We start from the raw sequence: 57,671 nt of genomic DNA on the forward strand, positions 1-57,671 counted from the left end.
GCTAGTACCGGCGATTTGCGCACATCCGCCGGCGGTGACCGCCGGTGGATGTGCACTAGTCACTCGGGGACGGGCAGGATGAGCCGCGAGCCCGGGCCGATCTCGTGGGTGGCGCGCAGCAGCCGCGACGCCGACCACACCGGCTCGCCGGTGCCGGGGTTGCGGGCGAATCGCGGATGCGACCCTCCGGCGACGGCGACCCGGATGCGCGCACCGGCCGCGAAGCGGTGCGCGATCGGGTCGAGGTCGAGCTTCAGCAGTTCCTGCGCCCCCGGTACCCGGCTGACATAGCCGTCGCTGACGTTGCGGGAGCGTCCGTCGCCGTCGACCTCGCTGATCCGCACCCACACATCGGCCCAGCCGGTATCGGCACTGTGCGCCAACTCGATTCGCGGTACCCCGATCACCTCGAGTGGCTCGTCGAGTACCGGGCCGGTGAAGGTGACGACGTCACCGCGGGCCGCGAGCGCGGTGTCGTCGCGGTAGCCGCGCGGGGCGAACAGCAGGCGTCCGCCGACGGTCGGCGTCGGATCCGCCGGGTCGAACACGAACCGGGCCACGGCGGCACCGACCGGTGCGGGTTCCGCGCCGAGCCTGGCCCGCGGCCGCAGGTGCAGCACCCGTTGCCCGGCAGGCGGCGGCCAGGCCGGCAGCTGACGCCATTCCCCACCGCCGGTGACGTGGACCCGCACCCCCACGGGGCGCTCGCCGTCCAGCCAGCGCAACGAATCGCGCAGCACATCGCCGCCGCCGTCGCCGTGGCTCCACGGACCGATCACCAGCGACGGCCGCACGCCGCGGTCTTCGAGCTGCCGGTACTGATCGAGAGTCTGGGTCAGGAAGACGTCCTGCCAGCCGGTGACCAGCAGCACGGGGGTAGTGACCCGCTGCAACGCATGCCCGAGCCGGCTCGGCCGCCAGTACGGGTCGGACAGGTCCGGGGTGCGCAGCCAGGCCTCGTGCCACGGGGCACGGCCCTTCAGCATCTTCGCGCCGGCGTCGCTGAGTGGCACCGTGCTCAGCGGGCGTTTCAGCCGCCACGGCACTGTCACCATCCGCGCCACGGTGCGCAGTGTGCCGCCGTCTTCCTGCCGAGCAACCTGGAAACTCCAGGTCAGGAAATCCGCGAGGGCGAATGTACCGGTGCTCCAGCCAGATTCGGCGAAGTCGTGCGGGGCCATGCCGATCACCGAGGTGCTCAGTTCGGCAGGCGGGTCGGCCAGTAGCGCCCACTGGGTGAAGCCCAGGTAGGACGAGCCGACGGTGGCGAACGCACCGCCGAACCAGGGTTGCTCGCGCATCCAGGCCACCGTGTCGGCGGCATCGTCGGCCTCGGCGACCCCCGGCTCGAAATGCCCTTCCGATCCGAAAGTTCCTCGCACGCTTTGCATCACGACGCGATAGCCACGCTCGGCGTAGATCCCGGCGGTCACCGTCGCCGGCAGGTTGGCCCGGCCGTAGGGGGTGCGGATCAACACCGTGCCGGTCGGGTCGGCCACCGGCGTATACAGGTCGGTGAGCAGCCGCACCCCGTCGCGCATCGGTACCGCGAGATCGTGGGTCACCCGGTATCCGCTGACGGGCCGGGGCAGCCCCAGCCGCCTGCGGGTCATGCGGGTCACCAACCGCACGATCGGGCCGGGCCGGGTCTCCACAGTGCTCGCCATCGCGCTCCATTGTTGCGGATGGGCCACGAAAGCCCGAATGGACGCTGGCGGGGCTGCCGATGACCTACCTTCGTGTCATGCACAGAAGTCTGTTCGGCGGCCTGACCGCCCTCACCGTGGCGTCGGCTGCGCTACTCGGTGCGGCGCCCGCCGGAGCCGATCCGCAGACCGAACGTGCCTATGTCAATGCGCTGACCAACGCCGGCATCATTCCCGAGTTCTACACCGCACCCGCGGCGCTGACGAGCGCGCAGAGCCTGTGCCGCATCATGGGCACCGGCGTCAGCCAACTCGCGGTGGTCGACAACGTGATGGCATCTGACTCGGTGCCCGAGGATGTCGCATCGTTCGTGGTGGGCACCGCCACGGTGGCGTTCTGCCCCTGGCACTCGATGAACAGCTAGCCGCCGGCGGCGACCTCGAGGCCACGTTTGACTTCGAGCCTGCGCAGCTTGCCCGACGACGTCCTGGGCAGCGTGCCGGGTTTGACGAACACCACATCGGCGGGAACGACCCCGCACCCCGAGGCGACCTGCTGCATCAGTGCGGCGCGGGTGCCGGGTTCGTCGGGGCCGCGGAACTCGGCGGTGACGACCAGGCCGGGGCGGATGGAGCCCTCCCCGACGCCGACGGCCACCACCGCACCCTCGCGCACCCCGGGAACCAGGGCCGCGATCCGCTCGACCTCGGCCGGGAAGATGTTGCGGCCGGCCACGGTGATGATCTCCTTGGCGCGTCCGCACACCACCAGGCCGCCGTCGACGAAGTAGCCCAGATCGCCTGTGCGGAACCATGCGTCGGCGGTGCGGGAGGCCTCGCCGAGGTAGCCGGAGAACATGGATGTGCCGCGGATCGCGATCTCCCCGAGCTCACGGTCGGCGACCTCGGTGGCGGCGTTCTCGTACGGTTCGATGCGGACTTCCATCCCGGGGATGGCCGCACCCAGGACGGCATGCCGGCGCGGCGCGGTGCCGTGCTCGGTGGTGAACACCGTCTCATCGATGCGCATACCGACACCGGGCACCGGAACCGTGACCGCACAGGTTGATTCGGCAAGTCCGTAAGACGGAGACAGCGCACCCGCGGAGAAGCCGAAGCGGGCCATCTCGGTGGCGAAGCGCTCGGTCAGTTCACAGTCCACGGGTTCGCCGCCGTTGAGTGCGAAACGCAGCGCGGACAGATCGACATCGGTGACCCGCCTGGAGTACTTGCCGATCATGCCGTAGGCCATGTTCGGCGCGGCGGTGACCGATGCCCCGCTCTCGGAGAGCCAGTTCAGCCAGCGGAACGGTGAGGCCTGGAATGCCGAGGTGGGCGCCTGCCAGACATCGCTGCCGGCCAGCGCCCCGGAGAGCAGGAAGCTCAGGCCCATATCGTGATAGAGCGGCAGCCAGGAGCATCCGATATCACCGGGACCGATCCCGATCCGATGGTTGAGTCCGCTCAGGTTGGCCAGCACCGCCGCGGGTGGCAGTTGCACGGTCTTGGGTGTGCCGGTGGAGCCCGCGGTGCCCTGCATGATCGCGACCGCAGCATCCAGGCACGGCAGCCGGAGACCGGTCGACCGCCGCGGATGCGCCACCGTCGCGAGGTCGACGATAGTCGGCGATTCGCCTGCGCTGGAAAGCTTTTCACGGTAGACACCTTGGCTGCCGACCCGCCCGGCGGAGATGCCGCGGAACCGGGCCTGGGTGGCCTGCGCCCACTGGGTGGTGTCGGCACCGCGGATCGGTCCCGGCAGGATGGACACCGCCGCGCCCGCCAGGAAGGCACCGATGACCGAAGAGATGAGTTCGGCGGTCGGCTCGCCGACCAGACCCAGACGGCGAATGTCCTCGTTGAGCAGAAAGTCGGCGACGTTCTCCGCGCGTGCGTAGATCTCCGGCCACGGGTGGCGGATCCACTGGCCGTCGGCGAGCAGCACCAGATCGTTGGCGCTGGCGGTCAACGACTCGGCCAGCGCGGACGCCAGAGGGTTCACCATGATTGGAAACTATATGACGTTTGCTCGTTTTGGTTTCGTCCACTGACGACGGCGACAATTTGACATTCGTTCGGTGGTTGTGCGCAATTCCGCGACCTGCCGCGTACCGGGCCGGATGTTTCGCCGGTCGCTGAGGACTTCCTCAGCTACCACTGTGGGCAGGGCGCCTCGATGCGGCCGGCCCAGCGCCAGCGGGTGCTGCCAAGCTGTACCGGTGGGTTCCGATGCCGAGCGCGACCGCGACGACACCGGACGGCCGCGCAACACCCGGCCCCGCGACGCGCTGGGCCGGCCGCTGCCCTACGGCAGCACCGGGGTGCCGCGCATCCCCGACGATCTGCGACTGTCCCCGACCGAGACCTTGCGCTACGCCCAGGACCTCCTCGACCGCGGCCAGGCGTTCGGCGCGCACGAGGTGCTGGAATCGGCGTGGAAGGACGGCCCGGATTCCGAACGCGCACTGTGGCAGGGGCTGGCGCAGCTGGCGGTCGGCATCACCCATGTGCAGCGCGGTAACCCGACGGGTGCGGCCACGCTGCTGCGCCGGGCTGCCGGGCGACTACGCCCGATCGAGCTGCCCGCCCCGTACGGCATCGACGTCGCCGGGTTGATCGACCGGGCCCAGGCGCTGGCCGATGACCTCGACGGCGGCCGCGATATCGCCCCCGACCGGCTACGCATCCGGCTGCTCGGCGCTGACTAGGCTGGGCATCCGGCACGACGGAGGAGCCGCTCATGGTCACCCTGGACCGCCTGGTGAACGTCCTGGGCAGTTACGGCGTGCGCTTGTGCACCTCGGCGATATCGCGCGCGACGGTGCTGCGCAGCGTGGCGCTGCACGAGGCAACCGAGGAGACCGGCCCGGTCATCGGCGATGTGTTGCTCGCCGTCGGCGCGCGGTCGGTGCCCGAGGCGGTGCAGTGGGCGCGCGCCAGCCAGTCGGTGGCCGTCCTGAGCCGCGGTGACGAGTCCGGCGTCGGCGAGGAATCCGATGTCGCGGTGCTGGTGGTGGATTCCGCGGTGCCGTGGAGCGAGCTGGCCGCCATCGTCTACGGACTGGTGTTGGAGGGCCGCGAGACGGCCGCCGGTCGCGGCCCCACCGACCTGTTCGCGCTCGCCGACAGCGTCGCCGACTCCATCGGCTGCGCGGTCACCATCGAGGACGCCCATGCGCGGCTGCTCGCGTACTCGCGGCTGCAGGCGCACGCCGACACTGCCAGGGCCGACACCATCCTGAACCGCGAGGTACCCGCGGAGGTGCGTGAATTGCTCAGTAACCGTGGTGTTTTCGCACACCTGGTGGCATCGGACGAACCGTTGTTCGTCGACGCCGAACCCGCCCTCGGCCTGACCGGGCGGACGGTCGTGGCGGTGCGGGCCGGCCGCGAACTGCTCGGTTCGGTGTGGGGCACGTCGCGGGAGCCGCTCGATGATGCCCGGCGCCGCGCGCTGTCCGACGGGGCCCGCACCGTGGCCATGCATGTCCTGCGTTCGCGCGCGAGTGCCGACCTGGAGCGTCAGGTCGAGTCCGATCTGGTGGCGCGGCTGCTGGACGGCTCCGCCGATTCCGCGACCGCGGCCAGCAGGCTCGGGTTGCGCCGGACCGGGCTGCGGGTGATCGCCGTGCACGCCGATATCGCCGGTGAACCGCATGCCGCGCTGCTGCTGGCGTTCGAACACGCCACCTCCGGATTCGGCTGGTCACGTCCCGGCCGCAGCAGCCTGGGCCGCAACACCCTGTACACCGTGCTGCCGAGTGAGGATGTCGACCCGGCCCGGCGGTGGGTGAGCGCGCTGCGCGGCGCACTCCCGGCCCACACCACGATCCGGGCCGGTATCAGCGCACCCGCCGAGGCCACCGAGCTGGCGGCGGCTCGCCAGGAGGCCGACGAGTGCCTGGCCCTGCACGAAGACCCGGCGACCCCCGATGACGTACCCGCCTACGACGAAACCTGGCACGACATCCTGCTGCAGCGGCTGCGCACCGCAGCCCGGTCCACCCGGGTGCCGGCGCGCGGACCGGTGGCCGAACTGCGGCGCCACGACGCCGCGCAGTCCACCCAGTACGTCGCCACGCTGCGCGCCTGGCTGACCGCGCAGGGTGACCTCGCCCAGGCCGGCGAGGCACTCGGCGTCCACGAGAACACCGTCCGCTACCGGCTGCGCAAGATGGCCGAGGTCACCACGCTGGACCTCGACGACCCGCACAAGCGGCTGGCGATGACGATCGAGCTCGCCGCGCAATAGGACATGTCGGGAACCGACAAATGCGACCGGTCCGGTTGTCCCGTCCGGGCAAACGCACCGGGGCGCCGCCGGGCCACCATCGAGTGGACGGCCCGATCGACGGCCGATGAGGAGAACCCATGCGCCCGAATCACCATGTGTGGATCAGCAGGCAGTCCCGCGACCGGATGGAAGCCGAGCTCGCCGACCTACTGGCGGTCAGCGCCGACGACGACACCACCGATTGGGACATGCACCAGGCCCGAAAGTCACGGATCTGGCAGATCCAGGATCTGCTGATGAACGCCGCGATCGACGAGACGCCGGCCGATGACGGAATCGCCGAGCCCGGAATGATTCTCACCGTGCGCTTCGACGGCACCGGCGAGACCGAGACCTTCCTGCTGGGCACGCCGATCGCGGAGCTCGGTGACCTGGAGGTGTGCTCGGCGCAGTCGCCGCTGGGCGATGCCATCTCCGGTGCCCGCCCCGGGGAACAGCGCAGCTACCGGGTGCCCAGCGGGGCGCAGGTGTCGGTGACCCTGCTCGACGCGGCACCGTACGGGGTGCGCGCACCGGACCCGGCCGCCGGCTGAATCTACTGCGGGTTGCAGATGCCCTGCAGCTTGGCGTTCTCGTCGTCGGCGTCCTTGACGCGTTCCTGGTGCGCCGGGTCATCGCTCGGAATGTTGGCGACCGCGGCGGCCCCGACGTCCATCAACGCGTTGCCGAAGGCCCGTGCCGCCTCGGCCAGTTGAGGCTCGGTCGCCGGGTCCACCCGGTTCAGCATGTAGACACCCCCGCCGTAGAGGGCGAGGCGCGCGTTGGTGGCGATGGCGATGGCGCCGATGGCGTCACCGTCGGCGGCCTGCAGGCCGCTGCTGTTGGCCACCCCGGTGCTGACCACCAGAAAGGCATCGCACACCTTGGCCTTCGCCTCATCGCGCTGGGCGTCGGTGAAGGTCGGCTCCGGCGCCTCGGTCGGCGCCGCGGTGGGGGCATCGATCGGGGTCAGCGGATTGCGCCACATATAGGCAGATGCGCCCAGGGTGGCGATGGCCAGCAGCATGGCGATGACGGCGATGACCACCGGGCTGCGGCCCGAACCCTCCGACTGCTCCGCGTCGTCCCCGGCCGCGTCCGCGGGCTCGGCCTGCTTGCTGCCGTTCACCTCGTTGGCTTGGTCTTCCGAAGCGGAGTCCTCGCGGACGGCGTCGTCCTCGGGCGTGGTTTCGTCAGGCACGCCGGCAATCGTAGCAACGCGGTGTCTGCGGGCGGGTGGTCCGTAGTGGGTATTTGCCCAGTTCTACGGGGTTGTGCGCAGCGCATCGTCCAGGATTTTCATCAGCTGAGCGGTACGGCTACGGCCGGCCGCCGCGGGTGGATAGCGCCGCAGAATCCCGCGCAGCTCGGGTGTGGCGCGGCCGGCGGCCCGCGCGATCGCGTCGTGCGCGGCGACAGGGCCGGAGACGGCGGTGATCTCGGCGATCCGTGCGGCATTGGCATCCGCCCGAAGAATGTGTCCCACCTGGTGTGCCTTGGCGATCGGATGCAGATAGGCCGCGGACGCCGCGTCACCGGCGGCCTGGGCGGCCAGCCGCGCGACCGCGTCAGTGGCGCCGGCGGCCGCGCGGTGCGCCTCCATCGATGTGGTCCGCTGCAGTGCGGACCGCGGCGCACCGCCGACGAAGAGCCACGCCGCCGCGATGGCGTCGCGCGGCCGGGTGTCACCGGGATGGACTTCGGCGTAGAACGGAAGCAGCGCTTCCGCCGCGGCCGCCACGTATTCGGTGACGATGCGCAGATCGTCGGGCGACAGGTCGAAATCCGCCGGTGTCACGGGTGGTCGGGGTACAGGCCGTACGTCCCGGGTGCCAGCGCCGCCTGTTCCAGGAACACCTGCATGGCGCCCAGCATCTGCCAGTGCAGACGCTGCAGGCGCAGCGCGAGGTCGGCGCTGGGTTCGAAGATCGCCGGACCACTCGCCGGTGCCGGCGGGAGCTCACCCAGGATGCGTGCCATGTCGACCTCGATGAAGGTGAAGTCCCCGTAGGGCCGCTTCGGGTCGGCGGCGGCCGCCGGGTAGCAGCCGGCGTCGAGGCGGCCGCGGCATTCGTATTCCGAAGGCCAGCGGATCTCGATTCCGCGCAACAGCTTCAGATGATCCTCGGTGAGGTTCACCTGCCCGTCGGCATCCAGGCCCAGGTCCTCGGCGGACAGTTCGCCGTAGCCGCGCAGCGCGCTGCGCACGTCGGCAGGCGCCACGTTGGTCAGCGCATAGCGGCCCGGCGCCAGGGTGGCGTGCCGCAAGGCGCGCGCCAACACGAAGTACATCTCCACGTGGCGGCGCCCGAGTTCATCGGCGTCGCCGGTCCCGAAGACCTCAGCCAGCTGGGCGAGCAGATCTGAGCGCCCGTACGGGCGGTCCGGATCCAGCATGGGCGCCCCACGTTCGGCACCGTCCCAGGTGAGTCGCGCCTGGCGCAGCAGCCCGAGGTGGGCGTCGGTGATCTGCAGGGATCCGTCACCGAACCAGTCGCCGCCGTCGAGCGCGAGTTCGTCGCGGGGGTCGCTCCACGTCTCATACACCGCGTCCGGCACGTTGACGCGGTTCGACCGGAACATGTTGTCGGTGGCGGCTTGCAGTGCCGCCTCGTGCCCGCCGCCATCGCTGCGGGAGCGCCGGTAGGCGCCGATGAACGTGACCATGAACTTGGCGCGCTCGAACACCACTCCCCCTTCGCCGACCCCTCGCGGAGTTCAAGCATAGGCAGCGCAGCAGCCGCTAATACCTGTCACTTGACAGAAACATTCGCAGCACGCTGTTAACAGCATCCGAATCATCGGTTACATCACGGCAACCATCACCGCCCGCACGGCGCGAAAACTGTCACCTGACAGAAAGCCCGTCCATCCGGCGGGCTCCCGACTTTTCGAGGGTGGTCAGTGAGCAGCACCGACACGGCGTCCGAAACCGCCACCACGGCAGGAGCACGCACGCACGCCCGCGCCCAGCACGGACGCACCGCAGAATTCATGCGCCACATTCCGGCATCGACCTCCCCGACGACACCTGCCGGAGTACCCGCGGAATCCCTGGTCTGGTCCGAAACCGTGGCGCCGGGCGGCTATTCGAGCGCGACACTGGCCCGCGGCACCCGAGTGCGGCTCACCGACCCGGCCGGGGACACCTGCGCGCACCTGCTGCTGCACCGCGCCGACGCACCCCATGAGCGACTCAATGTCGCCGACACCGTGAAGGTGCCCTGGCAGGCCTACCTCGGCAACGGCCATCCGCTGCTCAGCGGTTTCGGCCGCGCCTTGGCCACCATCGTCGCCGACACCTCCGGCACCCACGACGCGCTGACCGGAACCTCCACCCGCGCAGGCAATCTGGAACGCTACGGCGCGGCCGCACCGGAGTCCCCCTCCCCCGCCGGCCGCGAACTGTTCACCCTTGCCGCGCTGAAACACGGCCTGGACCGCCGCGACCTGCCACCGTCGGTGTCCTTCTTCCAGGGCGTGCGCGTGCAGGCCGACGGCACCTTCGACTGGGTCGGCTCCGCGGGCGCCGGCACCTCGGTGGAGCTGTTGCTGCACGTCGATGCCATTGTGCTGGTGGCCAATACGGCACACCCGCTGGACCCGCGACCGGAGTTCACCTGCTCCCCGCTGGTGATCCACGCCTGGCCGGCACCCGCCGACCTGGGTCGGCTCACCGACGGAGAGTTGGTGGGGCCGTTGGGACCCGAGCACCGCCAAGCCATCGCCAACACCGACGCCGATCTCACCGCGAGGGGACAGTTGTGACCGCCACCGCCACGGTGCCCGCCCTGATCGACGGGACGGTCGTGCTCGACGAGTACGTCGCGGCGCGCGCCGCCTGGTCCGCGGTCGTGGCCGCCGGGGACGTGCTGACCATCGTCGACCTCGCCGGCAACCAGGCCGTCGACTGCCTGCTCTACGCGGCCGCGGACACCGGCGTGCGGTACTCGGCACAGGAGACGATCCGCCGCCAGGGCCGCATCACGCTGACCACCGGCTCGGTGCTGCGCGCGGACACCGGGGACGCGTTGATGACCGTGGTCGCCGACGAAGTGGGCGTGCACGACACCCTCGGCGGCGCCTGCTCCAAGGAATCCAACACGCTGCGCTACGGGCAGCACACCCGCGCCCAGCACGGCTGCCTGGAGAACTTCCTGCTCGAAGGTTCCCGGCACGGCCTCGGTGCGCGGGATCTGGCCAGCAACATCAACTGGTTCATGAATGTGCCGGTAGACCCCGACGGAGCGCTCGGCATCGTCGACGGCCTGTCCGGCCCCGGCAAGCGGGTCGCCCTGCGCGCCGATATCGACACGCTGGTGCTGGTGTCGAACTGCCCCCAGATCAACAACCCCTGCAACGCATTCGAGCCGACCCCGGTCCGGATGATCGTCACCCGGCCTGCCGGGGCGAGCACCACAACGGGAAATAGGGAGGTGGTGTGAGCATGCACAACGTCCTGATCGCCAACCGGGGTGAGATCGCGGTGCGGCTCATCCGCGCCGCCAAGGGGCTCGGCATGCGCACCGTCGCGGTGTTCTCCGACGCCGACCGCGGCGCCCCGCACGTCGCGCTGGCCGATGACGCGGTACGGGTCGGTCCCGCCGCACCCCGGGACAGTTACCTGCGCACCGAGGCCATTCTCGCCGCCGCGGCGTCCTCCGGAGCGACCATCGTGCATCCCGGATACGGATTCCTCTCCGAGGACGCCGATTTCGCCGCGGCCGTGGAAGCCGCCGGCATCGCGTTCGCCGGCCCCACCGCGGCGCAGCTGCGCGAGTTCGGGACCAAGCACACCGCGCGGGCCGCGGCCCGCGCGGCCGGTGTGCCGATCTTTGCCGGCTCCGACCTGCTCGACGATCCGGACGCCGCGGTGGCTGCCGCCGACGTGATCGGCTACCCGGTGATGCTCAAGGCCACCGGCGGTGGCGGTGGCATCGGCATGCAGGTGTGCCGCAACGCCGACGACCTGCGCACGGCGTACCAGCGGGTGGTGTCCCAGGCCGAACGCAGCTTCGGCTCGGCCGGCGTCTTCGTCGAGCGCTATGTCGAGAACGCCCGCCACGTCGAGGTACAGATCTTCGGTGACGGCACCGGACGTGTGCTGTCGCTGGGTGATCGGGACTGCTCGCTGCAGCGCCGGCACCAGAAGGTGATCGAGGAGGCGCCCGCACCCGCGCTGCCCGACGCGATCCGTGATCAGTTGCACGCCACCTCACGCGCACTGGCCGCCTCGGTCAACTATCGCTCCGCGGGCACCGTCGAATTCGTCTACGACGCGGCACGCCGGGAGGCGTCGTTCCTGGAAGTCAACGCCCGCCTGCAGGTCGAACACCCCGTGACCGAGGCCGTCACCGGAGTGGACCTGGCCGCCTGGATGATGCGGCTGGCCACCTGCGATGCGCGCATGCTCGACGAATACCCTACCGGCACAGTGCCGGTGACCGGACATGCGGTGGAGGCGCGCGTCTACGCCGAGGACCCGACCCGCGACTACCGACCCAGCGTCGGCACCATCACCGCCGTCAGCTTCCCCGACCCCGAACTGTTTCCCGACGTCCGGGTGGACGGCTGGGTGCAGGACGGTACCGAGGTCACCGCGTCCTACGATCCGCTGCTGGCCAAGGTCATCACCCACGCCGGGGACCGGGACGCCGCGCTGACCCGGCTCGGCGAGGCGCTGGCCGGCACCGAGCTGCACGGCATCGAGATCAACATCGGAATGCTCTGCGCCGCACTTGATCACGACGATGTGCGGGCGGCCCGGCACAGCACCGCCACCCTCGCCGAGGTCACCGATCCCCGGCCCCGCATCACTGTCAACCGGCCCGGCCTGTTGACCACCGTGCAGGACGTACCCGGGCGGGTCGGTCTCTGGCAGGTCGGTGTACCCCCCAGCGGCCCGATGGACGACCTGTCGTTCCGGCTCGGCAACCGCGCCCTGGGCAACCCCGAGGACGCCGCCGGACTGGAGTGCACTGCGTCGGGCCCGGCGCTGCGGTTCACCCACCCGACGACGGTCTGCGTCACCGGCGCCGAATGCCTGGTCACCGTCGACGGCGCCCCCGCCCCGATGTGGGAACCCGTACAGGTCCCGGCGGACGGTGTCCTCGACATCGGCACGGCCGAGACGGCGGGCCTACGCACCTACGTGCTGTTGGCCGGCGGCCTCGACGTGCCGGCCTACCTGGGCAGTGCGTCCACCTTCACCCTCGGCCGGTTCGGCGGGCACGGAGGCCGCGAACTGCACGCCGGAGATGTGTTGCGCACCAGGGCTTTCACCACCGAGCCTGGCGGTCCGGTACCGCTCGACGAGCGACCCGCCTTCGGCACCGAATGGGAACTGGCCGTCACCGAGGGCCCGCACGGGGCACCGGAGTTCTTCACCCGCAGCGATATCGACACTCTGTTCGGGGCCGCCTACCGCGTGCACTTCAACTCGGCACGCACCGGTGTCCGCCTCGAAGGCCCCAAACCGCAGTGGGCCCGCCCCGACGGTGGCGAGGCCGGCCTGCACCCGTCCAACATCCACGACAACGCGTACTCCGTCGGCGCGCTCGATTTCACCGGTGACACCCCGATCCTGCTGGGCCCCGACGGTCCGAGCCTCGGCGGATTCGTCTGTCCCGTCACCGTGGTGGCGGCGCAGCGCTGGAAGCTGGGACAGCTACGTCCCGGTGACACCGTACGGTTTGTGCCGGTACGCGCAGCCGAGGCACCGTCGCGCATCGAGCTCGGGCCTCGCCGGGTGGCCCGGCTGCCCCGTAGCGGAGACGGTGATGACGGGGTGCTCGCCCGCCGCACCGGTGTCGACGGCGCGCCCGCGGTCACCTACCGCCGTAGCGGCGATGACAACGTGCTCGTCGAATACGGCGATATCGTCCTGGATCTCGCGTTGCGGGCTCGGGTGCATGCCCTGCACACGCGCCTGGAGGGCAGCGCCACCGGCATTCTCGACCTCACCCCCGGCATCCGTTCCCTGCAGGTGCACGTCGACCCCGATGTGTTGCCGGTCCCCCGGCTGCTCGGGCTGCTCTCCGAGATCGAAGACGACCTGCCGGCCTCCTCCGAACTGGTGGTCCCCAGCCGTCAGGTCCGGCTCCCGCTGAGCTGGGATGACCCGGCCACCCGAGAGGCCATCGCCCGGTACACCTCCGGGGTTCGTGATGACGCGCCGTGGTGCCCGTCGAACATCGAATTCATCCGGCGCATCAACGGTTTGGCCGGCCAGGCCGACGTCTACGACACCGTCTTCGCCGCCGAGTACCTGACCCTGGGCCTCGGCGATGTCTACCTGGGGGCGCCGGTGGCGACCCCGTTGGATCCCCGGCACCGGCTGGTCACCACCAAGTACAACCCGGCCCGCACCTGGACCGCCGAGAACTCCGTCGGTATCGGCGGCGCGTACCTGTGCATCTACGGTATGGAGGGCCCCGGCGGCTACCAGTTCGTCGGCCGCACCACCCAGGTGTGGAGCCGCTATCGGCACACCGCGCCGTTCGAGCCCGGCAGCCCCTGGCTGCTCAGGTTTTTCGACCGAATCTCCTGGTATCCGGTGTCGGCGGAGGAACTCCTGGAGTTGCGGGCCGATATGGCCGCGGGCCGGGGTTCGATCGACATCACCGACGGGACCTTCTCGCTGGCCGAGCACGACCGGTTCCTGGCCGACAACGCCGACGATATCGCCGCGTTCCGGGCCCAGCAGGCCACCGCGTTCGGCGCCGAACGCGCCGCCTGGGAACGCGCCGGTGAGTTCGACCGGGCCGAGCGTGCCGCCAAGAACGCCGTCGTTCCCACAGCCGAACTCATTCTCGGAGACGGCGACCAGCGCGTCGACGCGCCGTTCTCCTCGAGCGTGTGGAAGGTCGACGTGGCCATCGGCGAACAGGTTGTCACCGGCCAACCGCTGCTGGCGCTGGAGGCCATGAAGATGGAGACCGTCCTGCGCGCACCGTCGGACGGTGTGGTCACCCAGATCCTGGTCTCGGCCGGGCACCTGGTCGATCCCGGCACACCGCTGGTCGTCGTCGGCACCGGCGGACACGCATGAGCGCCGTCGAGCGGGTCCGTGCCGCCTACGCCGCCATCGCGGCGGCGGACCGCCCCGAGATCTGGATCACCCTGCGGCCGTTGACCGATGCCCTGGCCGACGCCGAGCAGGTCGACGCCTCCGATAAGTCGTTGCCACTGGCGGGACTGGTCGCCGCGGTAAAGAACAATATCGACATCGCCGGCATCGCGACCACCGCCGCGTGCCCGGGCTATGCCGACGGTCCCGCCGCCGCCGACGCCACGGTGGTGACCCGGCTGCGTGCTGCCGGCGCGGTCATCATCGGGGCGACCAACCTGGACCAGTTCGCCACCGGTCTGGTCGGCACCCGCAGCCCGCACGGTGCGGTGCGGGATTCCCGCCGACCCGAGTACATCTCCGGTGGCTCCAGTTCGGGCTCCGCGGTGGCCGTCGCCCTGGGCCTGGTGGACATCGCGCTGGGCACCGATACCGCCGGATCCGGGCGGGTCCCGGCCGCCCTGCAGGGCATCGTCGGGATCAAACCGACCCTCGGGGTGGTCCCGACCGACGGGGTGGTGCCCGCCTGCCGCTCGTACGACTGCGTGACGGTGTTCGCCCGCGATATCGACACCGCCGACACCGCCGTGGGTGTGATCGCCGGCGGCGCACGGCACTTCCCGGCCGACGCCCCGCTGGCCGCACCACCGCTGACCCGGGTCGCGGTGCCCCGCGCGCTGCCCGGACTGTCCCCGGAGTGGGCGCAGGCGTTCCGTGCCGCCGCGGACCGATTGGCCACCAACGACATCGAGATCGTCGAGATCGACCTGGACCCGTTCCTGGAGGCGGCCCGGCTGCTGTACGACGGCGGCCTCGTGGCCGAACGCCACGACGCGGTCGGTGCGTTCGTGGACGCTCACCGAGACGACGAAGACCTGGACCCGACGGTGGCGGGCATCATCGCCGCCGCCGGTGCGGTGCCGGCCACCCGCCTGCTGGCCGACCGGGTGCGCCTGGACGAGCTCACGGCGACCGCGATGGCCGAACTCGGCGACTGCCACGCGCTGCTGATCCCCACCACCACCGGGCACCCCACCATCGCCGAGGTGAACGCCGACCCCGTCGGGGTCAACTCCCGGATGGGTACCTACACCAACTTCTGCAACCTGATGGACCTGTGCGCGGTCGCCGTGCCGTCCGGAACTGATGCGCAGGGCACCCAATTCGGTGTCAGCGTCCTCGCCCGTGCCGGTGCCGACGCGCTCGCACTCGACCTGGCCCGCATGGTCACCCTGCACTCCGCGGGCGTGACACTGCCCGGCGCGGCATCGGTCCCCGCGCCCGCCGCACCCTGGCCGGCACGCGCCGGCCTGGACACCACCGCCCTACTGGTGGTGGGTGCGCACCTGCGCGGTCAGCCGTTGGCCTGGCAGCTCGACGACCGCGGGGCACGCTGGTGCGGCCCGGTCCGCACGGCACCGCGGTACCGGCTGGCCCGGCTGGACACCGACCCGCCGAAACCCGGGCTGGCGCGCGTCGCCCCGGGTGACGGCGCCGCCATCTACGGCGAGCTCTGGCTCATCGGCACCGCGATGCTCGGTGATTTCCTGGCCGCGCTGCCCGCACCGATGTCGTTGGGCCGGGCGACGCTCGCCGACGGCACCGAGGTGGTCGGGTTCGGCTGCACCGCCGAGGCGTGGGACGCCGGGCAGGACATCACCCACCACGGTGACTGGCCCGGCTATCTGCGCCGCGTCGGTCGGGGCGCCGAGGTCACCCGCAGCGATCTCAGCCACCGCAGTTGGCGGCGTCTGGCCATGGCGGTGCCCGGCGCCGTCGTCGACACCACCACCGAGGTGCAGTGGTTGCAGGCCGGTGAGCTCTACATCGACCTGCGGACCCCGGCCGGCATGGCGGAGATCACCGGCCGCGCGCTCGACGAACTGACCCGCGAGGACCTGCTCGCGTTGTGCGAACAGCAGGCCTTCGCCGGACGTCTGGAGGACGACGGCGCGGAATGGACGTGGTGGCGGGAGGTGGATCTGCACCCGGCCGATCCGTTGCCCGACCGCGGCGGGCTGCACCTGATCGACGGGATTCTCGTCGAAACCGGGATCGGCCGTGACTATTTCGAGGACTGGGCGGCCGAAACGCATGAGGTGAGCGGTCTGGAACTGGCGTTGCACGATGACACCGGCCGACCCGGCCTGTTGCTGCGGGTCGGTGCGCACTTCGGCTACGTCCGGGGACGGGCCGCCGGCATCGCACCGGCACCAGGTATGAGCTTGCGGGACGCGGTGGCCTGCGCCGATCTGGAGTCGGCGCGCGCCCTGCTGGACCTGGAGGTCTCGCTGGGCACCGTCGAGGACGATCGCTGGCTCATCAGCCGATCGACGCTGCCGTTCCGTGTCGGTGACGATCTGGCACCTGAGCTCGGCTCCGGGGAGATCACCGTCGCCGAACGTGACACCGCAGGCACCCCCGTCCGCCGCCGGTGGACCGTCGCGCTGGACCGCTCCGAACCCCTACTGGCCCTTTAGGACTGATTCGTGACCACTGACTTCACCGACATCCCGGTACTGGACGTCTCGGGGCTGCTCGACGCGTCCGGCCCCGGCTACCGCGCCGCAGTCGATGCACTCGGCGATGCCGCCCGGCACGTCGGTTTCGCCCAGATCGTCGGCCACGGCGTCGATCCCGCACTGTTCGAGGCTCTGCTGGAACGCACCACGGCGTTCTTCGCGCTCCCCGACGCCGAGAAACAGCGCGTGCACATCGCCAACTCCTCCAATCACCGCGGCTATGTGCCACCCGGGGAGGAGATCTTCTCCGCCGGCACGGTCGATGCCAAAGAGGCGTTCGACCTGTCCATCGATCTGCCCGCCGACGACCCCCGCTACCTGGCGGGTCACCCGCTGCTGGGCCCCAACCAGTGGCCCGACCTGGCCGGCTTCAGGGAGGCCGTGACAGCTTGGTATGACGCGGTATTCGCGCTGTCCCGGATCCTGCTGCGGGCCTTCGCGGTGGCACTCGACGAACCGGCCGACCGCTTCGACAGGTATGTCACCGCGCCGCCGTCCCAGCTGCGGCTCATCCACTACCCGTACGATCCGGCCGCCGCCGACCGTCCCGGGATCGGCGCACACACCGACTACGAGTGCTTCACCTTGCTGCGGCCCACCGCACCCGGACTGGAGGTGCTCAACGCCGCAGGCACCTGGGTCGACGTCCCTCTCATCGACGGTGCATTCGTGCTCAATATCGGTGACCTGCTGGAGATCTGGACCAACGGCGAGTACGTGGCGACCAGCCACCGGGTGCGCAAGGTCGCCGAGGAGCGCTACTCCTTCCCGTTGTTCGTCAACGTCGACGCCGACACCGTGGTCGCCCCACTGGACGCCTTCCTCGGCGATGACGCGGATGCGGCGAGGCCCACCGTGGTCGCCGGTGATCATCTGTTCGCCCAGACCGCACAGAGCTTCCGCTATCTGCAGGACCGGGTACGCCGAGGGGAGGTGACGATGCCCGAGGGTGCCCAACCGCTGGACACTTTCGGGCGAGATGCCTTGCTGCATCGGTAGTTCTGTCCCGCAGTACCCGCTCGTCCGGCAACGGCGCCGTATCCCTTTCACTTTCTCAAACCTCCTCCCCCCTTTGGAGTTCGCCATGATCATCACCGGCGTTGCCATCTTCCTGCTCATCCTCACCGTCAGCGGTGTGGTCTCCGCGCGACGGGTGCGCGGCGACTGTTCGAACTACCTTGTCGCCGGCCGCGCCCTGCCCGCCGCGCTGGTCGCCGCGGTCCTGATCGCGCAGCCCGTCGACTCGAACGCCACCATCGGCAATGCCGACCTGTCAGCGGCTTTCGGCTTCTGGGCGGGCGCCGCACTGCCGATCGGCCTGGCCCTGTGCCTGCTGCTGATGGGGTTGTTCTTCGCCAAACGCATGCGGACCGCCGATGTCGTAACGCTGCCCGAGTACTTCCGCAACCGGTTCGGCCGGGCCACTGAAGTCGCGTCGTCCTACCTGACCATCGCCAGCTTCATCATCCTGCTGGCCGGCAACCTGGTGGCAATCGGCTTCCTGCTCGAACGGTTCGTCGGCGTCTCCTACGCCTACGGGATCCTGCTGACCATCCCACTTGCACTGCTGTACACCATCACCGGTGGCATGTTCGCCAGCGTCTACACCGGCGTGACGTGTGTGGTCGTCAACATCATCGGGGTGGTCTCCCTGGTGACGTGGGTGGGCACCACGCACGGTTTCAGCGCGCCCGAGGGCATGGGCGCCGGCGATCTGGCGCAGCTCACCTCCAGCGAATCCGGTGCGGTCATCAACTGGGCCACCATCATCGCGCTCGGCCTGGGCAACCTGGTCGCCATCGACCTGATGCAGCGGGTGTTCTCCGCCCGCACTCCCCGCGGCGCCCAGAACGCCTGCTTCGCCGCGGCGGCGGGCATCCTGATGCTCTGCATCCCGCTGTCGTTCGTCGCGCTGGCCGCGGTGAGCATCGTCGGGGACGCGGCCGCGGACGGGCCCATCCTCTACACCCTGCTCGCCCAGTACGCCCCGGTGTGGCTGGCCATCATCGTTATCTCGGGTCTGCTCGCGGCCACCCTCACCACCGTCAGCGGCATCCTGCTCGCAACGGCGGCGGTGCTGGTGCGCAACGTGTTACGCATCGACGCGGATGCACCGGTGATGACACCGCGGGTGCTGCGGGCCACCCGGTGGGCGACGTTGCCGATGGCCGTCCTGGCGGGCGTGGTCGCGCTGCGGGTGCCGCAGACCGGCATTCTGCTGACGCTGTCCTTCGACCTGCTGCTGGCCAGCCTGGTGGTGCCGTTCATCCTCGGGCTGTACTGGTCGCGGGGCGGCGCCGCCGCGGCCGGCGCGGCCATCGTGGTCGGGATCGGGGTGCGGCTGACGTTCTTCGTGCTGACCCCGACCATCTACGGCGTCGACAACACCCTGTTCTACGTGCCGAATGAGTGGGTGACGACGGCGGCCGACGGCTGGAGCACCCTGCTGGCCGGTGCCGCGTCGCTCATCGCCTACGTGGCGGTCGCCGCGGTCACCTCGCGGCCCGTCGCACCCATGGCGGCGTCCGAACCGGAAACCCAGCCGGCACCGGCCGTGCTGACCTCGGCCCAGTCCTGAGCAACATCCCGCACGTGTCGATCCTGCCCACCTGGCAGGATCGACACGTGCGCACCCCCGCGAGCGGCCGTCCCCGACTGGAGGAACGTAAACGGCCGGGCAAGACCGCCCGCGATGAAGTGCTCGATGCCGCCGCCGAGCTGTTCACCACCCTCGGGGTGGCGGCCACCTCGACCCGGCAGATCGCCGAGGCCGTCGGGATCCGCCAGGCCTCCCTGTATCACCACTTCCGCACCAAGAACGACATCCTGGCGTCGCTGCTGAGCGGGACGGTGGTGTCCTCACTCAAGGCCGCTCACCAGTTGCGTGACCGGTCCGAACCCGCGGTGGTGCTGCTGCACGCGCTGAGCTACCTGGACTGCCGGCTGCTGTGGGACAGCCCGTGGAACCTGGGCATTCTGTACCTGCTGCCCGAGGTCCGCGATCCGCAGTTCGACGAATTCCACCGGCAGCGCACCGAATTGCGCAACGCCTATCACGACCTGTCGCGCCGTGTTCTCGCCGATCTGGATCCACCGGCACCGGACACCCTCGATGTCGGGGTCGATGGCGATGTGGTCTTCCGGTTGGTCGAGACGCTGCCCAACATTCGGGTCGACGGGCTCGGCGTGCCGAATCAGCCGGAGCGCACCGCCGATCTTGCCGTGCATCTGCTCGGCTGGCGGGGCGACTGGGAGGCGCTGCGCGCGGCGTCACGGCTGGTGGCCGACGAGGTGGGGGCCTCGCGATAATGCGTTGAGGTGGGCGGTACCGGCACGTTGAATGGCGGTATGCCCGAGTCTTGGCCGTCGTTGGCCGATGAACGTGACCTTGCGACAGCCCTGTTCGGCGCCGACGGCCGGCAGCGACTCCAGACGTGGCTGGCCGGTGAGATGGCGCGGACCACCGATGCCGGGTTCGCGCGCTCGTTCTCCGATCACATCAACCTGCCGGGCGTGGTCAGGGACGACTATCTGCACCGGGTGATTCGAACGGCGCGCGGCACCCTATTGGGCGGTATCCGCTTCTACGGCCGCGACATCCGCCGACCATTCGTCGAGATCGTGGCGCACAGCTTCGATGACCTGGACCGGCTGCGCCACTGCGTCGCCGGGGAGTGGGCGACGTTCGCGCCGTCGGCGCTGCGGCTGACGTCCCGGCCCGGGCGACTCGGTGGTCCACACGTTGTTCTCGACAAGACCGTCCACGTCGCGCGGTGCCGCGATCTGCGCGCACCCGAACCGCACGTCACGCTGGCGCCGTTCACTCGCGCGGAGGACGCGATCTCCATCGTCGAAGCCAGGTATCGGGAGCTGACACCCGAGCTGGCCCGCAATATCACCGCCGCCTCCGAGCAGGACCTGCGCGAGTGGCACGCGAACGGGCAGGTGCACGCCGTGCAGTCCGGCGAGTCCGTGGTCGGCGCGCTGGCGGTGGCACCGGGCCACATCGGCTGGATCGAAGGCGAAGAGATCAACGAGGAGGTGGTGGCGGTCGAGCACGGCGGGCATGGCTACGCCGCGCACGCCCAGGCGTACTGGGCCGCACACCTGGCGTCCGATCGCGACCGGTTGCTCGTCGGCACCATCGACCGGCTCAACGCGGTGTCGCGCCGCACCGCAGAATCGGCCGGGCGGGCCAGGGTGCTGGACATGGTGTTCGTAGCGCTCGGCGGCCATTGACTCTGCGCGGGGGGCGCAAAAGTGCGAGTGGGCCGCACCCTCGCCGCAGAGTCTGCGATAACGGCGCGCGCGAGAGATTGAAACCGCGAACCAAGACGGTATAGGTTCATATGACCGCATTTGCGGAGGTTTTGATCAATGGGAGGCGCAGATGTCGGATATCCGCGTCAAAGATGCGGCGGCCCTGCTCGGGGTCAGTGACGACACCGTGCGCCGCTGGATCGACAGCGGAGTGCTGGCCGCGCACAAGGACGACGCCGGCCGCAAGGTCATCGCCGGCGACGTCCTGGCCGAATTCGTCCGCGAGCAGGCCGCACCGCCGACCGACCCCACCGGCGCCAGCAGCTCGGCCCGCAACCGGCTCGTCGGCCTGGTCACCAAGGTGACCTCCGATCGGGTGATGAGCGAGGTTCAGATGCAATGCGGGCCGTTCACCATCGTCTCGCTGATGAGCACAGCCTCGGTCGAACAACTGGGTCTGGAGCCCGGCGCGCTGGCCGTCGCCGTGGTCAAGGCCACCACCGTCATCGTCGAAACCCCCGGCGGAATCTCGTGAAGGCTCTGGCCGCCGCGCTGAGCGTTGCGGCGCTGCTCGCCGGATGCTCACCCACGGCCTCGGATGCGCCATCGTCGGCGGCGCTCACTGTCTTTGCGGCGGCATCGCTGAAGACGACGTTCACCGAACTGGGCGCCCGCTTCGAGACCGACAACCCTGGAACCACCGTGACGTTCAACTTCGCCGGCTCATCGGATCTGGTGGCACAACTCGCCCAGGGCGCGCCGGCCGATGTGTTCGCCTCGGCCGATACCGACACCATGACCAAGGCCTCCGATGCGGGCCTGGTCGCCGGCCCGCCGGTGATTTTCGCCACCAACACGTTGACGATCGTCACCCCGCCCGGAAATCCCAAGGGCATAGCGTCTTTCGCGGATCTGGCCAAACCCGACACCCAGGTGGTGGTGTGCGCGCCGCAGGTGCCGTGCGGATCGGCCACCGAGAAGGTGGAGCGGGCCGCCGGTGTCGAACTGTCCCCGGTGAGCGAGGAATCCGCCGTCACCGACGTGCTGGGCAAGATCACGTCCGGGCAGGCCGATGCCGGGCTGGTGTATGTCACCGACGCCGCCGGTGCCGGGGACAAGGTGACCGCCGTCGCCTTCCCCGAATCCGCCGAGGCCGTGAACACCTACCCGATCGCCGTGCCGAAGGACGCCGCCAATCCGCAAGCTGCACAGGCGTTCATCGACCTGGTGACGGGCCCGTCCGGGCAGGACGTGCTCACGAGTGCGGGCTTCACCGCGCCGTGACCACCGCCCGGCGCCACGGCGCACCGATTCAGGTGGGTCTACCGGCCTGGATCTACCTGCCCGCCGCGCTCGGCGCACTGTTCGTGATCGCGCCGCTGATCGCGATCCTGTTGAAGATCGACTGGCCCCACATCATTCCGCTCATCACCTCCGAATCATCGCGGGCGGCACTGGCGTTGAGCCTGCGGACCGCCGGCGCCAGCACGGTGGTCTGCGTGCTGATCGGTGTGCCGATGGCACTCGTGCTGGCCCGCGGGCAGTTTCGCGGCCAGACCATCCTGCGCGCCCTGGTGCTGCTGCCACTGGTGTTACCGCCGGTGGTGGGCGGCATTGCGCTGCTGTACACCTTCGGCCGGCAGGGGCTGCTCGGCGAGTACCTCGACCTGTGGGGTGTCCGGATCGCCTTCTCCACCACGGCGGTGGTGCTGGCCCAGTCCTTCGTGTCGCTCCCGTTTCTGGTCGTCAGCCTCGAAGGCGCGCTGCGGTCGGCGGGCACCGGTTACGAGCACATCGCCGCCACGCTCGGCGCCCGGCCCACCACCGTGCTGCGCACGGTGACCCTGCCACTGGTGCTGCCCGGGCTGATCTCGGGCGCGGTGCTGGCGTTCGCCCGCTCCCTCGGCGAGTTCGGGGCGACGCTGACGTTCGCCGGCTCACTGCAGGGCGTCACCCGGACGCTGCCGCTGGAGATCTACCTGCAGCGTGAGTCCGACGCCGACGCCGCGGTCGCGCTGTCGCTGCTGCTGATCGTGGTGGCCGCGGCCATCGTGATCGCCTCGGGTACCCGGCGACTGGCGGGACCGCTGTGAGCGGGGTGCGGGTGACGGCCCGCCTGTCGCAGCGCGATGTCGAGTTCGACGTGTCCCTCGACGATGGCGAGGTGCTGGCCGTGTTGGGCCCCAACGGCGCCGGGAAGTCGACGCTGCTCATGCTGATCGCCGGTCTGCTGCGACCGGACACCGGGCGCGTCGAACTCGGGGACACCGTCCTGACCGACACCGATGCGGGGACGTTCGTGCCCACCCACGCCCGTGGGGTGGCGATGCTGTCGCAGCAGGCGATGCTGTTCCCGCACATGAACGTCGCCGCCAACGTCGGTTACGCGCCGCGGTGCCGGGGCCTGTCGCGCCGCACGGCCCGCACGGCCGCCCGGCGCTGGCTCGACGCCGTCGGTGCCGCCGAACTGGCCGATCGCACACCCGCCGAGCTGTCGGGCGGGCAGGCGCAGCGGGTGGCGCTGGCACGAGCCCTGGCCGCCGAACCGGCGCTGCTGCTGCTCGACGAGCCGATGGCCGCCCTCGATGTCAGTGCCGCCCCGGCGATGCGCCGCCTGCTGCGCGAGGTACTCGGCGATGCCGGCCGCACCGCGATCATCGTCACCCACGATCTGCTCGACGCCCTGGCCATCGCCGACAAGGTCATCGTGGTGGACCGGGGACGCATCGTGGAGCGCGGACCGGTCCGCGAGGTACTGACCACCCCGCGCAGCGAATTCGCCGCGACCATCGCCGGAGTCAACCTGGTGTCTGGCGCCATCACCGGGCCCGGAATACTCCGGACATCCTGGGGGGCTGATCTTTCCGGCATATCCGAGCTACCGGTCGGCGCACCCGCGATCGCACTGTTCCGGCCGGCCGCCGTCGCGGTGCACCTGAGTGTTCCGCGGGCCAGTCCGCGCAATGTCATCGCGGTGACCATCACCGAACTCGACATCCACGGCACCACCGTGCGGGTCCGGGGTGTCGATCCCCGCGACGACCGCACCGCGCTGGCCGCCGACATCACCGCCGCGGCGGCCGCCGATCTGGATCTGGAGCCCGGCAAGAACGTCTACTTCGTGGTGAAAACACAGGAAGTACACCTTCATCCGGCGCTGGCACCAATGATGTAGGGCATGCTCGAAGACAACCCCGTAGAGAGCCCGGCGGCACCAGAGATCCGACCGCTGCGGCCGGCCATCATCGTCGGCGCGCTCGGCGTGGTCTTCGGCGATATCGGCACCAGCCCCATCTACACCCTTCAGACGGTGTTCAACCCGGCCGATCCGCATCCGGTGCCGCTCGACGAGGCCAACGTGTACGGAGTTGTCTCCGTGATCTTCTGGTCGGTCATGCTGATCGTCACCTTCACCTACGTCACCCTGGTCATGCGCGCCGACAACCACGGCGAGGGCGGCATCATGGCGCTGATCACGCTGCTGCGGCGCGGCGCGAGCACGCGGGGTCATCGGACCGCCATCGCCCTGGGTTTCCTCGGGCTCTTCGGCGCGGCCCTGTTCTTCGGCGACTCCATGATCACGCCCGCGATCTCGGTGCTGTCGGCGGTCGAGGGCCTCAAAACCATCGAACCCGACCTGAAGGACTGGGTGGTGCCGATCACCGCGGTGATCATCGTGGCGCTGTTCAGCGTGCAACGGCAGGGCACGGCGGTCGTCGGCCGGTTCTTCGGACCGGTGATGATCGCCTGGTTCGTCGCGATCGGCGCCTGCGGGATCAGCGGCATCGCCGCCAATCCGGGCATCCTCGCCGCGCTGTCACCGACGCACGCCGTCGCATTCCTCAGCGGGCACTTCCACATCGCCTTCTTCGCGCTGGCCGCGATCGTGCTCGCCGTCACCGGGGCCGAGGCGCTGTACGCCGATATGGGGCATTTCGGGCGGCGGGCCATCGTGATCGGCTGGCTGGGCCTCGTGCTGCCGGCCTGCACCCTGAACTATTTGGGCCAGGGTGCACTACTGCTGCAAGACGACAACGTGCACACCGCGCCGTTCTTCCTGCTCGCCCCGGAGTGGGCGCGACTGCCGTTGGTCCTGCTGGCCACCGCGGCCACGGTGATCGCCTCACAGGCGGTGATCACCGGCGCCTTCTCGGTGGTCTCACAGGCCGTTCAGCTCGGATACCTGCCGCGGCTGCGGATCACGCACACGTCGGACAAGGCCATCGGGCAGATCTACGTGCCGTGGATCAACTGGGTGCTGATGGTCTCGGTGATCACGCTGGTGTTTGCCTTCGAAACCTCCGCGGCGTTGGCCTACGCCTTCGGTATGGCGGTGAGCGGCACCATCACGATCACCACCTTGTTGTTCCTGTATTACGCACGCCAGCAATGGAAGTGGCCGCTGTGGGTGCTGGTGATCGGCGGTGGCGCGCTACTGGTGGTCGATCTGATGTTCTTCGCGGCGAACCTGACGAAGTTGGTGCACGGCGCGTGGCTGCCGCTGGCGATCGCCGTCTTCGCGTTCGCCGTGATGACCACCTGGCAGCGCGGCAGGCATCTGGTGACCGACTCGCGGCGGGCGATCGAGGGACCACTGCGCCCGTTCATCGACGAGTTGGCCGACCGCAGGCCCCCGCTGGCGCGCGTGCCCGGCACGTCGGTCTTTCTCAACCGCAGCGATGACACCACGCCGCTGGCCATGCGCGCCAACGTCGAACACAACCATGTCCTGCACGAGCACGTCATCATCGTGTCGGTGGAGACGCTGCCGGTGCCTCGACTGTCCGAGGACCAACGGATCACGGTGGACGCGCTCGGGTACCGCGACGACGGCATCATGCACGTCACGGTGCATGCCGGGTACATGGAGCGACCCGACGTCCCGGCGGCGCTGCGGATGCTGCCGGCGAAGCTCACCGAGGGTGGCGCCGATCTGGACCGCGCGTCCTTCTTCCTGTCCCATCTGGAGTTGGTGCCATGTGGCAGCACCGACATGACGGGCTGGCGCAAGAGGCTCTTCGTGGCGACGTCGTTCCTCACCGCCGATGCCGCCGGCTACTTCCACCTACCCCAGGATCGGACGATCCTCGTCGGATCCCGGATGGAACTATGATCTGGAACTTTTCTGATTGGACCATCGATCTTGTGGGTATCAACCGTTCCAACGATCAATATCAACCTGGAGGAGGTACCCGATGGCTGACAGCGGACCCGAGAATGCCGTGAGCGGCGTTGTCGAAGACGTCAAGGGCAAGGCCAAGGAAGTTGCCGGCATCGTGACCGACAACGACTCCCTTCGCGAAGAAGGCAAGGCCCAGCAGGACAAGGCCGACGCGCAGCGCGATGTCGCCAAGAAGGAAGCCGAAGCCGAGGCCGCGCGTGCCGCAGCCGGCGCCGCCGAGGCGCGCCAAGAGTCGGCGGAGCACGCGAAATAGCACCACTCCGAAACGATGGGTTCCGCCACCGGCGGGGCCCATCGTTTCGCGGCTGATCAGTCGCGCGCGATTCCCCGCGGCGCACAGGTCACCCCACCAGACTTTCCGGAGCGGGTAGCTCCAGGCCCATGGAACGGCCCCGGTGTGATTCCCGGGGCCGTTCCGATATCTTGTGGGTTCCCGCAGTGCGGCGGCCAGGGCTGAGTCCCTCACCAGCATGTCCTTAGGCTAGGCTAAGCTCTTCACGAGCACCGGAGCCTGCGGTAACCGCATGGGCCGAGCGGGATCCCTCAGTGTCGAGAACCCATGCGGTGCGATCTGTGCATCTGCAGCGTTGAGGAGGTCACCTGATGGCGGGGCTCCATGATCCGGATCTGGAAAAGAACAGCTGCGGTGTCGGCTTCCTGACCCGCAAAGACGGCCGCCAGACCCACGACGTCATCCAGATGCTGCACGACGCGTTGTGCGCTGTGCCGCACCGCGGCGGCATGTCCTCTGAAGGTGTCGGTGACGGCGCCGGCGTCAACCTCGACCTCTCGGTCCGCTTCTTCGCCGATATCACCGGTGTGCCCGACCTTGCCCTCGGACAGTTCGGCGTCGGCAACTTCTTCCTGCCCAACGACCCCGACTTCCACGCCGAGGCCGAGCGGGTCATCGAGGACGCCTTGGCCGCACGCCGTCTGCGCGTGCTGGTCAAGCGCGATGTGCCGGTCAACAACACGGCGATCCGCCCCGCCGCCATCAAGTATCAGTCGCCGATCCGGCAGTGGATCTTCACCGCTGAACGGTTGTCCGACAAGGTTATCCACGAAGCGCTGATGGCCATCGAAGCGGTCGCGTACACCCGTGCGGAGCTGTCGGGCCTGTACCCGCTGTCGCTGAGCGCCCGCACCCAGGTGCTCAAGGGCCGGCTGAACTCGAACGAGGTGGTCCCCTACTTCGACGATCTGTCCGATCCGCGGATGGAAGTCCATTCGATGTTCTTCCACACCCGGTTCTCCACCAATACCGCACCGAACACCACGATGGCCCAACCGTTCCGGTTCATGGCGCACAACGGCGAACTGAACACCGACAAGAAGAACCGGCTGTCCGACAACGCCATCGCGCTGGCCCGCAACCGCGCCATCATCCGGCCGGTCGGCCAGTCCGACAGCTGCCGCCTCGATCAGACCCTGCAGAACCGGGTTCTGGAGGACGATTTGGATCTGGTCACCGCGGTTGTCGCGATGATGCCGCCGGCCTGGGAGAACGACACCACGCTCTCCCCACAGGTGCGGGCCATGCTGGAGTACTTCAGCCTCTACGAGGAGAAGAACGACGGCCCGGCAGCGCTGATCTTCGGTGACGGCACCTACATCGGTGCCCGGTTGGACCGCTTGGGACTGCGGCCGCTGCGCACCGTGGAGACCGACGAGTATCTGGGCGTCATGTCCGAAGCCGGGCAGGTGAACTTCGCACCGGGACAGGTGACCACACGCGGCCGCATCGAGGCGGGCGGAATGCTGTACTACGACCACCGCGAGCAACGCTCCTACGGCACCACCGAGGCGCTGGAAATGCTGGCCGCCAAGCATGATTACCAGGACATGCTGGCCGTGGCACGGGTGAACCTCGCCGCGCTGCCCGCCGTGCCCCCGGAGAGCCAGCTGTCCCCCGCCCGGTACAACGGTGATCTCAACCGCCACCAGCGCTACGTCTGCTACTCGATGAGCCAGGAAGACTTCAAGTTCCTGATGGACCCGATGCTGACCACCGGGCAGGAGAAGATCTCCGCGATGGGCTACGGCGCGGCCATCAACGCGCTGTCCAACCACGAAGGCGGGATCGCCCGCTACTTCTCGCAGCGCTTCGCCCAGGTCACCAACCCGCCCCTGGACAGCATCCGCGAAGCGGACGGGATGACTCTGCGGGTCGCGCTGGGCGCCAAACCCAACAGTGGCGCACAGCCCGCACCGCAGATCGTCATCCCGTCGCCGATCCTCGGCCATCTCGACATGCTGAGCATCCGCGATCAACAGCACACCCCGGTGCGCAGCTTCGGGATGCGCTACCGCGTCGATCTCACCGACCGCCGGGCCAATGCCGATGCACTGGTCGCCGCCATCGACGCACTGTGCGATGACATCGAGGGCTACGCCCGCGAGTCCGGCGGCATCGCCGTGATCTCCGACCGGCACATCGAAACCGGGCTGGCACCCATACCGGTCATCATCGCCGTCTCGGCGATCAACCAGCGGCTCATCGAACAGGGCTTGCGCCTGCGGGTTTCGGTGATCGCCGAGAGCGGCCAGTTGGCGTCCTCGCATCACATCGCGACGGTCCTCGGGTTCGGCGCGTCCGCGGTGTACCCGCTGGCGGTGCAGATGCGCGCCGAGGAGAAGTTCGGTCCCGATGAGACATTGGTGACCGCCGCCTACCAGCGGTTCGCCAAGGCCGCCGAGAAGTCCCTGATGAAGACCATGGGCCGGGTGGGTCTGTGCACCGTGGAGAGCTACATCGGCGGCGAGTTCTTCGAGCCCAGCTATCTGGACACCGGGGATCCGGTGCTGCACCGCTACTTCCCCAACGTGATATCCGTGGTCGGCGGTGTCGGATTCGACACGCTGGCCGCCGCTGTCGCCGAATGGCACCACCACGCGCTGTCGGTCACCGGCGAAAAAGATGTGCCCCTGCTCGGTCTGTTCAAGGAACGCGCCGAGGGTTCCGGGCACTCCTACGGCACCACCGCCGTACGCGGCTTCGTCGACATGACCGAGGAGGCCATCTCCTTCGGCGACGAGGGGCGACCGGAGAACCCGGACATGACCGACCCGGCGTTCCTGCGTTCGCTGCCCCTGCACCAACTCGAGGGTGCCTTCGGTCTCGACGATGAGGCCTACCAGCACAACAGCTTCGAGGAGATGACCCCGCGGGCGATCAACAGCTTCGACATCACCCCGGGCTACCGGCACTTCGTGTTCGCGATGAACGCCGAGCGGGCCCGCCGGCCCGCCGCGCTGCGCGATGTCCTGGCGCTGCCCGCCGACGTCAACTTCCTGCATACCGCCGACGAGTTCCGTTCCGAGCTCGGACAGTTCGCGCGGTTCGGCAACAACAGCTTCCAGGTCCGTGGACTGACCTGTGTTCGGGTCGGTGACGAATTCACGCTGCGCCTGAGCCACAGCGCCCAGCGCCTGGAGGCCTTGGCGGAGTCCCTGCTGCGCCGCTTCGGCGCCGATATCGTCGACCACGAGGTCGATGTCGACCGGCTGTGGATCCGCGCGCAGGGCGCCGCCCGCGACTATCTGAGCATGGTGCAGACCGCGCCGGACTCGATGCCGCTGGCCGCGGTGCAGCCCGCCAGCGAGATCGCGGCGACGCTGACATCCGGTGCCATGAGCCATGGCGCCCTGGTGGCCTCGGCGCACGAGGCCGTCGCGCACGGCACCAACATGGTGGGCGGGTTGTCCAACTGCGGTGAGGGCGGCGAGCACATCACCCGGTACGGCACCATCCGTGGCTCCCGGATCAAACAGTTCGCCTCCGGCCGGTTCGGGGTGTGGGCCGGTTACCTGGCCGACCCGATGCTGCGCGAACTGGAGATCAAGATCGGTCAGGGCGCGAAACCCGGTGAGGGCGGCCAGCTCCCGGCCCCCAAGGTCACCGTGCAGATCGCGGCGGCCCGCGGCGGGACACCCGGGGTGGAACTGGTCTCTCCCCCACCGCACCACGACACCTATTCCATCGAGGACCTCGCCCAGCTCATCCACGACTGCAAGGCCGCCCGGGTACGGGTGATCGTCAAGCTGGTCTCCAGCGAGGGCATCGGCACCATCGCCGTGGGTGTCGCCAAGGCCGGCGCCGATGTCATCAACGTTGCCGGCAACACCGGCGGCACCGGTGCCGCGGCCGTCACCAGCCTCAAGTACGCCGGGCGTTCCGCCGAGATCGGGGTCGCCGAGGTACATCAGGCGCTGGTGGCCAACGGAATCCGGCAGAAGGTCGTATTGCGTTGTTCGGGCGCACACCAGACGGCCAGCGATGTCATCACCTCGGCACTGCTCGGGGCGGACAGCTTCGAGTTCGGTACCACCGCGCTGATGATGCTCAAGTGCGTGATGGCCAAGAACTGCAACATCAAGTGCCCCGCCGGTTTGACCACCAACTCCGAGGCCTTCGACGGAGACCCGCGCGCCCTGGCGCAGTATCTGCTGAACATCTCGCACGAGGTGCGTGAGATCCTCGCCACGCTCGGTATGCCGTCGCTGGCGACTGCCCGCGGCCGCAGCGACCTGCTTCATCTGCTCGACCACCCTTCGAGCATCGGCCGGCTGGACCTGCGCGCCATGTTGCAGGTCGCCAGGGGTTTCGTGCCCGAGGATCCGATCTACATGGAGAAGGACTACGCGGTCGACGACGGGTTCCTGGGTCAACTCGATCTCGACGGTGTCGAGATGGCGCCGGTGGCGTTGACCAACCAGAACAAGAGCGTCGGCGGGCAGCTCGCCGTCGATATCGAACGCAGACTGAACCATCAGGGCGACGACGGGTCTGCGGTCGCGACGGATGTACGTGGGCGGCGCTACCTGACCGCCGACAGCGTCGTGATCACCACCACGGGATCGGCGGGCCAGAGCTACGGGGTGTTCTGCAACGACGGTATGGCGATGACGCACACCGGAACCTGCAATGACGGCGTCGGCAAGAGCCAGTGCGGCGGTACCATCGCGGTGCGCTCCCCCGGCGGTGGGTCCAGCCTTCCCGGCGGCAATGTGCTGATCGGCAACTTCGCCCTGTTCGGGGCCTCCGGCGGCCGGTTGTTCGTCGAGGGTGAGGCCGGCGACCGGTTCGCGGTGCGCAACTCTGGGGCCACCGCGGTGGTCGAGGGCGTCGGAGAGTTCCTGTGCGAGTACATGACCAACGGCGCGGTGTTCAACATCGGTGGCTTCGGCAAGGGTGTCGCCAACGGGATGAGCGGCGGCTTCCTCTATCAGTACGACCCGGACGCCGAACTGTCCGCCAAGGTCAGCGCCGACTCGGTGCTGCTGGCACCGATCAGCGAGGCACCCTTCCACGAGGTCGCCGCACACACGATGTTGCAATGGCACCTGGAGGCGACTGGATCGGCGAAAGCCGCTGCACTGCTCCGGGATTGGGATGTCACGCGCCTCCACGTCAGCTATGCGATGCCGCGGGCGCTGCTGCAGTACCAGGATGCCGAGGCCATCCTGGCGGCCAAGACGCGCAAGGAACTGCTCGACGAGTTGGCCTCCGCGTTGGCCGGTTACCAGGTGCACAAGTTCAAGCGCTCCTACCGCCACGGGCAGACGGTGCTCGACGGTGCGGTGCCCGGTTACGGCGAGACGGACACCGAGGCCATGTTCGCGCTGCTGAACACCTACACCGTGCTGAACATGGCGCAGCGACTGGCCATGACCCGACTGCCCGGCGTCACCGATGTCGCCGATCCGCGGGTCGCCAAGATGGTCCGCAACCTGGTGCTCACCGAGGATTTCTTCCTGATCCAGAAGCTGCAACGCTTCGCCCGGGAGGCCATCGACGACTTCAGCGACGAGAACCTGGCCGTGTTCATCGCCGACAAACGCATCACCGACTACAAGGCTGCGCTGGCGCAGCGCAACGTGTTGTCGATGGACAGCCTGGGAACCTACGGCTGGATCCTGTATCAGAACGCCAAGAACGTCGACATGATCGGCCGCCTGCCCTCGTTCGAGGAACTGTTTGCCGCGCAATCGGTTCCGGATGTGGTGGCGTCCCTCACCTCGCTGGAGAGCGCGTGACCCGATGAAGATCGCCTACATCCCCCAGGACGCCCCGTTCAACGAGGACCAGCGCGCCTGGCTGTCGGGTTTCCTGGCCGGCCTGCACTCCCGGCTGGCGATGAACGTCGCGCCGCCACCGGCCGTCCCCGGCGACCAGTCCGCGCCGCGTCCCGCGCTGCGCATCCTGTACGGCACCCAGACCGGCAACGCCGAGGGTGTGGCCAACGATGCGTCGGCGGCCGCCAAGGCACAGGGCTTCGATGTGTTGGTCAGCGGACTCGACGAGATCGAACTGGACGAGTTCGCCGGCCTCGAGTACGTGCTGATCGTCACCTCCACCTACGGCGAGGGCGAGATGCCCGACAATGCCGAACTGTTCTGGGAGGCCTTGTCGGCGTCGACCGCACCGCGCCTGGAGGGCGTGTCCTTCGGGGTGCTGGCGCTCGGTGACACCAGCTATGACGAGTTCTGCCAGGCCGGAAAGCTCTTCGACACCCGCCTGGAGCAACTCGGTGCCGCGCGGGTGGTGGCCCGCGCCGACTGCGATGTCGACTACGAGGCCCAGGCCGCCGAATGGATCCAGTCGGCCGTCTCGGCGCTGGTACCCAGCTCCGGGGCCAGCGGCGCACCGAGCACGCCGCCGCCAAGCGCGGTGGCGCGTTCCGGGTGGACACGCAAGAACCCGTTCGTCGCGCGGGTAGCCGTCAACCACCTCCTGTCGGGGCCCGGCTCGGATAAGGAGATCCGGCACTTCGAGTTCGACCTGGCCGACAGCGGGATCGAGTACGTCGCCGGCGATGCGCTGGCCGTCATCCCGGAGAACGACCCGGTGCTGGTCGACGCCATCGCCGGGCACTTCCGGGTTTCGCCCGACACCCTGGTCGGCGATGAGCCACTCGGGGATCTGCTGGGCCACCGGTACGAGATCAGCGCTCCGTCAAAGGATCTGCTCGGCGAGGTGGAACGGCGCGCGGAGAACCCCGAGCTGTCACACGTGCTGCGCGGCGGAGTGAAGGAGACGCTGGAACGCTGGCTGTACGGTAAGGACATCCTGGACGTGCTGAGCATCGCCGGGGATGATCTCAGCCTCGACGAGTTCATCGGATTACTCAAACCGCTTCAGCACCGGGCGTATTCGATCTCGTCGAGCGCGCTGGCACATCCCGACCGGATCCACCTCACGGTGGCCAGCGTGCGCTACCACAACAGCGGACGGATGCGCGGCGGGGTCTGCTCGACGTTCCTGGCCGACCGTGGCACGGAGTCCAAGATCTTCCTGCAACCCAACAGATCTTTCCGGGTGCCGGCCGATGACCACGCTCCGATGATCATGGTGGGCCCGGGCACCGGGGTGGCGCCGTTCCGCGCGTTCCTGCAGGAACGCGAGCAGCGAGGCGCCGGCGGACGCAACTGGCTGTTCTTCGGCGATCAGCACCGCGAGCACGACTTCGCCTACGCCGAAGAGATCACGGCGTGGCAGGATTCCGGATTGCTGAATCGGTTGGAGCTGGCGTTCTCCCGAGACCAGGCCGAGAAGGTGTATGTGCAGACCCGGATGCGCGAGCACGGCCAGGAACTGTTCGGCTGGCTCGAGGAGGGCGGCCACTTCTATGTCTGCGGTGACGCGACCCGGATGGCCAAGGATGTCGACAAGGCGTTGCACGATGTCGTCGCCACCCACGGCGGGTTGGACGCCGACGGGGCGGTCGAGTACGTCAACTCGCTGAAGCGGGAGAAGCGGTACGTACGCGATGTGTACTGATGGTCGGCGCTGCGGCACCTGCCCCGCACGGCGGCTCAACGTCGGAAGTCGGGAGATCGGCGTGGCCCTCCCTGCGCTGGGCACCGTGGTGTCCTGCACCGCCAATGATGCTGCACTGCTGAGTCATACCGGTGAATACGCCACACCCGCGCACCCCGGCGAAGCACTGATCTGCGGTCAGGAACAGATCAACGTACGCCTGGGCGCCAACGTCACCGGCTACCTGACACCGCAGGCGCTCACCCTCACCGATACGTTCGGAACCCATCGGGTCTACCTGACACCCATGTCGGATCCGCTTGTCATCAAGTGCCTTTCGCTGGCACCGCGCGGGCCGCAGGTGCCGTTCACCGCCGAGGACTGGATGGTTGTCGATTGGAACGACACCGATCAGATCGACCACCTCGACTCGCTCTCAGACGAGCGCTACCGGGTGCTGCCGTTCACGGGTGCCCGCAAGGTCGACCCGCGGGTGCTGCCGCATCTGCTGGTGTATCTGGTCGAGCAGCACGTGGAGTACACGGTCGCGGTGCCGGGCGGCGGATGCGTGCAGTTGCATCGCGGCAGTGCCGCACTGGCCGACACGTCCGGTCCCGCGGTGGCGGTGATCTTCGGCGCGGCCCGGTACGTGTTGGATCCGGTGCAGGTCGGCGAGTGTTGGGTGAGCACGATGCACGGCGCGGCCGGACCCACCGCAGCGATCGAGATCTACGACCGCAGCCGACGCTGCAGCACCGTGCTGACCCTCACCGGATCGGTGTGCGGGCGCACCTATGACGATTGGCAGGCCATCGCGACCTCGCTGCCAGGCCTCTGACCTGCATCGAAGGTGACGCCGATCACATTGATGTTGATTTCGCCGCCGACCGGGGTATTTCCCGGCCAGCGGTAATCCTCTTCTGAAAGGAATCAACATGGCTGACAGCGGTCCGGAGAACGCCGTGAGTGGTGTGGTCGAAGACGTCAAGGGCAAGGCCAAGGAAGTCATCGGCATCGTCACCGACAACGACTCCCTTCGCGAAGAGGGCAGGGCCCAGCAGGACAAGGCCGAGGCACAGCGCGACGTCGCGAAGAAGGAAGCTCAGGCCGACGCGGCTCGGGCGGCTGCAAGTGCCGCCGAAGCCCGCCAGGCGACGGCCGAGGCCGCCGACTAGCAGATCTCTCGCAGCAGCGGGCCCCGTCCAGCAATGGGCGGGGTCCGCTGGCGTTGCACCGAACGCCGACCGTGCGCGGCTGCAGCCGTTGGGCCGCAGCCGCGCACGACAATCAGCGGCGGTTAGCCCGAGTCGACGGTGGACGACTCGATGGTGCGGGCGGTTCCCGCGTGCGCGACGTCGATGCGGCGCGGCTTGGCCCGCTCGGCGAGCGGAATGCTCACCGTCAGAACACCATTCTCGTAGGTGGCCGAGATGCGTGAGCAGTCGACTCCGTCGCCCAGGGACAGTTGGCGGCGGTAGGTGCCGGAGAACCGTTCATTCGACAACCACTGGACCGCCTCATCCGACCGAGCGCTGCGATGCGCGGTCAAGGTCATCGTCCCGTTGTCGACACTGACGTCGACCGAACCGGGATCGACCCCCGGCAGGTCGGCAGTGAGCACGTAGTGATCGTCGACCTTGTAGAGGTCCATCGGCATGAATCGCGGCACCCGGCCGGAGCCGGCCTGCGTCGCGAAGATGTCCCGAGTCACAGCGTCACCAAACGGATCGAAACGAAGCACAGCAATCCACCTCCTCGTCACTCACGGAGCCCGCCCGTTCGGCGGGCTGCCAATCACTGTGCACGACCGAATTTAGCACTCGAGGCCAGAGAGTGCCAAGGGTGAATCGGAGAATTTTTTCGTTCGATCTGCGCGCGCATTGCGACCGGCGGATGATCGGGTAGCGCTGCGGCGCAGTCGCTCTCAGCGCCTCCCCGGTGTCCGGGACGGGTGTGGTCCGCCGGTCAGACCTGGACCGCCGGTACCGTCGTGGACAGAACCCTGGACACGATCGAGGTGCAATGACCGACAACCCGGCCGAAGTAGTAGAAGAAGCCGCTCACCCACCGCGCCGATCCGGAGCACGGTGGCGCCGCACCGCGGTGGTGACGGCCGTGCTGGCCCTGCTGTTCGGGGTGCCGTGGTGGACGCTGGTCGCGGCCGGCGGCTGGCCGCTGCCCGTTACGATCGCGGCAACCCTGCTCTTCGTCGGCGCCCTGGTCTTGCTGCCCACGCTGCTGTTCACCGGCCACGGCAAACACCGCGACCTGCCATCGGCGCTGGGCGACGCGCTACTGGGCACGATGTGGGTGTTGTTCGTGTGGTCGGTGCTCGGCAATGTGCTGCGACTGGTACTACTGGCCGCCGGCATCGAGGATCCGCTGCGATCCCGGGTGGTTGCCGTGGCAGTTCTCGTGGTGTCGGCAACGCTGCTGGCCTGGGGCCATTTCGAGGCGATGCGGGTGCCACGGATCCGTCCCGTCGACGTGCGTATCCCCCGCCTCGGCGCAGGCCTGGACGGGCTGCGCGTCGCGATGATCACCGACACCCACTACGGGCCGCTCGATCGGGCGCAATGGTCGGCGAATGTGGTCGAGCGGGTCAACGAACTCGACGCCGATATCGTCTGTCACGTCGGCGATATCGCCGACGGCACCGTCGAGGTGCGCCGCAACCAGGCCAGTCCGCTGGAGACGGTGCGGGCCACCTCGGCGCGGGTGTATGTGACCGGCAATCACGAGTACTTCAGCGAGGCGCAGGGCTGGCTCGACTACATGGAGGGCATCGGCTGGTCGGCGCTGCACAACCGGCACATCGTCGTCGAGCGTGGCGGTGATCGTCTGATCGTCGCCGGGGTCGACGATGCCACCGCCGAGGGTTCCGGCGTGCGCGGGCACGGCGAGGATCTGGCGACGGCGCTGTCGGGTGCCGATCCCGGGCTGCCGGTGCTGCTGTTGGCGCATCAGCCCAAGCAGATTCCGCAGGCGGTGGCCGCGGGTGTGGACCTGCAGATCTCCGGGCACACCCACGGCGGGCAGATCTGGCCGTTCAACTTCTTGGTCCGACTGGACCAGCCGGTGGTGCATGGGCTGAGCACACACGGGCAACGCACCCAGCTCTACACCAGCCGCGGCACCGGCTTCTGGGGCCCGCCTTTCCGGGTGTTCGCACCCAGTGAGATCACGCTGCTGACACTGCGCTCAGCGTGATACCGGCGCCGAGCGGGTGTGACGGCTGACACCCCGTACGCCCTGAATCTGACTGCGCTGTCGCGGAACTCACACTTAATAAATTGCTTTACGCAGAATTAACACGGACCATGGAGGCGTTGCACAGAGCGGGTGATCCCCGACCTGGCCCCGCCAGATACAACCAAAGTCCCTGTGACCCAGGGCACTTACAAGGAGTGAGAACAATGTCCCTCGCGCAGTTTCGCGACAACATGAAGCGCGCCAACAATCGGCGCCGCCTCTACGCGCGGATCAACGCAATGCCCGATTCGACGGTTCGTGAAGAACTGATCGCGGTGGCGCAGCGCTACGAGTTCGAGGACTCCGCTCGCTGAATTTGATCCCGTTTCCGCTGACCAGAGCCGGTGGCCCCACAGGGCACCGGCTCTGACCTATTCCGGAGGGTTTCGTGACCGGCCGCCGCGCCGGGACCACGGGAGCCACCCGAACGGATCCGGTCCGTCGGCGCGGTACTCCAAGCTGACATGGCCGCGGTAACCACGATCGGCCAGCCGCTGCAGGTACCCCCCGATATCGAGGAATCCGGTGCCCGGCGCACCACGGCCGGGTACGTCGGCGATCTGCACGTGCCCGATGAGGTCCAGATGATCATCGATGACGGCGTCGATATCGTCGCCGTTGACGCCCAGGTGGTACAGGTCGGCGAGCAGTCGCAGCGAGGTGGCCTCGACGCGACCGATCACCGCGAGGACGTCGGCGGCCGTGCGTAGCGGATAGCCGTCGACACCGCTGAGCGGCTCGATGAGAACGATCGCCCCGAGGTGCTCGGCCATGCGACCGACGTGTTCGAGGTTTGCGGCGGCCACTTCGTCCTGGCGCGGTGCATCGACACCGGCGAGCCGGTTGCCGTAGAGCGCGTTGAACGCCCGGGTGCCCAATCGGTCCGCGATGCCGAAGACGATGTCGGCATTGTCGCGGAACTCCTGTCGCCGCCGGGGATCAGACAGCAGCCCGCGCTCCCCCGCCGCCATGTCGCCGCCGGCGAAATTCAGTGCGGTGAGGCGCACCCCGGCATCGGCCACCGCCCCGACGAAAGCGTCGATCTCGGCGTCGGCGGGCACCGCGTCGTCGAACGGCCACCAGAACTCGACCGCATCGAAGCCGGCGTCCCGGGCGGCCTGCGGGCGGCGCAGCACGGGCAGGTCGGTCAGCAACATCGAGCAGTTGACGACGAAGGACATGTCAGCCGCGGCCGACGTATCGCATGCCACGCGCCATCACGGTGATGGTGGGCACCGAGACATCCACCGGCAGGCCCACGATGTGCGCGATGGTGGTGGCCACGTGGGTGACGTCGATCGTGGGTTCGGCGGTGAACCCGCTGGTCATATCGGTGGCGGCATTGCCGATGTCGATCTGGGTGACGTCGATGTCGAGGTCCCGCAGGTCCAGCAGCATCGATGCCGTCAGGCCGCTGATGGCGTGTTTGGTGACCGCGTAGGCCAGCGAATCCGGGCGCGGCCGGTGCGCGGCCAGCGAACCGTTGTTGATGATTCGTCCGCCGCGCGGCAGTTGGGAAGTCATGATGCGGGTCGCCTCCCGCGCGCAGAACACTGCACCGTCGACATTGGTGCGCCAGACGATGTGCCATTGCTCGTCATCGATGTCGGCAATCGAGGCTGCCGGCCCGAAAGTGCCCGCATTGTTGAACAGCACGTCCACCCGGCCGAACGACGACACCGTGCGCTCGAACAGCGCCCGCACCGACGCAGAGTCGGTGACATCCGTGGGCACCACCAGGGCGTTCGGGTGGCTGTGGGCGGTCTCGGCGAGCTGATCGGGCCGACGTCCCGCCAAAACCACCTGATGACCGGTATCGAGCAAGACCCGGGCCGTGGCCCGACCTATACCGCTTCCTGCTCCGGTGATGACGACGACCTTGTTCATGACACCGATTCTTCACCGCGGTCGCACCGAACTCGACAGTCGGTGGCCGGTGCCCCACTCAGGCAGTGCGCCGAAGTCTCATGACATCTCGTTTGGCGCAGCCGACGCGCTCGGCGGCTTCGGCCGCCGTCAACAGCGGATCCAGCAGGATGGCGAGTTCGGTCTCGGAGAACTGCGGTTCCTGCTCCCAGGGCGCAAAATCCCACCCCGCGTCCTGGAAGCCGGTCGACAGTTGTTCGGTCATGGTTGTTCCCTGGAGTCGTGTGCCGGTACCCCGCCGCCATCGGACAGAACGAATCGAAAATGGCCGCGCCACAAGGCGTCCGCGGTGACACCGGTACCAGCCTAGGGACATTTGCGTCCGCGTGCCGCCTGAACCGCGATGCCGGCGTTTCTGGACGGCCTCGCCGGCGATGGCGATGGAACAATGAGGTGATGAGCTCCCCGATCAGTCCTGAGGCCGACAAGGCGCTCGCCGATATCGCGGCGCGCCACGGTCTTTCCCGCGACGCGGTGCTGGCCATGCTGTCGGCGCTGCATGCCGGCGGCGGCACCATGGCGCAGTTCGACATACCCGAGTTGGGCGGGTCGGGTCAATGGATGCGTGGCGGAATGACCATGGTGTCGAACATGTTCGACAACGCACTCAAGGCGCGCGTCGACGCACTGTGCGCCGAGTTGGCCCAACTGCTCGCCACGACGCCGGTCTTCCCCGCGCGCAGCGCCGAGCCGTCGGGCGGTTGGTGGCCGGCCGACCTCGGTGTCCCGAGCGCCACCGGCGGCCAGAACGATGCCCGCTACGCGATCTTTCCCGCCACCCGCCGGTTGGCGATCCACCTCGACGGCGTCACCCGGGTGTTCGACACCGCGGATCACCGGATCGCCGGCGTGCAACAGCAACAGGGCGGACGGCGCGGCAGCGTCACCTTCACCAGCCAACTCGGCACCTTCGATGTGTCGAGCCTGACCGAGATCGGCGCCGCGCCGGTCGCCGCGACGCCCGCTGCCGCACCACAGCAGGCACCGGCCGCCGGCGATGCCTCCGCGATCATCGGCGCGATCGAGGCGCTCGCCGAGCTGCATGAGCGGGGCATCCTCTCCGACGGCGAGTTCACCGCGAAGAAGACCGAACTGCTCGGCCGGCTGTAGCTCAGCCCACCGCGGTATCCACCGGGCGCACGGGCACCGGGTCCGGATGCGGCAGCGCCCGGCGGCGCCTGACGACGATCACCGCGGCGGTGCCGAGCGCCGCGCCGGTGAGGATCATCGTGGGCCAGAACAGTGCCTGAGCGATCACGATCCTGCGTTGCACTTTCACGCCGGTGCGGGTGACCGCGCGTGCACGGCTGGTGACACTCACAGCAGCCTCTCCCCTCTAATGGTTCGCCTCGGCGATACCCTCGTCGCGCCGACGAGAAACGCCCTCATCGCCACCGTCTGCGGTGTCGGGTTCGTCGAAGCTGACATCCACCCGCTGAAATCCCTTGGCCTGCTGGGCCTCGGCCTGCCCCGCGTACATGCGGCGATCGGCGGCGGTCAGGTCGACGTTGTCGGTGAACGGTGTGAGCAGCGCGCGCGGATGCAGCCGGTCCACGCGCACCGCATTGATCTCGGCACACACCAGCAGCGACGTGCCGACCAGATACAGGAACGCCAGCAGGCCGAGCACGATGGCAAACACGCTGTTGGTCACGCTGGCCGACGCCACCACCGAAGACACGTAGGTCGCGCCGAACCACTGCAGCATCTGCCACAGCGCCGCGGCCGTCACCGCCCCGGGCAGCACCTGCCGGACGGTCAGCGAGCGCACGGTGCTGACCCGGAAGGCGGCGACGCATACCCCGGTGTTCAGGACGAACGAGGCGGCCACCACACCGGCGGTCCCGACGATGCCCAGGTCGGCCCAGTTCTTGCCGACCGCAGTGAGCAGCGTCGTGGCGATGAGGGCTGACCCGAGCACGATCAGCAACATCAGACTGCGCAGGCGCGCCTTGATCGGATCGGGGCGGACGTAGCGCGGCACGGCCCACACGGTGTCCATGGCATTCTGCAGCGCCGTGCCGACGCCGAGACCGCCGTAGAGCGCGCCGGCGATCCCGATCACCACTGCGGTCGTGCCGCCGCTGAGCGCACTCGGTTCACTGAGTTGGTTGCCGAGCAGCGGGAGCTGGCTGATCGCGGAGTCCACGATCTGCTCGCGCCACTCGGGCCGGTCCCGCAGAATCACCCCGAGCGCCGTCGTGAGCAGCAGCAACAGCGGGAACAACGAGACGAAGGCGTAGTAGGTGATCAGGGCGGCCAGGTAGTTGGCCTGGTCATCGATGTATTTGTAGACGACGGCGATGGCGAAGCCCGCTGCCCGACTGCGCTGCTGCAACCGATCGAGCCATCCCAGCATCGTGACCTCCGCCCGCCGCCCGGCCCTGTGCCGACGAGGAGGTGTACCCATTCGACGCGGGGTTCTCACGCGATGTCGGTGTGATGGCCACGGCACCGAGCTGAGCGGACCTCACCGTTCGAGCATGCGGAGCTCGGCCGGTCTCGGTGCGATGGCCTGCCCGAACAGGAAGCCCTGCCCCATCTCGCAGCCCCAATCGGCGAGCAGGTTCCATTGCTCGCGGGACTCGATACCTTCAGCGATCACCGACAGCCCCAGGCTTTCCCCCAAGCTCAGGACCGCGCGGGTGATCGCTTCGCAACGCGGATCCTGCGGTAGTCCGCTGATGAACTGCTTGTCGATCTTCAAGATGTCGATCGGCAGGTCGACGATCTTGGCCAGGCCGCTGAATCCGGTGCCGACGTCGTCGATGGCGACCCGCACGCCGATCTCGCGCAACGCTTCGAGGTCGGCCTTGGCCGAACGGGCGACGCGCCCGGCGTAGGTCTCGGTCAATTCGAGGACGAGCCGGTCGGGGGCGAGCCCGGTCCGTTCGAGCGCTTCGAGGACGTCCGCACGAAAGTCGCCCACTTCCAGCTGCCGGCCCGACACGTTGACGTGTACCTCGGCGGTGTCCATCGGCGAGCACCACATTGCAGCGTGACGGCACGCTTCGTACAGAACGTAGCGACCGATGTCGGACATTTGGCGAGAGGTTTCGGCGACGGCCAGGAACTCGGACGGCTTGAGCAGTCCCCGCTTCGGGTGCTGCCACCGGAGAAGCGCTTCGGCCGCGACCTTCTCAGCGGTCCGCAGGTCCACGATCGGTTGGAAGTGCACGACGAATTCGTGCAGATTCACCGCCCGTTCCAGTTCGGGAATCAGCTGCAGAGCGCGGTGCATGGCCGCCTCCTCCACGGTCTCGGCGAGAGCCACGCAGTCCTTCCCGCTGCGCTTCGCCTGATACATCAACGCGTCCGCCCTCTGCAGGAGCCCTTCGGCCGTGCATCTCGGGGTGGATATCGCCACGCCGCCGCTCACCGAGAGCTGGTTGTACACACCTCCCATGGCGAGGGTGACCGGGCGGTGCAGTTCGTTACGGATCCGGTCGGCGACGCGCTGCACGTGAGCGATGTCGGACACATCCGGGCAGAGCACGGCAAACTCGTCCCCACCCAGCCGCGCCGCGGTATCCCGGGACCGGATCGAGGCTTCGATGCGGCGTGCGATCGTCGCGAGCACCTTGTCTCCCTGGGCGTGGCCCCAGGTGTCGTTGACCGCCTTGAACCCGTCGAGGTCCAGGAAGATCAGGCCGACCCGGCGCGCATCGTCGGCCGCGGCGTCAGCCAGTGCTGTCTCGGCGCGTTCCATGAACAGCGCCCGGTTCGCCAATCCCGTCAGCCGATCGTGCATGGCCAGGTGCTGCAGTTCGGCCTCGGCGAGTTTGCGGAGGGTGATGTCCTCGACCAGACCCATCCCGTACGGGCTGGAGCCCTGCGGCGCCACCACCGACGCCGACACCGCTCCCCACACCGTGGCGCCGTCCGCGTGCCGGAACCCGACCTCTGCCTCGAACTGCTGGTCGCTACGCAGCGACAGCAATCGTTGCAAGGTTCCCAGCGCGCGGGCGCCACCGTCGGTGCCGCCGAGGGCGGTCACGGTGGTGGCCAGCACATCGTCGATCGATCGGCCGAGCAATGCGGCCATGGCCTGGTTGCAGCGCGTGATCCGCCCGGAGCTCTCGAACATGAACATGCCCATCGGGGCGGTGTCGAACGCCAGCCGGAACCGTTCCTCGCTCTCCGCCAAGGCCTGCTCGGCCGCCTTCTGTTCGGTGACGTCGGTGGCGACGCCGATGTATCCCGCGCAGTCGCCGTCGTCGTTCGTCATCTGCGACACCGCCAGGCTGACGGCCGTGTGGGTGCCGTCGCGTCGCACGTACGTCCACTGGCGCACCTCGGCCGTCTCCGGTGTCACGTTGTGCACGAAGACCTCGAACCCCATCGGGATGCCCAGTTGGGTCGCCCGCCCGCGGACTTCGGCCTCCAGGTGAAAGTCCACCGGTGAGCGGCCGAGCATCTCGGCTTCGGACCAGCCCAGCAGTCGCTCCGCCCCGTTGTTGAAGACGGTGATGTGCCCGCGTGGGTCGGTGCCGATGATCGCCTGCTCGGAGGCGGCCTGCAGGACCCCGGCGAACAGATCGCGTGCTTGCCTGAGTTGCGCGATGAGACGCGCCCGGGAGTCGCGGTACAGCGACAGCGTCAGCACGATCACCGTCAGGCTGCAGACCATCGCCTGCGAGAGCATCGCGCGGGCCTCCAGGTCCTGCACGATGAAGACGCCTTTTCCCAGCAGGGTGGCGTAGATGATCCACACGCCCGTCACGACGAGAAACGTCATGCTGACCGTGGTGCTATAACGCAGTGTCACCCACATCGCGGCCACCAGTGCCAGGAAGGCCATCGGGACACCGGTGTTCAGCCAGAAGATCCACACGAAGACCAAGGTCACACCGGCTCCGACCACCAGTGCCTCGACGACTGCCGACCACGACAGGCGTGGTCGCTTCCAGTCGAGGTCTTGCAGCCTGAGCCAGAGGGCCAGACCCAGCAGGGCGGAGGCCCCGTTGCGCACCGCAAAGAGCGCGAACGTCGACCCTGCCGGAGCATCCAGGACCTCCGCAAAGTACGCCGTGGCCAGCGCGGCGGCACAGACCGTACCGGCAGCCACGGCGGTCAGCAGACGTGCCAGGTCACCGGGATCGCGGAGCACGACCTCATCGCGCCGGTGCGCCAGAATCGCCACGGTGATCACCGCTTGTGCGATGTTGACCAGGCCAAACCACGCGCTCATCGGCGCGGGAGAGTCGGCCGCGAAGTTCACTGCGCACGTCACCGCACCCAACACCAGTACGTGCAGCACGCGCTCGGGCAGTCCATGTCGCCGGGTGGTGAGCACCCAGATGATCGCCACGGCCGCGGCCGGCCAGACGAGCGCGACGTCCTCGACGCCCACCCGGGTGGCCCGACCGGCGACGACGGCAAGCGCATAGGCAGCGGCGAACACGATCAGGAGCACCGCAGACCGCAGCAACCGAGCCACCGCAAACCCCACTTTCGACGTCAGCGTCAATAAGAGCATGCCGCCAAGATCCGCGGCTTGGGGCGCAAACGCGAGATCAGGCTCCAACCGCAGCCGGGCACAGCACGTTCTTTGCTGCCGGACCCGGTCCACAGCAGGCGATCGCGCCGCGACCCGCGCCGGTTACGGAGGAAACCCACTGTTCATGAAGGTTCGGAGCCGAAGGCAAAGCGGCGGCCGACGATCCCCGTCGGCTCGATACGGATGAACCGCTGCTTCGCCGTCGCCGTCCAGGGCAGCACCTGCGCCTTCTCCGCCAGCGCGATGTCCGCGGCTGAGTCGAGCACCGCGGCGTGGCCGCGCACCACAACGCTCCAACCGCGCGCGACATCATGGTCGTCGGCTTCGAACGCCACCCACGGATTGAGCGATACCGCGGCGAGTTTCGTACCTTCTGCCGTGCGTATGAGGATGGTGCGCCGCTGAACGACGAAGTTCACCGGGAAGATATCGGGTTTCGAGTCGCTGCTCGTCACGAGTCGGCCGAGCGTCATGGCCGACAGCTGATCCCAGCACTCCGCCTCGGCCATCGAGGTGACAGGGCCGGCTTCGGAGAACTTCATCGACGGTGATCCTTCGGGTCGCGACAACACTGTGGCCGGGTCAGACCTGCGTGCTGACACAGGCCGGTCAGCCGCACTCAGCGCGGGATCACCGAGGCCCAGTCGTCGACGGCATCCCCGTGCTGCGGTCTCTCCGAGATCGTCGCGCATCCCCTGTGGACGGGACAGGGGGCTTTGGCCCCTCCCCGGGGGCCAAAGGTCACCCCGGGGCGACGGTGACCTATGACCTGGATTCGGGGACCAAAGCCTCCTACTCGCCCGCGAGCGCGGCCATAGCGTCAGATCCGGCGGGTGCACTCACGCCGTCGCGATACCAATCGGAAGGACGACGATGTCCGACACGCTCATCTCACCACCGCCGGCGACCCGTCCGCGGGGCCGCAAGACCGGCCTCGGGCTGGCATCCCTGACCGCCATCGTGGTCGGGTCGATGATCGGTAGCGGCATCTTCGCGCTGCCGTCACAGATGGCCGCCAGCGCCGCGCCCGGTCCGCTGCTCATCGGATGGACCGTCACCGGCGTCGGCATGTTGACCCTGGCGTTCGTGTTCCAGACCTTGGCCAGCCGTAAGCCGGACGTCGACGGCGGCGTCTACGGCTATGCCCGCGCCGGGTTCGGCAACTACGTCGGCTTCACATCGGCCTTCGGCTACTGGGTTTCGGCCTGGGTGGGCAACGTCGCCTACCTGGTGCTGCTGTTCTCGACGCTGGGGTACTTTTTCCCCGCCTTCGAGGGCGGCGCCACCGTTCCCGCCATCATCGGCGCCTCGGTAGTGCTGTGGATCGTGCACTTCTTGACGCTTCGCGGCGTTCAAACGGCAGCGTTCGTCAACGTCGTGGTGACCATCGCGAAGGTCGTCCCGATCCTGGTGTTCATCGCCATCGCCGCCGTCGGGTTCAAGGCGGGACTGTTCAGCGCCGACTTCTGGGGCAAGGCCACGCAGATCGATGGTGCGTCGCTCGGCGACACGATGACACAGGTCAAGAACATGATGCTGGTGACGGTCTGGGTGTTCATCGGCATCGAGGGGGCGGCCGTCTATTCACAGCGGGCCGCCAAGCGCAGGGACGTCGGGCGGGCGACTGTGCTCGGGTTCGTCGGTGTGCTGGCGCTGTTGTTGATGGTCAACCTGCTGTCGTATGGCCTGATGGCACAGGCCGACCTTGCCGGAGTTCCGGACCCGTCGATGGCCGGTGTGTTGGAGAGTCAGGTGGGCAGCTGGGGCGCTGCGTTCATCTCGGTCGGTCTGGTCATCTCGCTGCTCGGCGCCCTGATCGCGTGGGTGTTGCTGTGCGTCGAGATCCTGCGCCTGCCCGCCCATGAACACGTGATACCGAAGGCGTTGGCGCGGGAGAACGCTCACGGCGCGCCGGCGAATGCATTGTGGCTCACCAATATCTGCGTCCAGGTCCTGCTGTTGTGGACGCTGGCCAACGCAAGCACCTACACCAACCTGGTCTACCTGGCGACATCACTGATCCTGCTGCCCTACCTTTGGTCGGCGGCCTACCAGGTGCTGCTGGCCGTGCGTGGTGAGACCTACGAGAACGGTCACGGCCGCGCCAAGGATCTGGCCATCGGCGTCGTCGCCCTCGGTTACGCGGTGTGGCTGGTGTACGCGGGCGGTTGGCAGTACCTGCTCGTCGCGGCGCTGTTCTATCTCGCGGGCACCGCCCTGTACCTGTGGGCACGCCGGGAGAGCCGGCTGCCCGCGTTCACCACCCCCGAATGGGTCGTCGTCACCGTGGTGGCACTGACCTCCATTCTGGCAGCCGTCATGATGGCCACCGGCAACCTCGCGGTCCTGTGAACGCGGCCGACGCCCGGCTCGGGGTATGGTCCGAGGCCGGCAAGCTGCGCCGGGTGATGGTCTGCGCGCCCGGCCTCGCCCACCAACGCCTCACCCCGGAAAACTGCCACGAGCTGCTCTTCGACGACGTCATCTGGTTGCAGCAGGCGCGCCGCGACCACTTCGACTTCGTCGCCAAGATGGTCGACCGCGGCGTCGAGGTGCTTGAGCTCCAGGATCTGCTCGCAGAGGTGGTGGGCAAGCCGGATGCCCGCGAATGGTTATTGGACCGCAAGGTGACCGATGATCTCGTCGGACCGGGGCTCACCCACGAGATCCGGTCCTGGTTGACCGAGCTGCCTCCCGATCGGTTGGCGGAGTTCCTGATCGGCGGCGTCGCGTACCAGGACGTGGTCGACGAGGTGGACAGCAACTTTCTGTCGATGTTCAACTCGTTGGACCCGGCGGGGTTCGTCATCCGGCCGCTGCCCAATACCCAGTTCATGCGCGACAACTCCGCCTGGATCTTCGCAGGCGTGTCGCTGAACCCGATGTACTGGCCGGCGCGGCGTCAGGAGACGCTGCTCACCACCGCCGTGTACAAGTTCCACCCCGCCTTCACCGACGAGACGTTCGATGTGTGGCTGGGCGACATCGACGGGCAGCCGGTCGACCACGGACTGGGCACCCTCGAAGGTGGGGACGTCATGCCGATCGGCCGGGGCCTCGTGGTGATCGGTATGGGCGAACGCTCATCGCACCAGGCGATCAGCCAGGTGGCGCGCAACCTGTTCGCCGCCGGCGCGGCCGAGCGGGTGATCATCGCCAGCCTGCCGAAGACCCGCTCAGCCATGCATCTGGATACCGTGTTCACCTTCTGTGACCGGGATCTGGTGACAGCGTTCGCCCCCGTTGTCGACGGCATCGTGGCGATCAGTCTGCGCCCCGACGACACGTCCCCGTCAGGCCTGGACGTCCGGCGCGAACCCAAGGGCCTGATCGACACGATCGGCGACGCCGTGGGCGTGGACTTCCGGGTCGTCACCACCGCGGGCGACGTCTACGGTATCCAGCGCGAACAGTGGGATGACGGCAACAATGTCGTCGCTCTGGAGCCCGGCGTCGTCATCGGCTACGACCGCAACACGCTGACCAACACCGCACTGCGCAAGGCCGGCGTCGAGGTGGTCACGATCGACGCCAGCGAGCTGGGCCGGGGGCGCGGCGGCGGCCGATGCATGACGTGCCCGATCCAGCGCGACCCGCTCTACACCTGATCCCTGACGTAAGGACCCCTTCGACATGCCGTTCAACAACCGCAACCGCAGTCTGCTCAGCCTCGTTCACCACACCGACCGGGACCTGCACTACCTGCTCGATTTGTCCCGTGATCTCAAGCGGGCCAAGTACTCCGGCAGCCCGCGAAACAGTCTGGCGGGCAAGAACATCGCACTGATCTTCGAGAAGACGTCAACGAGAACCCGGTGCGCGTTCGAGGTCGCAGCCCACGACGAGGGTGCTCACGTGACCTACATCGATCCGACATCGTCACAGATCGGGCACAAAGAATCGATGAAGGACACCGCCCGGGTGCTCGGCCGCATGTACGACGCCATCGAATACCGCGGCAGCGCTCAGGAAACCGTCGACGAACTCGCCGAGTACGCCGGTGTCCCGGTCTTCAACGGACTCACCGACGAGTTCCACCCCACCCAGATGCTCGCCGATGTGCTGACCATGACCGAACACTGCCCGAAGCCGTTGCACGACATCGCTTACGCCTTCGTGGGCGACGGCCGCAACAACATGGCCAACTCGCTGCTGCTGGTGGGGGCCAAGCTCGGCATGGACGTGCGCATCGGCGCACCGAAGGACCTGTGGCCCAGCGATGACCATGTGGCGATGTGCCGCGAGTTCGCCAATGCGTCGGGGGCGCGGATCACCCTCACCGACGATCCGGACAAGGCGGTTCGCGGGGTCGACTTCATCCACACCGATGTGTGGGTGTCCATGGGCGAGCCGCTGGAAACGTGGGGCGAGCGGATCGACATGCTGATGCCCTTCCAGGTCAATGCCGCCCTGATGAAGGCCTCGGGGAACCCGCGGGTGAACTTCATGCACTGCCTGCCCGCCTATCACAACTGCGAGACCACGGTCGGCGCCAAGATCGCGGCGCGATATCCGTTCCTGTCCAACGGCATCGAGGTCACCGACGATGTGTTCGAGAGCCCGGCGAACATCGCCTTCGAGCAGGCCGAGAACCGAATGCACACGATAAAGGCGGTCCTCGTCTCGGCACTGGCCTGACCATGAGGATTGTGATTGCCCTGGGCGGCAACGCGTTACTGCAGCGCGGCCAGCCCATGACGGCGGAGAATCAGCGTGCCAACATCAGAGTGGCCGCCGAGCGCATTGCCGCGATCGCCCCGGGTAACGAGATCGTCGTGGCTCACGGCAACGGTCCGCAGGTCGGCCTGCTCGCGTTGCAGTCGGCCGCTTACCACGACGTCGCACCGTATCCGCTCGACGTGCTCGGCGCCCAGACCGAGGCGATGATCGGCTACGTCATCGAGCAGGAGCTGGGCAACCTCCTGCCGGACGACCAGTCACTCGCCACGCTACTCACGATGATCGAGGTCGACCGCGACGACCCCGCGTTCGCCCATCCCACCAAGCCCATCGGGCCGGTGTACGACCGGGAGACTGCCGAACGTCTGCAGGCAGCCGGCAACTGGACCATGGCACCCGACGGTGACGCGTTTCGCCGCGTGGTGGCCAGCCCGAAACCCAAGCGGATCTTCGAGATCCGGCCGATTCGCCGTCTCGTCGAACAGGGCACCATCGTGATATGTGCCGGCGGCGGCGGGATTCCGACGACGTATGACGAAAGCGGCCGGCTCTGCGGCGTCGAAGCGGTCATCGACAAGGACCTCGCGTCTGCGCTGCTGGCCGAGCAACTGGCCGCCGATCTGCTCGTCATCGCCTCCGACGTCGACGGGGTTTACACCGACTGGGGCTCCGAGAGCCAGCGGCGACTCGGCCGGGTCACACCCGAAGACATCGCCGGCCTCGACCTTCCCGCCGGGTCGATGGGACCGAAGGTCCAAGCGGCGTGCGATTTCGCACGCAACACCGGCAGGGAGGCCGTCATCGGGTCACTGGAACAGATCGCCGATATCGTTCGAGGGAACGCCGGCACACGGGTGCGCCGAACGCGTTGACGACCGCGTTCGGCGCATGGTCAGGCCAGACCCTTGAGCATCAGGTTCCAGTACATGAACGGCAGCCCGTATTTCTTGAGGTACCAATAGCTGCGGTGGGATGTGGTCGGGTCGAGCAGCGGGATCGACGGGGTCAGGTTCAGGTCGTAGTCGAACTCCGCCAGCAGCATCGAGTGCGATGACGTGACGATCGGGCACGAACCATAGCCGTCGTAGCGGGCGCCCAGTGGCCGGCCCTGCAGAAATGCCTCGATGTTGTCGACGACGACCGGCGCCTGCTTGCGGATCGCCGCGCCGGTCTTCGAGTTCGGTGACGATCCGGCGTCACCGAGGCTGAAGACATTGGGATGGCGCACATGCTGCATGGTGTGCTTGTCGATCTCGACGTACCCGTTTGCGTCGCCGGTCGACAACGCGCTCGACTTGATCCAGTCCGGAGCCGATTGGCGCGGCACGGCATGCAGCACGTCGTAGGACAGCATGGTGTCTGATCCGCTTTCCCCGACCCCGGACACCCCGACCTTGTGCGATGCCGCGTCGACCGAGGTCACCTCGGCGTTGGTGTGCACCGTGATGCCGTATCCGGCGGCGACCGTGTCCAGGTTGTCGGCGATTGCCGGGATGCCGAACAGCCGCGGCGTCGGTACCACCAGGTGGACGTCGATGTCTTTGAGTACGCCCTGCTTGCGCCAATAGTCGGCCGCGAGGTAGGCGATCTTCTGCGGCGCTCCGGCACATTTGATCGGCCCCGACGGCATCATGAACACCGCACTGCCCGAACGCATGTCGCGGATGAACTCCCAGGTACGCGGTGCGAGATCGAACCGGTAGTTCGACGACACCCCGCCCTTGCCGAGCGCATCACGCAATCCCTCGGTGCGATTCCAGTCCAGCTGGATGCCGGGACAGATCACGAGCACGTCGTAGGAGTAGACCGCGCCGTCGGCACAGGTGATCGTGTTGGCCTCCGGGTCGACGGCCGCGGCCGCGTTCCTGATCCAGGTCGCCTGCTTGGGCATCACCGAGGCCTCGGACCGTTCGGTCGTCGATGCCTTTGCCCGGCCACCGCCGACGAGCGTCCACAGTGGCTGGTAGTAGTGCTTGCTGGACGGCTCGATGACGGCGACGTCGGAATGGCCGTTGCGAAGCAGGCGCGCGGCGACCGAGATACCGGCCGTCCCGCCGCCGACGATGAGGATCTGGTGTTTGGCGGTGATCATGATGCCCTTTCCTCAGGCGTTCTGGTGTGATTCGTCCCAGGCGCCGTACCCGCCCAGGATGTCGCTGACGTCGCCAAAGCCGTTCCGGCGCAGCAGGCTTGCGGCCACCGAGGACCGGTATCCGCCTGCGCAGTACACGACCGTCGGCTTGGTGGGATCGAGCTCGCTCAACCGGCTGGGCAGCTGTCCGACCGGAATGGCGATCGCATCCGGGATGGTGCCCGCTTCGACCTCGCCGGGATTGCGCACGTCGACGACCTGCAGATCCCTCAGCTCGGCGGCGCGCTGGTCGAATGCCTTGGCCGTCAGCCGCGAGGCCACCTGAACGTCATCGCGATGGGAGAACATCACCTCGAAGGGTGCGTCGAGATATCCGATCACCCGGTCGAATCCGATCCGGGCGAGGCGGTTCTTGCCTTCGAGTTCCTGTCCCGGCTCGGTGAACAGCACGATGTCGACACCGGTGGGCAGCACCGACCCGGCGAACTCGGCGTAGCGGCCCTCCAGTCCGATGTTGATCGCCTGGCGCAGGTGTCCCAGCGCGAAGTCCTCCGGACCGCGTCCGTCGACCAGCACCGCACCGGCCGCCAGCGCTGCCAGGACCTGCTCATAGGTCATCGACGCCGGCATCTTGGTCTCATCCAGCAGCTCGCGGTCCTTGCGGTTGAGGATGGCGTCGTAGACGAAATAGCTCGGCGCGGGTGGCTGCCCCGCGGTGACCAGATCCATGAAGGTCGCCTTGTCGGGGGCCCGCAGGGCGTAGTTGGTCTCCTTCTGCTCACCCATCGTCGACCACAGGTCGGTCGACAGGTTCTTGCCGCACGCCGAGCCCGCACCGTGCGCCGGGTACACCCGGGTGGCATCGGGCAAGGTCATCAGCTTGTTGTGCAGAGAGTCGTAGAGCTTGTCGGCCAGTTCCTCACGGGTGAAGCCGATCGAGGCCAGCAGGTCCGGCCTGCCGACGTCACCGATGAAGAGCGCGTCACCGGTGAGCACGCCGTAGGGCACCTCGTCGTGCGCGTGCTCGAAGACCACGATGCTCATCGATTCCGGGGTGTGGCCGGGGGTGTGCCGGAATTCCAGCGTCACCTCGCCCAACGAATAACGCTCACCGTCGGCCACGCCCATCGACTCGAACTCGGTCTCGGCGACCGAGGAGTAGACGATCTTGGCGCCGGTGGCCTTGGCCAGTTCCAGGTGGCCGGACAGGAAGTCGGCGTGAAAATGCGTCTCGATGACGAGCTCGATCGCCATGCCCATGTCCCGCGCATCGGACAGGTACTCCGAGACATCACGCTGCGGATCGACAACCACTGCGCGACCGGTGGTTTCGTCACCGATCAGATACGACGCATGGGAGAGGCAGTCCAGGTAGTACTGGGTGAACTTCATGGCGATGGTCCCTTTCGTTCGGCGGTGGGTACGGCCATCATGGCTATACCCGTACGGGTATGTCAACTACCCCGGGGGGTATCTGATTCCCCACTTGACAATACCGGTGGGGGTATATCTACACTCATAGGTAAACATACCCCCGGTGGTATCCACGGCCTAGAGGCTTTGGTCACCGCCGGCCAGCCGGAAGGACCCCGTCACCATGACCGCACCCACCACCATCGATTCGCAGAACCTCAGCGAGCTGCTCGACTCGCCGACCCCACCGCGGGTCTTGGACGTGCGGACCCCGGGCGAGTTCGAGTCGGCGCATATCGCCGGCGCCTACAACGTCCCGCTGGACCTGCTGCGCGAACATCGCGACGAGATCATCAAGCACCTCGATGAGGACGTCGTCCTGGTCTGCCGCTCCGGACAGCGCGCCACCCAGGCAGAGGAAACGCTGCGCACCGCCGGGTTCACCAACGTGCACATCCTCGATGGCGGTATCACCGCCTGGGAGGCCAAGGGCTTCGCCGTCAACCGTGGCGCGCAGCGCTGGGACCTCGAGCGTCAGGTGCGGCTGGTCGCCGGGTCGATCGTGCTGGGCAGCGTGCTGGGCAGCATCGCCGCCCCCCGACTCAAGTGGGTGGCCGGCGCCATCGGCGGCGGACTGACCTTCGCGGCGCTGTCCAATACCTGCGCGATGGGCATGATGCTGTCCAAGCTGCCCTACAACCGCGGCGCCGCCTGCGACGCCGACACCATCGTGTCCCAACTCGTGCGCGGGTAGTGCCCGATGACCGACATGATCGTTCTCACCATCGGGCTGGCCGTGTTCGTGGGCGTCGCCCTGGGATTGCTCGGCGGCGGCGGGTCCATCCTCACCGTCCCACTGCTGGCCTACGTCGCGGGGATGGACGCCAAGCAGGCCATCGCCACGTCACTGCTGGTCGTCGGCGTCACCAGCGCGATCGGCGCGATCTCGCACGCCCGCGCCGGCAGGGTGCAGTGGCGTACCGGCTTGATCTTCGGCGCCGCCGGCATGGCCGGCGCGTACGGCGGCGGCTTGCTGTCCCGGTTCATTCCGGGCAGCGTCCTGCTGATCGGATTCGCCGTGATGATGATCGCCACCGCCATCGCCATGCTGCGGGGACGCAAGAACATCGAGGTCACCGGCGAGGCGCACCGGATGCCCGCGCCCAAGATCGTCGCCGAAGGGCTCGCCGTCGGCCTGGTGACCGGACTCGTCGGCGCGGGCGGCGGATTCCTGGTCGTACCCGCCCTTGCACTGCTCGGCGGCCTGCCGATGCCCGTCGCGGTCGGCACCTCGCTGATCGTCATCGCGATGAAATCCTTTGCCGGCCTCGGAGGCTATCTGTCCAGCGTCCAGATCGACTGGGCAGTGGCGGGCGCGGTGACCGCCGCGGCCGTGGTGGGCGCCCTGCTCGGGGCCCGTCTCACCGCAAAGGTCGACCCGGACGCGCTGCGGAAGTCCTTCGGCTGGTTCGTGCTGACGATGTCGTCGGTGATCCTCGCCCAGGAGATCCATCCCGGCGTCGGGATCGCCGCCGCGGCACTCACGGCGGTCGCGGCGGCCATGACCTTCGCCTGTACCCGGTTCGCACACTGCCCGCTGCGGCGGCTCATCGCCGCGTCGGGCTCGCGACCGGCGGCCGCATCATGACCGCGAGGAATACCCCCGCGGGTACCATGGCTGTACTGTCCGAAGAGAGGAACAACACCATGGTCGGTGACGAAGACGCAATCGCCGCAGTGCTCAACAGGCTGCGCAGGGCACAGGGACAACTCGCCGGAGTGATCTCGATGATCGAACAGGGCCGCGAATGCAAGGACGTGGTGACCCAGCTTGCGGCGGTGTCACGCGCCCTGGACAGGGCCGGCTTCAAGATCGTCGCCACCGGGATGCGGGAATGCCTTACCGGTGAGGCTCACGACGGCAAGCAGCCGATGACCGAAGCCGAACTGGAGAAATTGTTCATGGCACTCGCCTGATCAGGAGGTAGATATGGGTTACGCACTGTCGACGACGCTGCACACCACATTCGAGGATGCGGTGGAGCGGACTCGAAAGGCCTTGGCCGAACAAGGTTTCGGCATACTGACCGAGATCGACATGAAGGCGACGCTGAAAGCCAAGCTGGGCGAGGACATCGAGGACTATCTGATCCTCGGTGCCTGCAATCCCCCGCTGGCACACCGGGCGGTGACCGCCGACCGGCAGATCGGCCTGCTGCTGCCGTGCAACGTCGCGGTGCGAGCCGATACCACCGCCGGTGCCGACACGGTGATCGTCGACGCGATGGATCCCCAGGTGATGGTTGCGCTCTCCGATCAGCCCGGCGTGCGCGCGGTCGCCGACGAGGCCGCCACCAAGCTGCGGGCCGCCCTCGACTCCCTGGACGGGGACAGCCGATGACGTTGCCGCACAGCGATATCACGTCACCCTCCGAGGTCGACGTGGCCATCATCGAAACCACCGGACTGGGTGACCGCAGCTACCTGATCGGCATCGACGGCATCGCCGTCGTCATCGATCCGCAACGCGATATCGACCGCGTGCTCGACCTGGCCCGCGAGCGGGCGGTGCGGATCACCCATGTGCTCGAGACACACATCCACAACGACTATGTCACCGGCGGTCTGGAACTCGCCCGCACCGTCGATGCCCAATACGTGGTTCCGGCCGGTGATGAGGTCGGCTACCAACGCCGCGCTGTCGGCGATGGCGACGTGATCGATGTCGGGCCGATCCGGCTGCGGGTCATGCACACCCCCGGGCATACTCACCACCACGTCAGCTACGTGCTGCACGACGCCGCCGACGCGGTGCGCGCTGTGTTCACCGGCGGGTCGATGCTGCACGGCACGACCGGCCGTACCGATCTGCTGGGCTCCGAGCACACCGAAGAGCTCAGCCACGCGCAGTTCCACTCGGTGCGTCGGCTTGCGGCCGAACTGCCCGAAGACGCCCAGGTCTACCCGACGCACGGCTTCGGCAGCTTCTGCTCGGCGACCCCGGCCAGCGGCGACGCGTCGACCATTGCCGATCAGCGCCAGGACAATCCGGCACTGACCCAGGACGAGCAGAGCTATGTCGACGAGCTGATCGCCGGCCTGTCGGACTACCCGGCCTACTACGCACACATGGGCGTCATCAACGCCCGCGGTCCGGCGCCGGTGGACCTGTCGCTTCCACTGCCGGTGGACCCGGCCGAACTGCGTCGGCGCATCGACGCCGGCGAGTGGGTGGTGGACCTGCGCAACCGCACCGCCTTCGCCGCCGGGCACCTCGACGGCACCGTCGGGTTCGAGCTCTCGGATTCCTTCGCCACCTATCTGGGCTGGCTCTACTCCTGGGGATCTCCGTTGACCCTCATCGGCGACAGCGAGTCCCAGATCGCCGATGCCCGGCGCGAACTGGCACGCATCGGCGTCGACAACCTCACCGGGTCGGCCGTGGGCGAGGTACACACGCTGACCGGGGACACACCGCTACGGTCCTATCGGGTCGCAGATTTCGCCGACCTGGCCGAGGTGCTCGGCACGCGACGGCCCGCCGTGGTCGATGTCCGGCAGAGCGGCGAGTTCGACGACGGCCACATTCCCGGCGCGCTCAACATCCCGCTGCACGAAATCAGCAGGCGCATCGATGAAGTGCCCAGCGGCGACGTGTGGGTGCACTGCGCCTCCGGTTACCGATCCTCCATCGCCGCCTCGTTGATCGACGGACCCGACCGGTCTGTGGTCCTTGTCGACGACACCTTCGACCAGGCCGAGAAGCTGGGTCTCGTGAGCTAGCCCAGAATCACGGAGTACAGCAGCACGACGACAATCGCGATGGCGAAAGCGATCGTGACACCACCGATCAGCAGCACCTCGGCGCGCGGGGCAGACATGACCGTTCGTCCCGCAACCACCGGGCTGTCCCTGATGTGGTGCGATCGCCGGTAACCCAGCGCGAGGATGAGCAACGCCAGCAGCGTCGCCGTCAGCGCAAGCGCCGTCCGTCCGGGTCCCAGCAGGCCGTGTTCCCGCAGCAGCACCAGGGCGCCGCCGATCAAGAACCCGAATGCGGTTCTCTCCCAAGATAACAGGGTGCGTTCGGGTTGAAGACCGGGCTTCCACGGCTCGCGGCGGGACACCTCACCGCCCACCCGGCGGCCACACGACCAGGATCACCAGCACGGCGACGGTGACAACGAAGATCGCGCCGCCGAGCAGCAGCGGGACATACGTAGTCGGCAGATCCTCTTCGCGCCGCATCGCGGTCTGTACGCGTTGCCAGCGCCGTACCGCCAGCGCCGCCAGCAGCCCACCACCCGCGGTGAGCACCACGCTCAGACCGTGCCGCACACCCGGGATACCGAAGGACGGCACGAACTGCACCACGGCGATACCGCCGGCGATCAGCGCCAGTGCCGTGCGGATCCAGGCCAGAAAGGTGCGCTCGTTTGCCAATGTGAAGCGGTAGTCCGGTTCGGCCTCGTCATCGCGATCCGGCGAGTGATCGTGACCTGTGGACATCACGAGACCGCCCTTTCTGAACCGTCAACTCTCACGTCAGACTACATCGTCGTTGTGCGGCAGCAGGTTCCGTTCGACGATTTCGGCATGCATCGGCGGCGGCCAGGCGCATTGCCGAGACCTATCGGTCACCGTGACCTCCGGACTCTCCGACATCACCCGTCGCACCGCCGCCGTCGGTGAGCAGTTCGTGCAGCGTGTCCGATGTCGCACGCGCCGCCGTGGAAAGGGCTCGAGCACGATGTGGACCCCGGCGGTGCGCAGGCGCTCGGCATCGTGGTGGGTGTGCGCGGTGAGCGCGATGGTGCCGTCGAATCCGTGGTGGCGCAGGGCGTGTAAGAGCGTCAGGTTGACCGAAACTATCGGAATAGCGCTGATGACGTACTTCGCCTGTGCCAGCGGCAGCGCCTCGAGCAGCTGCTCGTCCTCGGCACTGCCGAATACCACGGTGAACTCGTCGCCGGAATGCGTCTTGATCTGGTGTGGATCGAAGTCCACCGCGAGCACCCGGTGGCCGGCCTCGCTCAGCCGGTGGGCCAGGTGTCCGCCGAAACGGCCCAGGCCGTAGAGGATCACGTCACAATCATCA

The 57,671-nt window shown here is 68.2% G+C and carries 53 protein-coding genes (2 of these 53 only partly in view); 35 read left to right on the forward strand and 18 right to left on the reverse strand.

The window, feature by feature from the left end; all coding sequences use genetic code 11:
• Positions 1 to 5, forward strand: the 3' end of a protein-coding gene (locus tag EXE63_RS05995; RefSeq protein ID WP_168141215.1) for an NADPH:quinone oxidoreductase family protein. Its footprint begins 964 nt before the window's first position; the window shows 5 of its 969 coding nt (coding positions 965-969); its start codon lies off the left edge, out of view; it ends in the stop codon at positions 3 to 5.
• 54 nt (positions 6 to 59) lie between these two features.
• On the opposite strand, the gene EXE63_RS06000 is transcribed toward EXE63_RS05995, so the two are convergent.
• Positions 60 to 1,667, reverse strand: a complete 1,608-nt coding sequence (locus tag EXE63_RS06000) for a CocE/NonD family hydrolase (RefSeq protein ID WP_168141216.1) — start codon at positions 1,665 to 1,667, stop codon at positions 60 to 62.
• A 77-nt stretch (positions 1,668 to 1,744) separates the two neighbouring features.
• On the opposite strand from EXE63_RS06000, the gene EXE63_RS06005 reads away from it, so the two are divergent.
• Positions 1,745 to 2,071, forward strand: a complete 327-nt coding sequence (locus EXE63_RS06005; RefSeq protein WP_168141217.1) for a DUF732 domain-containing protein — start codon at positions 1,745 to 1,747, stop codon at positions 2,069 to 2,071.
• On the opposite strand, the gene mbtM is transcribed toward EXE63_RS06005, so the two are convergent.
• Positions 2,068 to 3,651: a long-chain-fatty acid--ACP ligase MbtM gene (mbtM, locus tag EXE63_RS06010; RefSeq protein ID WP_234904380.1), complete on the reverse strand. Its 1,584-nt coding sequence runs from the start codon at positions 3,649 to 3,651 to the stop codon at positions 2,068 to 2,070. The two genes, EXE63_RS06005 and mbtM, sit on opposite strands and share 4 nt — an antisense overlap.
• A gap of 214 nt (positions 3,652 to 3,865) precedes the next feature.
• Here mbtM and EXE63_RS06015 point away from each other — a divergent pair, with 214 nt between their 5' ends.
• The 3 genes from EXE63_RS06015 (at position 3,866) to EXE63_RS06025 (ending at position 6,473) form a co-directional block, all read left to right on the forward strand.
• On the forward strand, positions 3,866 to 4,354 hold the full coding sequence (locus EXE63_RS06015) for a DUF309 domain-containing protein (protein ID WP_234904381.1): 489 nt from the start codon (positions 3,866 to 3,868) through the stop codon (positions 4,352 to 4,354).
• Between the two features lie 32 nt (positions 4,355 to 4,386).
• The gene (locus EXE63_RS06020) at positions 4,387 to 5,898 is read left to right on the forward strand and encodes a PucR family transcriptional regulator (protein WP_168141218.1); all 1,512 of its coding nucleotides are present in this window, start codon (positions 4,387 to 4,389) and stop codon (positions 5,896 to 5,898) included.
• Between the two features lie 119 nt (positions 5,899 to 6,017).
• A complete protein-coding gene (locus EXE63_RS06025; RefSeq protein ID WP_168141219.1) occupies positions 6,018 to 6,473 on the forward strand; it encodes a GreA/GreB family elongation factor in 456 nt (151 codons plus the stop codon).
• A gap of 2 nt (positions 6,474 to 6,475) precedes the next feature.
• Here EXE63_RS06025 and EXE63_RS06030 read toward each other — a convergent pair whose 3' ends face one another.
• The 3 genes from EXE63_RS06030 to EXE63_RS06040 form a co-directional block, all read right to left on the reverse strand.
• Entirely contained in the window at positions 6,476 to 7,120 is a 645-nt protein-coding gene (locus EXE63_RS06030) for a hypothetical protein (protein ID WP_168141220.1), read from the reverse strand.
• Positions 7,121 to 7,183: 63 nt separating this feature from the next.
• Entirely contained in the window at positions 7,184 to 7,717 is a 534-nt protein-coding gene (locus EXE63_RS06035; RefSeq protein ID WP_168141221.1) for a putative immunity protein, read from the reverse strand.
• Positions 7,714 to 8,607 (reverse strand): hypothetical protein, encoded by an 894-nt coding sequence (locus EXE63_RS06040; RefSeq protein ID WP_168141222.1) that lies wholly within the window; start codon positions 8,605 to 8,607, stop codon positions 7,714 to 7,716. The genes EXE63_RS06035 and EXE63_RS06040 overlap by 4 nt, the downstream gene beginning before the upstream one ends.
• 216 nt (positions 8,608 to 8,823) lie before the next feature.
• Between EXE63_RS06040 and EXE63_RS06045 the strand changes: the two genes are divergently transcribed.
• The 18 genes from EXE63_RS06045 (at position 8,824) to mbp1 (EXE63_RS06130) (ending at position 34,885) form a co-directional block, all read left to right on the forward strand.
• Positions 8,824 to 9,687, forward strand: a complete 864-nt coding sequence (locus EXE63_RS06045) for an urea amidolyase associated protein UAAP1 (protein ID WP_168141223.1) — start codon at positions 8,824 to 8,826, stop codon at positions 9,685 to 9,687.
• A complete protein-coding gene (locus EXE63_RS06050; RefSeq protein ID WP_168141224.1) occupies positions 9,684 to 10,364 on the forward strand; it encodes an urea amidolyase associated protein UAAP2 in 681 nt (226 codons plus the stop codon). The genes EXE63_RS06045 and EXE63_RS06050 overlap by 4 nt, the downstream gene beginning before the upstream one ends.
• A gap of 2 nt (positions 10,365 to 10,366) precedes the next feature.
• Positions 10,367 to 13,969, forward strand: coding sequence for an urea carboxylase (uca, locus tag EXE63_RS06055; protein WP_168145427.1), 3,603 nt, complete (start codon positions 10,367 to 10,369; stop codon positions 13,967 to 13,969).
• Complete coding sequence (atzF, locus tag EXE63_RS06060) at positions 13,966 to 16,467, forward strand: allophanate hydrolase (RefSeq protein WP_168141225.1); 2,502 nt, start codon at positions 13,966 to 13,968, stop codon at positions 16,465 to 16,467. Before uca ends, atzF begins: the two co-directional genes overlap by 4 nt.
• A 9-nt stretch (positions 16,468 to 16,476) precedes the next feature.
• On the forward strand, positions 16,477 to 17,508 hold the full coding sequence (locus tag EXE63_RS06065; RefSeq protein ID WP_168141226.1) for an isopenicillin N synthase family dioxygenase: 1,032 nt from the start codon (positions 16,477 to 16,479) through the stop codon (positions 17,506 to 17,508).
• An 85-nt stretch (positions 17,509 to 17,593) separates the two neighbouring features.
• The gene (locus EXE63_RS06070; RefSeq protein WP_168141227.1) at positions 17,594 to 19,087 is read left to right on the forward strand and encodes a sodium:solute symporter family transporter; all 1,494 of its coding nucleotides are present in this window, start codon (positions 17,594 to 17,596) and stop codon (positions 19,085 to 19,087) included.
• Positions 19,088 to 19,092: 5 nt separating this feature from the next.
• On the forward strand, positions 19,093 to 19,818 hold the full coding sequence (locus EXE63_RS06075; protein WP_168145428.1) for a TetR/AcrR family transcriptional regulator: 726 nt from the start codon (positions 19,093 to 19,095) through the stop codon (positions 19,816 to 19,818).
• A 39-nt stretch (positions 19,819 to 19,857) separates the two neighbouring features.
• Positions 19,858 to 20,748 carry a hypothetical protein gene (locus EXE63_RS06080; RefSeq protein ID WP_168141228.1) on the forward strand — a complete coding sequence of 297 codons (891 nt, stop codon included), beginning with the start codon at positions 19,858 to 19,860 and terminating at the stop codon, positions 20,746 to 20,748.
• Between the two features lie 151 nt (positions 20,749 to 20,899).
• Positions 20,900 to 21,304, forward strand: a complete 405-nt coding sequence (locus EXE63_RS32810; RefSeq protein ID WP_168141229.1) for a TOBE domain-containing protein — start codon at positions 20,900 to 20,902, stop codon at positions 21,302 to 21,304.
• A complete protein-coding gene (gene modA, locus EXE63_RS06090) occupies positions 21,301 to 22,053 on the forward strand; it encodes a molybdate ABC transporter substrate-binding protein (RefSeq protein WP_168140737.1) in 753 nt (250 codons plus the stop codon). The genes EXE63_RS32810 and modA overlap by 4 nt, the downstream gene beginning before the upstream one ends.
• The gene (locus EXE63_RS06095) at positions 22,050 to 22,862 is read left to right on the forward strand and encodes an ABC transporter permease (RefSeq protein WP_168141230.1); all 813 of its coding nucleotides are present in this window, start codon (positions 22,050 to 22,052) and stop codon (positions 22,860 to 22,862) included. The genes modA and EXE63_RS06095 overlap by 4 nt, the downstream gene beginning before the upstream one ends.
• A complete protein-coding gene (locus EXE63_RS06100; RefSeq protein WP_168141231.1) occupies positions 22,859 to 23,944 on the forward strand; it encodes a sulfate/molybdate ABC transporter ATP-binding protein in 1,086 nt (361 codons plus the stop codon). The genes EXE63_RS06095 and EXE63_RS06100 overlap by 4 nt, the downstream gene beginning before the upstream one ends.
• Positions 23,945 to 23,947: 3 nt before the next feature.
• Entirely contained in the window at positions 23,948 to 25,882 is a 1,935-nt protein-coding gene (locus EXE63_RS06105; protein ID WP_168141232.1) for a potassium transporter Kup, read from the forward strand.
• A gap of 82 nt (positions 25,883 to 25,964) precedes the next feature.
• Positions 25,965 to 26,204 (forward strand): microaggregate-binding protein 1, encoded by a 240-nt coding sequence (gene mbp1, locus EXE63_RS06110; protein WP_168141233.1) that lies wholly within the window; start codon positions 25,965 to 25,967, stop codon positions 26,202 to 26,204.
• 350 nt (positions 26,205 to 26,554) lie between these two features.
• Entirely contained in the window at positions 26,555 to 31,987 is a 5,433-nt protein-coding gene (locus tag EXE63_RS06115) for a glutamate synthase-related protein (protein WP_168141234.1), read from the forward strand.
• A gap of 4 nt (positions 31,988 to 31,991) precedes the next feature.
• Positions 31,992 to 33,731: a diflavin oxidoreductase gene (locus tag EXE63_RS06120; RefSeq protein ID WP_168141235.1), complete on the forward strand. Its 1,740-nt coding sequence runs from the start codon at positions 31,992 to 31,994 to the stop codon at positions 33,729 to 33,731.
• Between the two features lie 61 nt (positions 33,732 to 33,792).
• Positions 33,793 to 34,548 carry a hypothetical protein gene (locus EXE63_RS06125; RefSeq protein WP_234904382.1) on the forward strand — a complete coding sequence of 252 codons (756 nt, stop codon included), beginning with the start codon at positions 33,793 to 33,795 and terminating at the stop codon, positions 34,546 to 34,548.
• A gap of 97 nt (positions 34,549 to 34,645) precedes the next feature.
• Entirely contained in the window at positions 34,646 to 34,885 is a 240-nt protein-coding gene (gene mbp1, locus EXE63_RS06130; protein WP_168141237.1) for a microaggregate-binding protein 1, read from the forward strand.
• A gap of 122 nt (positions 34,886 to 35,007) precedes the next feature.
• On the opposite strand, the gene EXE63_RS06135 is transcribed toward mbp1 (EXE63_RS06130), so the two are convergent.
• Entirely contained in the window at positions 35,008 to 35,451 is a 444-nt protein-coding gene (locus tag EXE63_RS06135) for an Hsp20/alpha crystallin family protein (RefSeq protein ID WP_168141238.1), read from the reverse strand.
• 281 nt (positions 35,452 to 35,732) lie between these two features.
• On the opposite strand from EXE63_RS06135, the gene EXE63_RS06140 reads away from it, so the two are divergent.
• Both EXE63_RS06140 and EXE63_RS06145 read left to right on the forward strand, forming a co-directional pair.
• Positions 35,733 to 36,920 carry a metallophosphoesterase gene (locus tag EXE63_RS06140; RefSeq protein ID WP_168141239.1) on the forward strand — a complete coding sequence of 396 codons (1,188 nt, stop codon included), beginning with the start codon at positions 35,733 to 35,735 and terminating at the stop codon, positions 36,918 to 36,920.
• A gap of 206 nt (positions 36,921 to 37,126) precedes the next feature.
• Positions 37,127 to 37,276, forward strand: coding sequence for a hypothetical protein (locus EXE63_RS06145; RefSeq protein WP_105366681.1), 150 nt, complete (start codon positions 37,127 to 37,129; stop codon positions 37,274 to 37,276).
• Between the two features lie 57 nt (positions 37,277 to 37,333).
• Here the strand turns inward: EXE63_RS06145 and EXE63_RS06150 are convergent, their stop codons facing one another.
• From EXE63_RS06150 to EXE63_RS06160, 3 genes are read right to left on the reverse strand one after another with little or no spacing between them, the layout of a single operon-like run.
• Entirely contained in the window at positions 37,334 to 38,143 is an 810-nt protein-coding gene (locus tag EXE63_RS06150; protein WP_168145429.1) for a hydroxypyruvate isomerase family protein, read from the reverse strand.
• A 1-nt stretch (position 38,144) separates the two neighbouring features.
• Positions 38,145 to 38,849: an SDR family oxidoreductase gene (locus EXE63_RS06155; protein ID WP_210000322.1), complete on the reverse strand. Its 705-nt coding sequence runs from the start codon at positions 38,847 to 38,849 to the stop codon at positions 38,145 to 38,147.
• Positions 38,850 to 38,907: 58 nt separating this feature from the next.
• Complete coding sequence (locus tag EXE63_RS06160; protein ID WP_168141240.1) at positions 38,908 to 39,093, reverse strand: hypothetical protein; 186 nt, start codon at positions 39,091 to 39,093, stop codon at positions 38,908 to 38,910.
• Positions 39,094 to 39,284: 191 nt separating this feature from the next.
• Here EXE63_RS06160 and EXE63_RS06165 point away from each other — a divergent pair, with 191 nt between their 5' ends.
• Complete coding sequence (locus tag EXE63_RS06165; RefSeq protein WP_168141241.1) at positions 39,285 to 39,998, forward strand: SHOCT domain-containing protein; 714 nt, start codon at positions 39,285 to 39,287, stop codon at positions 39,996 to 39,998.
• A 1-nt stretch (position 39,999) separates the two neighbouring features.
• On the opposite strand, the gene EXE63_RS06170 is transcribed toward EXE63_RS06165, so the two are convergent.
• The 4 genes from EXE63_RS06170 to EXE63_RS06185 form a co-directional block, all read right to left on the reverse strand.
• Positions 40,000 to 40,209, reverse strand: coding sequence for a hypothetical protein (locus EXE63_RS06170; protein WP_168141242.1), 210 nt, complete (start codon positions 40,207 to 40,209; stop codon positions 40,000 to 40,002).
• A gap of 15 nt (positions 40,210 to 40,224) precedes the next feature.
• On the reverse strand, positions 40,225 to 41,247 hold the full coding sequence (locus tag EXE63_RS06175; RefSeq protein WP_168141243.1) for a YihY/virulence factor BrkB family protein: 1,023 nt from the start codon (positions 41,245 to 41,247) through the stop codon (positions 40,225 to 40,227).
• Between the two features lie 111 nt (positions 41,248 to 41,358).
• Positions 41,359 to 44,367: an EAL domain-containing protein gene (locus EXE63_RS06180; protein WP_234904383.1), complete on the reverse strand. Its 3,009-nt coding sequence runs from the start codon at positions 44,365 to 44,367 to the stop codon at positions 41,359 to 41,361.
• A gap of 143 nt (positions 44,368 to 44,510) precedes the next feature.
• Positions 44,511 to 44,897 carry a pyridoxamine 5'-phosphate oxidase family protein gene (locus EXE63_RS06185; protein WP_234904384.1) on the reverse strand — a complete coding sequence of 129 codons (387 nt, stop codon included), beginning with the start codon at positions 44,895 to 44,897 and terminating at the stop codon, positions 44,511 to 44,513.
• A gap of 364 nt (positions 44,898 to 45,261) precedes the next feature.
• Here EXE63_RS06185 and arcD point away from each other — a divergent pair, with 364 nt between their 5' ends.
• Genes arcD through arcC form a run of 4 tightly spaced genes read left to right on the forward strand, consistent with a single transcriptional unit; the run spans position 45,262 to position 49,940 of the window.
• Entirely contained in the window at positions 45,262 to 46,740 is a 1,479-nt protein-coding gene (gene arcD, locus EXE63_RS06190; protein WP_168141246.1) for an arginine-ornithine antiporter, read from the forward strand.
• 56 nt (positions 46,741 to 46,796) lie between these two features.
• Entirely contained in the window at positions 46,797 to 47,996 is a 1,200-nt protein-coding gene (locus EXE63_RS06195) for an arginine deiminase (protein ID WP_234904543.1), read from the forward strand.
• 25 nt (positions 47,997 to 48,021) lie between these two features.
• Entirely contained in the window at positions 48,022 to 49,026 is a 1,005-nt protein-coding gene (locus tag EXE63_RS06200; protein WP_168141248.1) for an ornithine carbamoyltransferase, read from the forward strand.
• 2 nt (positions 49,027 to 49,028) lie between these two features.
• Positions 49,029 to 49,940, forward strand: coding sequence for a carbamate kinase (arcC, locus tag EXE63_RS06205; protein ID WP_168141249.1), 912 nt, complete (start codon positions 49,029 to 49,031; stop codon positions 49,938 to 49,940).
• 20 nt (positions 49,941 to 49,960) lie between these two features.
• Here the strand turns inward: arcC and EXE63_RS06210 are convergent, their stop codons facing one another.
• Entirely contained in the window at positions 49,961 to 51,160 is a 1,200-nt protein-coding gene (locus EXE63_RS06210) for an NAD(P)/FAD-dependent oxidoreductase (protein ID WP_168141250.1), read from the reverse strand.
• A 12-nt stretch (positions 51,161 to 51,172) separates the two neighbouring features.
• Positions 51,173 to 52,552 (reverse strand): MBL fold metallo-hydrolase, encoded by a 1,380-nt coding sequence (locus EXE63_RS06215; protein WP_168141251.1) that lies wholly within the window; start codon positions 52,550 to 52,552, stop codon positions 51,173 to 51,175.
• A gap of 205 nt (positions 52,553 to 52,757) precedes the next feature.
• Between EXE63_RS06215 and EXE63_RS06220 the strand changes: the two genes are divergently transcribed.
• From EXE63_RS06220 to EXE63_RS06240, 5 genes are read left to right on the forward strand one after another with little or no spacing between them, the layout of a single operon-like run.
• Positions 52,758 to 53,327: a rhodanese-like domain-containing protein gene (locus EXE63_RS06220; RefSeq protein WP_168141252.1), complete on the forward strand. Its 570-nt coding sequence runs from the start codon at positions 52,758 to 52,760 to the stop codon at positions 53,325 to 53,327.
• 15 nt (positions 53,328 to 53,342) lie between these two features.
• A complete protein-coding gene (locus EXE63_RS06225; protein ID WP_168145431.1) occupies positions 53,343 to 54,221 on the forward strand; it encodes a sulfite exporter TauE/SafE family protein in 879 nt (292 codons plus the stop codon).
• Between the two features lie 59 nt (positions 54,222 to 54,280).
• The gene (locus EXE63_RS06230; RefSeq protein WP_168141253.1) at positions 54,281 to 54,550 is read left to right on the forward strand and encodes a metal-sensitive transcriptional regulator; all 270 of its coding nucleotides are present in this window, start codon (positions 54,281 to 54,283) and stop codon (positions 54,548 to 54,550) included.
• A gap of 13 nt (positions 54,551 to 54,563) precedes the next feature.
• Entirely contained in the window at positions 54,564 to 54,974 is a 411-nt protein-coding gene (locus EXE63_RS06235) for a DUF302 domain-containing protein (protein ID WP_168141254.1), read from the forward strand.
• On the forward strand, positions 54,971 to 56,356 hold the full coding sequence (locus EXE63_RS06240) for an MBL fold metallo-hydrolase (protein ID WP_168141255.1): 1,386 nt from the start codon (positions 54,971 to 54,973) through the stop codon (positions 56,354 to 56,356). The genes EXE63_RS06235 and EXE63_RS06240 overlap by 4 nt, the downstream gene beginning before the upstream one ends.
• On the opposite strand, the gene EXE63_RS06245 is transcribed toward EXE63_RS06240, so the two are convergent.
• The 3 genes in view from EXE63_RS06245 to EXE63_RS06255 are tightly spaced (at most 36 nt apart) and all read right to left on the reverse strand, a layout consistent with a single transcriptional unit that may run on beyond the window.
• Positions 56,353 to 56,700, reverse strand: a complete 348-nt coding sequence (locus tag EXE63_RS06245; RefSeq protein WP_168141256.1) for a DUF202 domain-containing protein — start codon at positions 56,698 to 56,700, stop codon at positions 56,353 to 56,355. The two genes, EXE63_RS06240 and EXE63_RS06245, sit on opposite strands and share 4 nt — an antisense overlap.
• Before the next feature lies 1 nt (position 56,701).
• Positions 56,702 to 57,082 (reverse strand): YidH family protein, encoded by a 381-nt coding sequence (locus EXE63_RS06250; protein ID WP_168141257.1) that lies wholly within the window; start codon positions 57,080 to 57,082, stop codon positions 56,702 to 56,704.
• A 36-nt stretch (positions 57,083 to 57,118) separates the two neighbouring features.
• Positions 57,119 to 57,671 carry the final stretch of a cation:proton antiporter gene (locus EXE63_RS06255; RefSeq protein ID WP_234904385.1) on the reverse strand. It continues 1,208 nt past the right edge of the window, so the window shows 553 of its 1,761 coding nt (coding positions 1,209-1,761); its start codon lies off the right edge, out of view; it ends in the stop codon at positions 57,119 to 57,121.

The organism is Mycolicibacterium frederiksbergense, assembly GCF_012223425.1.
Classification (GTDB): Bacteria; Actinomycetota; Actinomycetes; order Mycobacteriales; family Mycobacteriaceae; genus Mycobacterium; species Mycobacterium frederiksbergense.

What these genes read in the sequence shown, in the direction of transcription:
- EXE63_RS06140 (WP_168141239.1), top strand. Translation starts at nt 35,733, where the DNA reads ATGACCGACAACCCGGCCGAAGTAGTAGAAGAAGCCGCTCACCCACCG.
- EXE63_RS06105 (WP_168141232.1), top strand. Translation starts at nt 23,948, where the DNA reads ATGCTCGAAGACAACCCCGTAGAGAGCCCGGCGGCACCAGAGATCCGA.
- EXE63_RS06165 (WP_168141241.1), top strand. Translation starts at nt 39,285, where the DNA reads ATGAGCTCCCCGATCAGTCCTGAGGCCGACAAGGCGCTCGCCGATATC.
- EXE63_RS06175 (WP_168141243.1), bottom strand. Translation starts at nt 41,247, where the DNA reads ATGCTGGGATGGCTCGATCGGTTGCAGCAGCGCAGTCGGGCAGCGGGC.
- EXE63_RS06220 (WP_168141252.1), top strand. Translation starts at nt 52,758, where the DNA reads ATGACCGCACCCACCACCATCGATTCGCAGAACCTCAGCGAGCTGCTC.
- EXE63_RS06230 (WP_168141253.1), top strand. Translation starts at nt 54,281, where the DNA reads ATGGTCGGTGACGAAGACGCAATCGCCGCAGTGCTCAACAGGCTGCGC.
- EXE63_RS06115 (WP_168141234.1), top strand. Translation starts at nt 26,555, where the DNA reads ATGGCGGGGCTCCATGATCCGGATCTGGAAAAGAACAGCTGCGGTGTC.
- mbp1 (WP_168141233.1), top strand. Translation starts at nt 25,965, where the DNA reads ATGGCTGACAGCGGACCCGAGAATGCCGTGAGCGGCGTTGTCGAAGAC.
- EXE63_RS06195 (WP_234904543.1), top strand. Translation starts at nt 46,797, where the DNA reads ATGGTCTGCGCGCCCGGCCTCGCCCACCAACGCCTCACCCCGGAAAAC.
- mbp1 (WP_168141237.1), top strand. Translation starts at nt 34,646, where the DNA reads ATGGCTGACAGCGGTCCGGAGAACGCCGTGAGTGGTGTGGTCGAAGAC.
- EXE63_RS06180 (WP_234904383.1), bottom strand. Translation starts at nt 44,367, where the DNA reads ATGCTCTTATTGACGCTGACGTCGAAAGTGGGGTTTGCGGTGGCTCGG.
- EXE63_RS06000 (WP_168141216.1), bottom strand. Translation starts at nt 1,667, where the DNA reads ATGGCGAGCACTGTGGAGACCCGGCCCGGCCCGATCGTGCGGTTGGTG.
- EXE63_RS06025 (WP_168141219.1), top strand. Translation starts at nt 6,018, where the DNA reads ATGCGCCCGAATCACCATGTGTGGATCAGCAGGCAGTCCCGCGACCGG.
- EXE63_RS06150 (WP_168145429.1), bottom strand. Translation starts at nt 38,143, where the DNA reads ATGTCCTTCGTCGTCAACTGCTCGATGTTGCTGACCGACCTGCCCGTG.
- EXE63_RS32810 (WP_168141229.1), top strand. Translation starts at nt 20,900, where the DNA reads ATGTCGGATATCCGCGTCAAAGATGCGGCGGCCCTGCTCGGGGTCAGT.
- atzF (WP_168141225.1), top strand. Translation starts at nt 13,966, where the DNA reads ATGAGCGCCGTCGAGCGGGTCCGTGCCGCCTACGCCGCCATCGCGGCG.
- EXE63_RS06155 (WP_210000322.1), bottom strand. Translation starts at nt 38,849, where the DNA reads ATGAACAAGGTCGTCGTCATCACCGGAGCAGGAAGCGGTATAGGTCGG.
- EXE63_RS06215 (WP_168141251.1), bottom strand. Translation starts at nt 52,552, where the DNA reads ATGAAGTTCACCCAGTACTACCTGGACTGCCTCTCCCATGCGTCGTAT.
- uca (WP_168145427.1), top strand. Translation starts at nt 10,367, where the DNA reads ATGCACAACGTCCTGATCGCCAACCGGGGTGAGATCGCGGTGCGGCTC.
- EXE63_RS06200 (WP_168141248.1), top strand. Translation starts at nt 48,022, where the DNA reads ATGCCGTTCAACAACCGCAACCGCAGTCTGCTCAGCCTCGTTCACCAC.
- EXE63_RS06210 (WP_168141250.1), bottom strand. Translation starts at nt 51,160, where the DNA reads ATGATCACCGCCAAACACCAGATCCTCATCGTCGGCGGCGGGACGGCC.
- arcC (WP_168141249.1), top strand. Translation starts at nt 49,029, where the DNA reads ATGAGGATTGTGATTGCCCTGGGCGGCAACGCGTTACTGCAGCGCGGC.
- EXE63_RS06160 (WP_168141240.1), bottom strand. Translation starts at nt 39,093, where the DNA reads ATGACCGAACAACTGTCGACCGGCTTCCAGGACGCGGGGTGGGATTTT.
- EXE63_RS06225 (WP_168145431.1), top strand. Translation starts at nt 53,343, where the DNA reads ATGATCGTTCTCACCATCGGGCTGGCCGTGTTCGTGGGCGTCGCCCTG.
- mbtM (WP_234904380.1), bottom strand. Translation starts at nt 3,651, where the DNA reads ATGGTGAACCCTCTGGCGTCCGCGCTGGCCGAGTCGTTGACCGCCAGC.
- arcD (WP_168141246.1), top strand. Translation starts at nt 45,262, where the DNA reads ATGTCCGACACGCTCATCTCACCACCGCCGGCGACCCGTCCGCGGGGC.
- EXE63_RS06235 (WP_168141254.1), top strand. Translation starts at nt 54,564, where the DNA reads ATGGGTTACGCACTGTCGACGACGCTGCACACCACATTCGAGGATGCG.
- EXE63_RS06080 (WP_168141228.1), top strand. Translation starts at nt 19,858, where the DNA reads ATGCCCGAGTCTTGGCCGTCGTTGGCCGATGAACGTGACCTTGCGACA.
- EXE63_RS06250 (WP_168141257.1), bottom strand. Translation starts at nt 57,082, where the DNA reads ATGTCCACAGGTCACGATCACTCGCCGGATCGCGATGACGAGGCCGAA.
- EXE63_RS06145 (WP_105366681.1), top strand. Translation starts at nt 37,127, where the DNA reads ATGTCCCTCGCGCAGTTTCGCGACAACATGAAGCGCGCCAACAATCGG.
- EXE63_RS06020 (WP_168141218.1), top strand. Translation starts at nt 4,387, where the DNA reads ATGGTCACCCTGGACCGCCTGGTGAACGTCCTGGGCAGTTACGGCGTG.
- EXE63_RS06070 (WP_168141227.1), top strand. Translation starts at nt 17,594, where the DNA reads ATGATCATCACCGGCGTTGCCATCTTCCTGCTCATCCTCACCGTCAGC.
- EXE63_RS06005 (WP_168141217.1), top strand. Translation starts at nt 1,745, where the DNA reads ATGCACAGAAGTCTGTTCGGCGGCCTGACCGCCCTCACCGTGGCGTCG.
- EXE63_RS06120 (WP_168141235.1), top strand. Translation starts at nt 31,992, where the DNA reads ATGAAGATCGCCTACATCCCCCAGGACGCCCCGTTCAACGAGGACCAG.
- EXE63_RS06240 (WP_168141255.1), top strand. Translation starts at nt 54,971, where the DNA reads ATGACGTTGCCGCACAGCGATATCACGTCACCCTCCGAGGTCGACGTG.
- EXE63_RS06185 (WP_234904384.1), bottom strand. Translation starts at nt 44,897, where the DNA reads ATGGCCGAGGCGGAGTGCTGGGATCAGCTGTCGGCCATGACGCTCGGC.